60 protein-coding genes and 1 other RNA gene (1 of these 61 running past the window's edge) are annotated in these 57671 nt (G+C 39.5%); 28 read left to right on the forward strand and 33 right to left on the reverse strand.

The features are described 5' to 3' along the window. Positions 1-361: 361 nt before the first annotated feature. The 3 genes from ppk1 to IF202_RS00015 form a co-directional block, all read right to left on the reverse strand. Entirely contained in the window at positions 362-2581 is a 2220-nt protein-coding gene (gene ppk1 / locus IF202_RS00005; protein ID WP_191592826.1) for a polyphosphate kinase 1, read from the reverse strand. Positions 2582-2729: 148 nt separating this feature from the next. Next, on the reverse strand, positions 2730-3719 hold the full coding sequence (gene hemB / locus IF202_RS00010; protein ID WP_191592827.1) for a porphobilinogen synthase: 990 nt from the start codon (positions 3717-3719) through the stop codon (positions 2730-2732). 146 nt (positions 3720-3865) lie between these two features. Next, on the reverse strand, positions 3866-5791 hold the full coding sequence (locus IF202_RS00015; RefSeq protein ID WP_191592828.1) for an ABC-F family ATP-binding cassette domain-containing protein: 1926 nt from the start codon (positions 5789-5791) through the stop codon (positions 3866-3868). 228 nt (positions 5792-6019) lie between these two features. On the opposite strand from IF202_RS00015, the gene hslO reads away from it, so the two are divergent. After that, entirely contained in the window at positions 6020-6895 is an 876-nt protein-coding gene (gene hslO, locus IF202_RS00020; protein WP_191593790.1) for an Hsp33 family molecular chaperone HslO, read from the forward strand. Between the two features lie 50 nt (positions 6896-6945). Here hslO and IF202_RS00025 read toward each other — a convergent pair whose 3' ends face one another. Further along, on the reverse strand, positions 6946-7347 hold the full coding sequence (locus IF202_RS00025) for a CBS domain-containing protein (protein WP_191592829.1): 402 nt from the start codon (positions 7345-7347) through the stop codon (positions 6946-6948). 365 nt (positions 7348-7712) lie between these two features. Here IF202_RS00025 and mqo point away from each other — a divergent pair, with 365 nt between their 5' ends. Both mqo and IF202_RS00035 read left to right on the forward strand, forming a co-directional pair. Next, entirely contained in the window at positions 7713-9245 is a 1533-nt protein-coding gene (gene mqo, locus IF202_RS00030) for a malate dehydrogenase (quinone) (RefSeq protein ID WP_268926164.1), read from the forward strand. Between the two features lie 104 nt (positions 9246-9349). Further along, entirely contained in the window at positions 9350-9622 is a 273-nt protein-coding gene (locus IF202_RS00035) for a hypothetical protein (RefSeq protein ID WP_191592830.1), read from the forward strand. A gap of 77 nt (positions 9623-9699) precedes the next feature. Here the strand turns inward: IF202_RS00035 and IF202_RS00040 are convergent, their stop codons facing one another. Both IF202_RS00040 and rho read right to left on the reverse strand, forming a co-directional pair. Beyond that, complete coding sequence (locus IF202_RS00040; protein WP_191592831.1) at positions 9700-10422, reverse strand: NAD(P)H-flavin reductase; 723 nt, start codon at positions 10420-10422, stop codon at positions 9700-9702. Between the two features lie 125 nt (positions 10423-10547). Beyond that, on the reverse strand, positions 10548-11813 hold the full coding sequence (rho, locus tag IF202_RS00045; protein WP_191592832.1) for a transcription termination factor Rho: 1266 nt from the start codon (positions 11811-11813) through the stop codon (positions 10548-10550). Between the two features lie 517 nt (positions 11814-12330). On the opposite strand from rho, the gene IF202_RS00050 reads away from it, so the two are divergent. Next, a complete protein-coding gene (locus IF202_RS00050; protein WP_191592833.1) occupies positions 12331-13848 on the forward strand; it encodes a Ppx/GppA phosphatase family protein in 1518 nt (505 codons plus the stop codon). On the opposite strand, the gene IF202_RS00055 is transcribed toward IF202_RS00050, so the two are convergent. Continuing rightward, a complete protein-coding gene (locus IF202_RS00055; protein ID WP_191592834.1) occupies positions 13845-14144 on the reverse strand; it encodes a hypothetical protein in 300 nt (99 codons plus the stop codon). The two genes, IF202_RS00050 and IF202_RS00055, sit on opposite strands and share 4 nt — an antisense overlap. 385 nt (positions 14145-14529) lie before the next feature. Between IF202_RS00055 and IF202_RS00060 the strand changes: the two genes are divergently transcribed. Together IF202_RS00060 and amt are read left to right on the forward strand one after the other, a co-directional pair. Next, positions 14530-16557, forward strand: coding sequence for a hypothetical protein (locus tag IF202_RS00060; protein WP_191592835.1), 2028 nt, complete (start codon positions 14530-14532; stop codon positions 16555-16557). 251 nt (positions 16558-16808) lie between these two features. Continuing rightward, positions 16809-19865, forward strand: a complete 3057-nt coding sequence (gene amt, locus IF202_RS00065; protein WP_191592836.1) for an ammonium transporter — start codon at positions 16809-16811, stop codon at positions 19863-19865. Here the strand turns inward: amt and IF202_RS00070 are convergent. From IF202_RS00070 to IF202_RS00095, 6 genes are read right to left on the reverse strand one after another with little or no spacing between them, the layout of a single operon-like run. Further along, complete coding sequence (locus IF202_RS00070; protein WP_191592837.1) at positions 19843-20217, reverse strand: Na+/H+ antiporter subunit G; 375 nt, start codon at positions 20215-20217, stop codon at positions 19843-19845. The genes amt and IF202_RS00070 overlap by 23 nt on opposite strands. Before the next feature lie 8 nt (positions 20218-20225). Continuing rightward, a complete protein-coding gene (locus tag IF202_RS00075) occupies positions 20226-20495 on the reverse strand; it encodes a K+/H+ antiporter subunit F (protein ID WP_191592838.1) in 270 nt (89 codons plus the stop codon). Then, complete coding sequence (locus tag IF202_RS00080) at positions 20489-20974, reverse strand: Na+/H+ antiporter subunit E (RefSeq protein WP_191593792.1); 486 nt, start codon at positions 20972-20974, stop codon at positions 20489-20491. The genes IF202_RS00075 and IF202_RS00080 overlap by 7 nt, the downstream gene beginning before the upstream one ends. Then, the gene (locus tag IF202_RS00085) at positions 20971-22482 is read right to left on the reverse strand and encodes a monovalent cation/H+ antiporter subunit D (protein ID WP_191592839.1); all 1512 of its coding nucleotides are present in this window, start codon (positions 22480-22482) and stop codon (positions 20971-20973) included. The genes IF202_RS00080 and IF202_RS00085 overlap by 4 nt, the downstream gene beginning before the upstream one ends. Beyond that, positions 22483-22848 (reverse strand): Na+/H+ antiporter subunit C, encoded by a 366-nt coding sequence (locus IF202_RS00090; RefSeq protein ID WP_191592840.1) that lies wholly within the window; start codon positions 22846-22848, stop codon positions 22483-22485. Then, a complete protein-coding gene (locus IF202_RS00095) occupies positions 22848-25646 on the reverse strand; it encodes a monovalent cation/H+ antiporter subunit A (protein WP_191592841.1) in 2799 nt (932 codons plus the stop codon). The genes IF202_RS00090 and IF202_RS00095 overlap by 1 nt, the downstream gene beginning before the upstream one ends. A gap of 652 nt (positions 25647-26298) precedes the next feature. On the opposite strand from IF202_RS00095, the gene IF202_RS00100 reads away from it, so the two are divergent. From IF202_RS00100 to IF202_RS00130, 7 genes are all read left to right on the forward strand, one after another. Beyond that, a complete protein-coding gene (locus IF202_RS00100) occupies positions 26299-26880 on the forward strand; it encodes a DedA family protein (RefSeq protein WP_191592842.1) in 582 nt (193 codons plus the stop codon). Continuing rightward, on the forward strand, positions 26877-28010 hold the full coding sequence (locus IF202_RS00105; protein WP_191592843.1) for a D-alanine--D-alanine ligase: 1134 nt from the start codon (positions 26877-26879) through the stop codon (positions 28008-28010). Before IF202_RS00100 ends, IF202_RS00105 begins: the two co-directional genes overlap by 4 nt. A 90-nt stretch (positions 28011-28100) precedes the next feature. Beyond that, entirely contained in the window at positions 28101-28664 is a 564-nt protein-coding gene (locus IF202_RS00110) for a hypothetical protein (protein WP_191592844.1), read from the forward strand. A gap of 2 nt (positions 28665-28666) precedes the next feature. Beyond that, positions 28667-29422 (forward strand): NRDE family protein, encoded by a 756-nt coding sequence (locus tag IF202_RS00115; RefSeq protein WP_191592845.1) that lies wholly within the window; start codon positions 28667-28669, stop codon positions 29420-29422. Between the two features lie 35 nt (positions 29423-29457). Continuing rightward, positions 29458-29898 (forward strand): YHS domain-containing (seleno)protein, encoded by a 441-nt coding sequence (locus tag IF202_RS00120; RefSeq protein WP_191592846.1) that lies wholly within the window; start codon positions 29458-29460, stop codon positions 29896-29898. Positions 29899-29948: 50 nt separating this feature from the next. Further along, positions 29949-30419, forward strand: coding sequence for a hypothetical protein (locus IF202_RS00125; RefSeq protein ID WP_191592847.1), 471 nt, complete (start codon positions 29949-29951; stop codon positions 30417-30419). Further along, on the forward strand, positions 30416-32170 hold the full coding sequence (locus IF202_RS00130; RefSeq protein ID WP_191592848.1) for a lysophospholipid acyltransferase family protein: 1755 nt from the start codon (positions 30416-30418) through the stop codon (positions 32168-32170). Before IF202_RS00125 ends, IF202_RS00130 begins: the two co-directional genes overlap by 4 nt. A gap of 68 nt (positions 32171-32238) precedes the next feature. On the opposite strand, the gene IF202_RS00135 is transcribed toward IF202_RS00130, so the two are convergent. Genes IF202_RS00135 through IF202_RS00150 form a run of 4 tightly spaced genes read right to left on the reverse strand, consistent with a single transcriptional unit; the run spans position 32239 to position 34370 of the window. Next, entirely contained in the window at positions 32239-33297 is a 1059-nt protein-coding gene (locus tag IF202_RS00135; protein WP_191592849.1) for an AI-2E family transporter, read from the reverse strand. A gap of 9 nt (positions 33298-33306) precedes the next feature. Continuing rightward, a complete protein-coding gene (locus IF202_RS00140) occupies positions 33307-33636 on the reverse strand; it encodes a hypothetical protein (RefSeq protein WP_191592850.1) in 330 nt (109 codons plus the stop codon). Continuing rightward, a complete protein-coding gene (locus tag IF202_RS00145; RefSeq protein WP_191592851.1) occupies positions 33602-34102 on the reverse strand; it encodes a phage holin family protein in 501 nt (166 codons plus the stop codon). The genes IF202_RS00140 and IF202_RS00145 overlap by 35 nt, the downstream gene beginning before the upstream one ends. A 19-nt stretch (positions 34103-34121) precedes the next feature. Continuing rightward, positions 34122-34370 carry a PH domain-containing protein gene (locus tag IF202_RS00150; RefSeq protein WP_191592852.1) on the reverse strand — a complete coding sequence of 83 codons (249 nt, stop codon included), beginning with the start codon at positions 34368-34370 and terminating at the stop codon, positions 34122-34124. A 312-nt stretch (positions 34371-34682) separates the two neighbouring features. Between IF202_RS00150 and IF202_RS00155 the strand changes: the two genes are divergently transcribed. After that, positions 34683-35066, forward strand: a complete 384-nt coding sequence (locus tag IF202_RS00155) for a hypothetical protein (RefSeq protein WP_191592853.1) — start codon at positions 34683-34685, stop codon at positions 35064-35066. A gap of 85 nt (positions 35067-35151) precedes the next feature. Here IF202_RS00155 and IF202_RS00160 read toward each other — a convergent pair whose 3' ends face one another. The 3 genes from IF202_RS00160 to IF202_RS00170 are packed head-to-tail and all read right to left on the reverse strand — an operon-like array spanning position 35152 to position 36126. After that, positions 35152-35349 (reverse strand): hypothetical protein, encoded by a 198-nt coding sequence (locus IF202_RS00160; RefSeq protein ID WP_191592854.1) that lies wholly within the window; start codon positions 35347-35349, stop codon positions 35152-35154. Positions 35350-35368: 19 nt separating this feature from the next. Continuing rightward, positions 35369-35536 (reverse strand): DUF1328 domain-containing protein, encoded by a 168-nt coding sequence (locus IF202_RS00165; protein WP_191592855.1) that lies wholly within the window; start codon positions 35534-35536, stop codon positions 35369-35371. Positions 35537-35577: 41 nt separating this feature from the next. Next, on the reverse strand, positions 35578-36126 hold the full coding sequence (locus IF202_RS00170; protein WP_191592856.1) for a BON domain-containing protein: 549 nt from the start codon (positions 36124-36126) through the stop codon (positions 35578-35580). Between the two features lie 300 nt (positions 36127-36426). On the opposite strand from IF202_RS00170, the gene IF202_RS00175 reads away from it, so the two are divergent. The 6 genes from IF202_RS00175 to IF202_RS00200 all read left to right on the forward strand — a co-directional run bounded on the left by IF202_RS00175 (position 36427) and on the right by IF202_RS00200 (position 41473). Next, positions 36427-37770: a sigma-54 interaction domain-containing protein gene (locus tag IF202_RS00175; RefSeq protein WP_191592857.1), complete on the forward strand. Its 1344-nt coding sequence runs from the start codon at positions 36427-36429 to the stop codon at positions 37768-37770. Positions 37771-37867: 97 nt separating this feature from the next. Next, on the forward strand, positions 37868-38290 hold the full coding sequence (locus IF202_RS00180) for a BLUF domain-containing protein (protein ID WP_191592858.1): 423 nt from the start codon (positions 37868-37870) through the stop codon (positions 38288-38290). An 18-nt stretch (positions 38291-38308) separates the two neighbouring features. Beyond that, entirely contained in the window at positions 38309-38719 is a 411-nt protein-coding gene (locus tag IF202_RS00185) for a S24 family peptidase (protein ID WP_191592859.1), read from the forward strand. 19 nt (positions 38720-38738) lie between these two features. Then, on the forward strand, positions 38739-39596 hold the full coding sequence (locus IF202_RS00190; RefSeq protein WP_191592860.1) for a hypothetical protein: 858 nt from the start codon (positions 38739-38741) through the stop codon (positions 39594-39596). A 94-nt stretch (positions 39597-39690) separates the two neighbouring features. Then, the gene (locus IF202_RS00195; RefSeq protein ID WP_191592861.1) at positions 39691-40698 is read left to right on the forward strand and encodes a phage integrase; all 1008 of its coding nucleotides are present in this window, start codon (positions 39691-39693) and stop codon (positions 40696-40698) included. Positions 40699-40843: 145 nt separating this feature from the next. Further along, positions 40844-41473, forward strand: a complete 630-nt coding sequence (locus IF202_RS00200; RefSeq protein WP_191592862.1) for a hypothetical protein — start codon at positions 40844-40846, stop codon at positions 41471-41473. 78 nt (positions 41474-41551) lie between these two features. Here IF202_RS00200 and ssrA read toward each other — a convergent pair. Both ssrA and smpB read right to left on the reverse strand, forming a co-directional pair. Then, positions 41552-41913: a transfer-messenger RNA gene (gene ssrA, locus IF202_RS00205) on the reverse strand. 142 nt (positions 41914-42055) lie between these two features. Further along, positions 42056-42532, reverse strand: a complete 477-nt coding sequence (smpB, locus tag IF202_RS00210) for an SsrA-binding protein SmpB (RefSeq protein ID WP_191592863.1) — start codon at positions 42530-42532, stop codon at positions 42056-42058. A 181-nt stretch (positions 42533-42713) separates the two neighbouring features. Here smpB and IF202_RS00215 point away from each other — a divergent pair, with 181 nt between their 5' ends. The 3 genes from IF202_RS00215 to IF202_RS00225 are packed head-to-tail and all read left to right on the forward strand — an operon-like array spanning position 42714 to position 44813. Further along, the gene (locus tag IF202_RS00215; RefSeq protein WP_191592864.1) at positions 42714-44072 is read left to right on the forward strand and encodes a sodium-dependent transporter; all 1359 of its coding nucleotides are present in this window, start codon (positions 42714-42716) and stop codon (positions 44070-44072) included. 1 nt (position 44073) lies between these two features. Beyond that, entirely contained in the window at positions 44074-44505 is a 432-nt protein-coding gene (locus tag IF202_RS00220) for a type II toxin-antitoxin system RatA family toxin (protein WP_191592865.1), read from the forward strand. Between the two features lie 23 nt (positions 44506-44528). Then, positions 44529-44813, forward strand: coding sequence for an RnfH family protein (locus tag IF202_RS00225; protein ID WP_191592866.1), 285 nt, complete (start codon positions 44529-44531; stop codon positions 44811-44813). Here the strand turns inward: IF202_RS00225 and IF202_RS00230 are convergent. Next, positions 44810-45127 (reverse strand): outer membrane protein assembly factor BamE, encoded by a 318-nt coding sequence (locus IF202_RS00230; RefSeq protein ID WP_191592867.1) that lies wholly within the window; start codon positions 45125-45127, stop codon positions 44810-44812. The genes IF202_RS00225 and IF202_RS00230 overlap by 4 nt on opposite strands. Before the next feature lie 69 nt (positions 45128-45196). On the opposite strand from IF202_RS00230, the gene fur reads away from it, so the two are divergent. After that, positions 45197-45607, forward strand: a complete 411-nt coding sequence (gene fur / locus IF202_RS00235) for a ferric iron uptake transcriptional regulator (protein ID WP_191592868.1) — start codon at positions 45197-45199, stop codon at positions 45605-45607. A gap of 114 nt (positions 45608-45721) precedes the next feature. On the opposite strand, the gene recN is transcribed toward fur, so the two are convergent. Next, on the reverse strand, positions 45722-47392 hold the full coding sequence (gene recN, locus IF202_RS00240; RefSeq protein ID WP_191592869.1) for a DNA repair protein RecN: 1671 nt from the start codon (positions 47390-47392) through the stop codon (positions 45722-45724). 259 nt (positions 47393-47651) lie between these two features. Between recN and IF202_RS00245 the strand changes: the two genes are divergently transcribed. After that, positions 47652-48077 (forward strand): hypothetical protein, encoded by a 426-nt coding sequence (locus tag IF202_RS00245; RefSeq protein WP_191592870.1) that lies wholly within the window; start codon positions 47652-47654, stop codon positions 48075-48077. A 40-nt stretch (positions 48078-48117) separates the two neighbouring features. Here IF202_RS00245 and IF202_RS00250 read toward each other — a convergent pair whose 3' ends face one another. The 3 genes from IF202_RS00250 to IF202_RS00260 form a co-directional block, all read right to left on the reverse strand. After that, positions 48118-48654 (reverse strand): hypothetical protein, encoded by a 537-nt coding sequence (locus IF202_RS00250; RefSeq protein ID WP_191592871.1) that lies wholly within the window; start codon positions 48652-48654, stop codon positions 48118-48120. 135 nt (positions 48655-48789) lie between these two features. Continuing rightward, positions 48790-49023, reverse strand: coding sequence for a thioredoxin family protein (locus IF202_RS00255; RefSeq protein ID WP_191592872.1), 234 nt, complete (start codon positions 49021-49023; stop codon positions 48790-48792). 11 nt (positions 49024-49034) lie between these two features. Then, entirely contained in the window at positions 49035-50033 is a 999-nt protein-coding gene (locus tag IF202_RS00260) for a permease (protein ID WP_191592873.1), read from the reverse strand. A gap of 440 nt (positions 50034-50473) precedes the next feature. Between IF202_RS00260 and IF202_RS00265 the strand changes: the two genes are divergently transcribed. Further along, entirely contained in the window at positions 50474-51487 is a 1014-nt protein-coding gene (locus tag IF202_RS00265; protein WP_191592874.1) for a hypothetical protein, read from the forward strand. A 116-nt stretch (positions 51488-51603) separates the two neighbouring features. On the opposite strand, the gene purU is transcribed toward IF202_RS00265, so the two are convergent. From purU to IF202_RS00285, 4 genes are read right to left on the reverse strand one after another with little or no spacing between them, the layout of a single operon-like run. Continuing rightward, entirely contained in the window at positions 51604-52488 is an 885-nt protein-coding gene (purU, locus tag IF202_RS00270; protein ID WP_191592875.1) for a formyltetrahydrofolate deformylase, read from the reverse strand. Next, positions 52481-52660: a hypothetical protein gene (locus tag IF202_RS17755; RefSeq protein WP_407943805.1), complete on the reverse strand. Its 180-nt coding sequence runs from the start codon at positions 52658-52660 to the stop codon at positions 52481-52483. The genes purU and IF202_RS17755 overlap by 8 nt, the downstream gene beginning before the upstream one ends. 17 nt (positions 52661-52677) lie before the next feature. Next, complete coding sequence (locus IF202_RS00280) at positions 52678-54003, reverse strand: aspartate aminotransferase family protein (protein WP_191592877.1); 1326 nt, start codon at positions 54001-54003, stop codon at positions 52678-52680. Between the two features lie 19 nt (positions 54004-54022). Then, positions 54023-54784 carry a BKACE family enzyme gene (locus tag IF202_RS00285; RefSeq protein WP_191592878.1) on the reverse strand — a complete coding sequence of 254 codons (762 nt, stop codon included), beginning with the start codon at positions 54782-54784 and terminating at the stop codon, positions 54023-54025. A 239-nt stretch (positions 54785-55023) separates the two neighbouring features. Here IF202_RS00285 and IF202_RS00290 point away from each other — a divergent pair, with 239 nt between their 5' ends. Further along, positions 55024-55911, forward strand: coding sequence for a MurR/RpiR family transcriptional regulator (locus IF202_RS00290; protein WP_191592879.1), 888 nt, complete (start codon positions 55024-55026; stop codon positions 55909-55911). Between the two features lie 75 nt (positions 55912-55986). Beyond that, entirely contained in the window at positions 55987-56895 is a 909-nt protein-coding gene (locus IF202_RS00295; RefSeq protein WP_191592880.1) for a MurR/RpiR family transcriptional regulator, read from the forward strand. Between the two features lie 102 nt (positions 56896-56997). Here IF202_RS00295 and IF202_RS00300 read toward each other — a convergent pair whose 3' ends face one another. After that, positions 56998-57429, reverse strand: coding sequence for a universal stress protein (locus tag IF202_RS00300; protein WP_191592881.1), 432 nt, complete (start codon positions 57427-57429; stop codon positions 56998-57000). Next, positions 57426-57671: the final stretch of a TRAP transporter permease gene (locus tag IF202_RS00305; RefSeq protein ID WP_191592882.1), read on the reverse strand. 2355 nt of this gene lie beyond the right edge of the window; 246 of the gene's 2601 nt are visible here — the last part of the coding sequence; its start codon lies beyond the right edge, outside the window; its stop codon occupies positions 57426-57428. The genes IF202_RS00300 and IF202_RS00305 overlap by 4 nt, the downstream gene beginning before the upstream one ends.

The raw sequence follows: 57671 nt of genomic DNA on the forward strand, positions 1-57671 counted from the left end.
GAGAGTAGGTCGTCGTCAAGCTTGAATTAAGAGAAGCCCCGTTCTGCTATGCAGGACGGGGTTTTTTCGTTCTGGGTCATTAGGAAACGAGAGCATTTTATTGTTCATTTACTTGCGACTGTTTCGCAGGTTCAACGAGTCAGCGTAAATGGAAAACAACACCCTGTCGTTTCGTGAGTTCAAGAACAGAAAAAAGCCCTAATAGGAGAATCTATCAGGGCTTTTTTAGTTTTTATATAAGTATTTGTATAAGTGCAGAAATTATTTTGGGAGATGTCTAGTGGCTTTTGAGCGGTGATTAAGACTGGATATTGCAGGTACAAAAAAGCCCTCTTGTGAGGGCTTTAAAATATATACGTTATTAACGAGTGCTGTCTGCGAGCTCGTTAAGTAAAACTCGTTGGGCGCTACGGTAATCATCTTTTCTTGGTTTTGATAACTGATATGAGCCGTCACTTTGCAGTATCCAGCTTTGAGTATTATCCGCCAAATAGTATTCTAGCTCTTTTTTCACTCGACGTGTTTGTTTGTAATCCTGTAAAGGAAAAGCTACTTCGATACGATTGTTTAGATTCCGGTCCATTCCATCAGCGCTGGATAAGTATACTTGAGGGTTACGGTTGTTATAGAAATAATAAACACGAGTGTGTTCTAAGAATCGGCCAATGATACTCCGTACTCTGATATTCGAAGATATTCCCTTAATGCCAGGGCGTAATGTACAAATACCACGAATGATAAGGTCTATTTTAACTCCAGCCTGCGAGGCTTTGTATAAAGCTTGAACCAGTCTTTGCTCAGTTAGAGAATTGACTTTTATGATGATGCGCGCAGGGTCTCCATTAAGAGCATTTTGTGCCTCGCGATTAACCATCTCGAGTAAACGGTCTCTTAGAGTAAAGGGTGCATGTAATAGCTTTTTAACCTTTAGTTCTTTACTCATTCCTGTTAATTGTTGGAAGACGCGATGCACATCGTCCCCGATTTCTTTGTTACAAGTAAGGAAACTGTAATCCGTATATAGTCTTGCGTTGCCTGCATGGTAGTTACCAGTTCCTAAGTGCACATAACGAGTGAGATCTACTCCTTCTCTACGGACAATTAGAATCATTTTAGCGTGTGTTTTATGGCGTACTACGCCATAAACAACAATAGCTCCTGCGTCTTGTAAGCGGCTCGCTAATGCTAAGTTTTCAGCTTCATCAAAACGTGCACGCAATTCGATAACAACAGTTACTTCTTTTCCATTTCTGGCAGCTTCAACTAATGCATTCGCAATTGGTGAACGTGAGCCTGTTCTATAGAGTGTTTGACGTATTGCAACCACATTTGGGTCTTTTGCTGCTTCACTTAAAAGATCTATTACAGGAGCGAAACTTTCAAATGGGTGCATGAGTAAGTAATCGCGTTGGCGAATAGCTTCGAATATACCTCCTGAACTGGCTAGTTTTCTTGGTAGCCCAGGTGAAAAAGGAGGGTACATAAGATCAGGGCGATCAACCATTTCTAGTACAGCCATTAATCGACTGAGATTTACTGGGCCATCGATACGGTATAAATCTTGTTGTTCTAAATCAAATTGTTTTAGCAACGAATCTACAATATGTAGAGGGCAGTTCTCTGCAATTTCAAGTCGTACAGAGCTACCATAATGTCGGCTTTGCAATTCTGTTCGTAAAGCACCTGCTAAATCAACACCAATGTCATCAGAGTCGACTTCGAGATCTGCATTACGAGTTAATCTAAATTGAAAGCAACCTTTTACTGTCATGCCAGGGAAAAGTTGATCTGCATGTGCATGAATAATAGACGAGAGGAAAACAAGATTGTCTCCGCCTTCGCAAACATCGTCAGGTAGTTTTACTAAACGAGGCAATGAGCTTGGTGCTGGTACAATAGCAAGCCCGTTTTCTCGGCCGAAGGCGTCTCTGCCTTCTAGCTCGACAACGAAGTTAAAGGTCTTATTAGCCAGCCTTGGGAAAGGGTGAGCAGGGTCTAGTCCGATAGGGCTGATAATGGGTAAAACATTGTCTCTAAAGTAGCGCTTAACCCAAACGGCTTGCTTCTCATTCCAAACAGTACGACGTATAAAGCTAACGTTTACTTCTGCTAGTTTAGGGAAAATAATGTCGTTTAGGATTTTATATTGGCGGCGGACTAATTTATGCGCTTGTTCGCTGATTAGGCTTAGCACTTTTTTAGGGTGCATGCCGTCAGGGCCATTTTTTTCACGATTATATTCTAACTGGCTTTTTAAGCCCGCCACTCGAATTTCAAAAAACTCATCCATGTTAGAGCTAAAAATACACAAGAACATCAGTCTGTTTAAAATTGGATGGTTTTCATCCATGGCTTGTTCAAGTACACGAGCGTTGAATTGTAAGTGACTTAATTCACGGTTGAAATAGAGTTCAGGGTCGCCCAGATCAATCTCTTCAGGCGGGCGCTCTTCTATAGCCACCTTAGTGCGATCTTGTGGTTGCTCTGGAATTGGCTCTAGAACTAGTTCGGCATCCAACTCTATTGTTGGTGCAGGTATTAGTTCTTTTTTTTCTATCTCGTTCACAGACTGCTCAGACATGTGCTTTTATTATCTCCAAATACCTTTTAATTATGATGTTGGTATCTTTATTCCCTTTACCTATTTTTTAGATATAAAGAATAAACTACACCAATGCAGCCTGTGGGTCACCGATTCTTAGTTCTTATTTTAGCTAAAATATAAATGCTTAGCTTTTTAGCAGGCGTGCAGCGTCTTTTGCAAAATAAGTAAGGATGCCATCTGCCCCAGCACGTTTGAATGCTAACAGCGACTCCATCATTACCGTATCTTTATCTAACCAACCGTTTTGGAAAGCCGCCATATGCATAGCGTATTCTCCGCTTACTTGATAGGCGAAAGTTGGTACTTCTAATTCTGATTTCACTCTGCGGACAATATCTAAATAAGGCATGCCGGGTTTCACCATAACCATGTCAGCACCTTCATCCAAATCTAACATGACTTCTCTAATGGCTTCATTAGAATTTGCTGGATCAATTTGATAGGTAAATTTATTGCCTTTACCAAGGTTACCGCTAGAACCAATTGCATCTCTAAAAGGGCCATAATATGCAGACGCATATTTTGCTGCATAAGCCATAATCAGTGTATTGATAAAGCCTTCATTTTCTAATTCATCACGAATTTCACCAATGCGACCGTCCATCATGTCAGAAGGTGCAACAACGTCTGCGCCTGCTTTAGCATGCGATAGCGCTTGTTTAACAAGAATCTCAACTGTTATATCATTTAACACATAACCATCATCATCGATAATGCCATCTTGTCCATGAGTTGTGTATGGATCCAAGGCTACATCGGTTAATACACCTAATTCTGGAAACGCTTCTTTTAATGCGCGAACAGCTCGTTGTACTAAGCCATTTTGATTGTAAGCTTCTTCCGCAAGCAATGATTTTTTATCATCTTTAATAACTGGAAATAAAGCCACAGTAGGTATACCCAAATCGACTATCTCTTTTGCTTCTTCCAATAATAAGTCGATGGAAATGCGATCTATATTTGGCATTGATGGAACGGCCTGACGGACATTGTTTCCTTCAATAATAAACATTGGATATATTAAATCGTCGGCAGTTAGATGATGCTCGCGCATTAGGCGGCGAGAAAAATCATTCTTCCGCATGCGACGCATACGAGTATATGGAAATGTCATCCGATATGGCTCCTTATTACTGTGTATGAATGTACTTGAGTATTATTACAATATTAAGTCAATCTCATCCTAATCACCTTGTGCTAAAGCATATAAATGATGAAATGATAGCGTTATTTAATGCAAGAATATTGGGATGGTATTAACTAGTCCAATAATACTTCGGCTTCTTCTAACGCTTCTTGAGCCTCAAACCAAGCTTCTTCACTTTCAGCGAGTGCTTTCTTCCATTTAGCTTCATCACTTAATAAGCTTTGTAATGTTTCTCTCTGTTCTGCTTCGTACAAAGCGGTGTCAGACATAAGTTCTGATATTTGGTCTAGGTGTTCTTGTGCCTTTAGTACAGATTTTTCGAATTGCTCGATTCTCTTATGAAGAGGTCGCAACTTCTCTCTAGCTTCGGCTGCTTTTCGACGTTCTTCTTTACGGTCTATTTTTTCGACTTTGCCGACACTAAGTTCGTTCTTTTCAGCCTGATTAGTATTGGCTTGTCGTGCTTGTAACCATGAATGATAAGCAGGTAAGTCACCATCAAAAGATTGAATCGCATTGTCAGCAACAAGATAAAACTCATCGACAGTACTGTTTAATAAATGACGATCATGTGACACCAATAAGATAGCGCCGGGAAACTCTTGTAATGCTTCTGTGAGAGCTTGTCGCATTTCAAGGTCTAAATGGTTTGTCGGCTCATCAAGCACTAATAGGTTGGGCTTTGTCCAAGAAATAAGAGATAAAGCTAGACGTGCTTTTTCGCCACCAGAGAAGCCTTTTACAGCGCGTAGTGCATCATCTCCAATAAACCCAAAGCCACCTAGGTAGCGACGAATTTCATTTTCTAATACTTTAGGCGAAAGGCGTTGAATATGGAGCAGTGGCGACGCTTCCAAATCTAATGCGCTTAATTGATGCTGAGAAAAGTAACCTATCTTTAGGTTTTCGCCGAGTATTCGATCGCCCGATAAAACGTCAATTTCTCCAACAATTGATTTTATTAAAGTTGATTTACCAGCACCATTCGGTCCAAGCAAACCAATACGTTGGCCGTCACGAAGGGCGAAGTTACTGTCCCCAAGCTGGATGATTTTTTCACCCGATTCTAATGTATAACCTAAATCAGCTTGTGAGAGGTTTACCAATAGTTGAGATGTTTTTTCAGCCACTGGAATAGAGAACTCAAATTGAGAGTCGATATGAGCGGGGCCGATGAGTTCCATTTTTTCGAGCATTCGCAAACGGCTCTGGGCTTGTTTTGCTTTGTCTGCCTTGAAGCGAAAGCGATCAACGTATTGTTGCAAATGAGCACGTTTGGTTACTTGTTTCTCATGGCTAGCCTGTTGCTGAGCAAGGTGCTCGGCTCTTTGTCGCTCGTAATCTGAATAGTTACCTTTATAGACAGTCAGTCTTTTTTGGTAAAAGTGGACGATATGGCTACAAATAGCGTCTAAGAAATCTCGGTCATGGGAGATCAATAACAAGGTGCCTGGGTACTGGCGCAGCCAGTTCTCTAACCACATAACGGCGTCTAAATCTAAATGGTTGGTTGGCTCATCCAACAAAAGTACGTCAGAGGGGCACATTAATGCTTTTGCAAGATTAAGGCGAATGCGCCAACCACCTGAAAAGTCAGATACAGGTTTGCGCATGTCTGTCATTTTGAAGCCTAAACCTTGAAGTAAGGTTTCGGCTCTTGATTCGGCGGTATAGCCTTGCGCGCTTTCAAATTCGCCTAACCAGTTGGCATGATCGTGATCGTTTCCGCGCTCTTGTGCTTGTGCTATTTTGCTTTCAATCTTTCTGAGCCAATCATCGCCATCGAGACAATAATCTAATGCTGTGCGCTGAGTCTCTTCTACTTCCTGCGCCATAAAGGCAATACGGCGATTGCTTGGTAAAAAAATTTCACCGGTGTCCGCGTGTAATTCACCTTTTATCATAGCGAAGAGTGAGGACTTACCTGCACCATTTGCGCCTATAAGGCCAACCTTTTGACTTTCGAAAATGGTTAAGTCGGCGTCTTCAAGTAAAAACTGAGTGCCACGCTGTAAACTAACTTCAGAAAATTGGATCATAAAAACAAGAAATCTCTTACCTCTGTAGCGAGGAATAAAATGACGTACTTAAATTTTAAATAGAATGGCTTTCATTTTAGAGTGCTGATGACGTAAACGAAATAGCAATAGCGCATATTCCAAGTTTATACACGGTTTAAAGTAGATGAATGACTGGTTCAAGGGTAAAATGGCGACAATTTCAATTTGAAAATTTTATCCGGCTTCGTGCTAGACAAAGGTGTGCTTGTGAATAATTTACCTATTAACGAAATTCAGCGTTTTTCATTTGATAATACGAATGTTCGTGGCGAGCGTGTGCTGTTGAATGACGCTTACCAAGAAATAATTAAACGTAAAGAATATCCGTTGCCTTTGGAAAAACTACTGGGGGAGTTTGTGGCGGCGATTGCCTTACTAAGAGATATTATAAAAATAGATGGTGTTTTGTCTATTCAAGCGAAAGGTAATGGCTTTTTATCAACATTGATGACGGAATGTGATGAGTTTCAAAACTTACGTGGCATTGTTCAATGGGATGAAACTCAAGATGTACCTGAAGAGCTACCATTAAAAGAGGTGTTAGCTGGCGGTTACTTAGCTATCACTATTCAACCTCGTAACGGACAGCGTTACCAAGGCATCGTTGAGATTATTGGCGATACATTATCAGAATGTTTAGAACAGTATTTTTTACAATCTGAACAGCTACCAAGTCGTGTGTGGTTGGCGGCAAATGGTTCTCAGTGTGGCGGTTTATTTCTACAGCGTTTACCTGCAGAACAAGCTCAATCAACGGATGAAGATGCATGGGAACGCCTTACTCATTTGGCTTCTACTGTTAAAGAAGAAGAGTTGCTAGGGCTTGAAACAATAGATCTATTGCATCGTTTGTATCATGAGGAAGAAGTTAGAATGTACGAAATGAAAACCATGCAATTTGGTTGTTCATGCTCTAGAGAGCGTACATTTGGCGCTGTAATGTCACTTGGTGCTGAAGAAGTGCGTGAGATATTGATCGAGCAAGGTTGCGTTAAAGTGGACTGCCAATTTTGCGCTGAAAAATATGAGTTTGTTGAGGCCGATTTAATTGCAGCACTCGGTGATCAAGCTCAAACTCATTGAACTTGATCATTTGGGCTAATACATAGTTTGAATCTAAAGCATATTTCAGGCTAAAACGTGGCGTGATTAATAAGGTCACGCCACGATATCATACCAATGACTTGCTCTTCATTGTCGATAACAGGAAGGCAGGAGATATCTACACGTTTAAACCAAGCAAGAATCTCTTCTATTGGCGTTTCTGCCTTCACTGAGATTGGCTGGCGTGTCATAACCTGATGGGCGGCACGGTTTAGTGTATCTAAATCTCTTGGTTGCTCTGATACTCGATCAATAAAAGGGCTAATGATTCGAAGCAAATCTCGGTCTGAAATGATACCTACCAGTTTACCATTTTCAATAACGGGTAAGTGATGGAATGCGTGGGTCTCTAATATTTTTTTTATTTCTGGAAGGCGTTCATCTATGTCGACACTGATGACTGTTTTCGCCATGATATCTTGTGCTTTCATCGTTGCGTTCCTCATTGTCTTAATTAGAGAATTCAGTGTGTTTATAGTGAATATTGTTATATTAATATAAAAACAAAATCGGAACATGTTTTTTATTAATGTCGTTAAAATTTCTATTTATGCTATTAAAATCATCGAAATGGTTAATAAGTTAAAAACACATCTGTGAAAATAGCTACAGTCTTCGACTAAGGTCTCAAGACATTACTTTTAAAATCCGTATAATTGTCTCATACCTGCTCAGAATCCTTGATAGGTTGTTCGCTATTTGGATTTGCAATATTAATATGCAAGCAAAAGCGTTCTGAGGAGAGGAGTAAGAAAGTAAAGCGGTCTTCTTAAAAGATAGGCTGTTGGCCAAAAGCCTGTTTTCTAAAACACTCTCAAATTCACAATTAGCTATGACACGGCGAAATTATATGAGCTCAAATTCTGTAGACGTTTTACTAGTCGGTGGCGGTGCTATGAGCACAACGCTAGGAATGCTACTAAAGCAATTAGATCCTAGCATGACCATGATGATGGTTGAGCGTTTAAGTGGTATCGCAAAAGAAAGTACTGATGGTTGGAATAATGCTGGTACAGGCCATGCCGCGTATTGTGAACTGAACTATACATCTGAAAATAATGACGGCTCTGTCAATATAGATAAAGCAGTAAAAATTAATGCTGCTTTTGAGATTAGCCTTCAATTTTGGTCTTACCTTGTTGAACAAGGTCTAATGCCAGCTTCTAAAGAGTTTATACATCGCGTACCTCATCAGAGTTTTGTTTGGGGTGAACGAAATGTAGCAATGCTCAAAGCTCGACATGCGGCTATGAGCGCACATCCAGCTTTTAAAGAGATGCAATACACTGAAGATTTGCAAACACTGAAAGAGTGGATGCCACTTGTTATGAATAACCGTGATAATAGTGAGCCACTTGCTGCAACACGTGTTGAACATGGTTCAGATGTGAATTTCGGTGCGATTGCTCGTAACATGAGTAAGCATCTAGAGAGCTTGGAAAATTTTGAACTGAGCTTAGAAACAGAAGTAAAAGATTTGAAAAAAAGAGCTGATGGCCGATGGGACGTTACCATTGAGCAAAACGGTTCTCGCAAAGTAGTAAGCGCTAAATTCGTTTTCTTAGGTGCTGGCGGTGGAGCTTTACCTTTGCTACAAAAAGCAGAAGTTAAAGAAGGTAAAGGGTTCGGTGGCTTCCCTGTTAGTGGGCAATGGCTAGTGTGTGAGAAAACAGATCTAGTAGATCAGCACTTTGCCAAAGTATATGGTGCAGCTCCAATTGGTGCGCCACCTATGTCTGTTCCACATTTGGATACACGTATCATCGATGGCAAAAAGGCTATTTTATTTGGTCCATTCGCCGGTTTTACGACAAAATTTTTAAAAACAGGGTCTTTTTTCGACCTGCCAAAAAGTATTCAGTTCGACAATATTAAACCAATGCTAAATGTTGGTAAAAATAATATGGATCTGACTCGTTATTTGATTAGCGAGGTGATGCAATCTCATAAAGATCGCTGCAAATCATTACGTCAATTTTTTCCTGATGCTCAGGATAAAGATTGGGAGCTGGCTTATGCAGGTCAACGTGTGCAAATAATTAAGAAAGACGAAAATGGTGTTGGAAGTTTGCAATTTGGTACCGAATCAATTGCTACAGAGGATGGATCTTTAGCGGCTTTACTTGGCGCTTCACCTGGTGCATCAACAACAGTAGATACCATGATAGGTATTCTGAAACGTTGTTTTCATGATCGCTTGGAGACCCCTGAGTGGCAAACGAAAATGAAAGAAATGGTGCCTTCTTACGGGGAATCATTAGTCGATGACACTGATTTGCTTCTTTCTATTCGAGAGCACACATTAGAAACGCTGCATTTAAAGCCTTAGGGTTTAGACTAGTGACAGAGTGTTTAAAAAAAGGCTGGGTAATACCTAGCCTTTTTTATGTTATTTAAACTATTAAAATGAACATATCAAGATAGAGATTTAATATGACAATGATGTTTGCTGAGCGCGCTGATCAATTATGTGACAGATTACGAGATATAGAGCATCAGGCTGAAGAGGGTGATCAGCTTTTTTATTGCGCTTATTTATTAGGGTTACTGGGTTTGCATAGTAGTATTGAAGGTGAAGGAAAGGTTGAATTTGACTTGATGTTTGATGGAATTCTAAGGGAAACCATTGAATCAGAAAATGTTACTGAAGAAGATCAGAAATATATTTTGACGTTATGGGAAACGGTCTGTAAAAACGCAGCATAAGTTATTTTATCAGAATGCTTATAAAAAAAGAGAGGCAATGAATATTGTCTCTCTTTTTTTGTTTCTAAATAGCGTCTTTATGGCTTGCTAGGTCGTGGCGCATAAGCAAACACATCAGAGTAACTGTTATCTTGGCTTAATCCTTTTAGCTCAAGTTGGTCAAGGGTTCCATATACCATGGCAACGGATCCGCTTATAAATGCAACGCTTTTACTTAAGTCTGGATGATCTTCTAAAACTGTATTATACAGCCAGCCGGTTTTTCCCTTCCACTTTTCGCTGCCTTCATTTACGACAACTTCTAGTGAGAAAGGCGAGTGTTCGTGTGCGTGTTTTAGCCAAGACTGCGCGAATACATCTTCCTCACTTCTTACACCCCAATAAAAGGAAACTTTGCCAGTAAAATTGCTTTCCACTAGCTCACTGTAAAGGCTTTTGATTTGCGCAAAACCTGTACCACCTGCAATTAACAAAATATGTTCAGGTGATGTGTCCAAAATACCATTTTGTAGGTGACAATCACCACCTGGCGCTTTGATGGTAATATTTTCATTTGATTTAATATGCTCAACTACTTTGTGGGCGAGTGATTCAGCATCTGAAACCAAAATATACAGCGTTAGGTTTGGTAGTTCATGTGGCGCGCTACCAATTGAATAAGGGACTTGTTCGCCTGTCGGTAAAACCACCATTAAGTATTGGCCAGCTATAAAAGACAGGTCATTTACCTGTAAGGTAATTTGATATACATCTTTGTTAATTAATTCAACAGTGTTTACCTTCGCGGTAATGTCTTGCATAGAGCGACTCCGATATAAGCCTCACTCATTGGAGTGAAAAATTGGCTGACGATAATAGCGTATTAATATGAGTAAAAAAAAACCACTTTGGTAAAGTGGCTTTTTTACTTAACCAAAAGGCAAAGTTATTTGTTTTTACCTTTCATTGATTCAAAGAACTCATCATTTGTTTTAGTTACTTTTAGACGGTCAATTAAAAACTCTGTCGCTGCAACATCTTCCATAGGATTCAATAGTTTACGTAGAATCCACATGCGTTGCAGTTCATCTTCTGACGTAAGTAAATCTTCACGACGAGTACCTGAACGACGAATATTAATTGCTGGGAAAGTTCTTTTCTCAGCAATTTTACGATCGAGGTGAAGTTCAGAGTTACCAGTACCTTTGAATTCCTCAAAGATAACTTCGTCCATTTTTGAACCGGTATCAACAAGTGCAGTGGCTATAATCGTTAAACTGCCGCCTTCCTCAATATTACGTGCAGCACCAAAGAAACGTTTTGGACGCTCTAATGCGTTGGCATCGACACCACCTGTTAACACTTTTCCTGAAGATGGGATTACTGTGTTGTAGGCACGGGCCAAACGGGTAATAGAGTCGAGTAATATAACTACGTCACGTTTGTGCTCAACAAGGCGTTTTGCTTTTTCGATAACCATTTCGGCAACTTGAACATGTCGTGTTGGTGGCTCATCGAATGTCGATGCCACAACTTCACCACGAACAGTTCGAGACATCTCTGTTACTTCTTCAGGGCGTTCATCGATTAGCAAAACAATTAAGTGGCAGTCTGGGCTGTTTCGAGTGATTGCGTTGGCGATGTTTTGCAGCATAAAGGTTTTACCCGCTTTTGGCGGAGAAACAACCAAGGCACGTTGACCTTTACCCATAGGAGCAACAAGGTCGATGATACGAGAAGTAATATCTTCTGTAGAGCCGTTGCCTGCTTCCATTAACAAACGTTCATCAGGAAACAAAGGTGTTAAGTTTTCAAAAAGAATTTTATTACGAACACTTTCTGGCTTATCAAAGTTAATTTCATTCACTTTTAATAAGGCAAAGTATCGTTCACCGTCTTTTGGTGGACGGATTTTTCCGGCGATCGTATCACCAGTACGCAGATTAAAACGACGAATTTGGCTTGGCGACACATAAATGTCGTCTGGTCCTGCTAAGTAAGAACAGTCAGGAGAACGTAGGAAGCCAAAGCCATCTTGAAGAATCTCTAAGATACCGTCACCGTAAATGTCTTCTCCGCCTTTAGCATGACGCTTTAGGATTGAGAAAATAACATCTTGTTTACGGGAGCGAGCCATATTTTCTAGGCCCATTTCCGATGCGATTTCTAAAAGTTCGTGTACTGATTTCTGTTTTAAGTCGGTAAGATTCATAAATGGGTTTTGTATTAGCTCATTGGAAGAAATTGACGGAATTAGAGTTATTCAAATAAGTAACCATAATTTGTGTCTGGAAGTATTTAACAATGTATCAGCTACTCGGCACCAAAAACATAAAACAATATATTTGTTTTGTTTTAACGGCCCGGATAGGGCAAAGCCAATACAGCGCGAAACAATTTGATTGGGGTCAAAATTAAAACAATTTATTGCTTTGTTCTTATCTCAACGATTCATACTATAGTTCGACTTAAAGGCGAGGTCTATAGTGAAAACTCGTAAAAAAACACTTTTTGGTAATTTTTTGAGCAAAAACCATTTTAATTGACTTAAAATTCTGTTTTCTTCACTTTAATAAGTAAGTTGCGCTTGCTTTTCGTGAGAAGGGCTTAATGGTTACAAAAAATTCATATAATACGGGCTTGTTTCTGGTACTTTCTTAGCAATGAAATACCTTGGTAACTGATATACTCACCTTCTATTAAGATTTCTGAGACATAAGGCTTTCTGAATGCAATCACTCTTTTTGCAACAATCTCACGACTTTCCTTTCGAAAAAATAGCAGCAATTGATCTAGGGTCAAACAGTTTCCATATGGTTGTTGCTCAAGTAACACATGGACAATTACGTATCATAGGGGAGTTTGGCGAAAAAGTTCAGTTGGCTGCAGGGTTAGTAAATAGCCGCTTAGACGATGCTGCACAACAACGAGGCTTGGATTGTTTAGCGCAATTTTCTCAAGTTATTGAAGATATGCCATCAGGTTCTGTTCGTGTAGTCGGAACCAATGCTTTGCGAGTGGCCAAAAATCGATATGATTTTATTGGCAAGGCAATGGACATAATGAGTCACCCTATTGAGATTATTGCCGGTAGAGAAGAGGCTCGACTAATTTATGTTGGTGTTTCCAGAACGATGGATCATGGTGAGTCTAAAAGGTTGGTTGTTGATATTGGTGGTGGTAGTACAGAGCTTATTATTGGACAGCAGCTTGAACCCATATTGACAGAAAGTCTTCATATGGGGTGTGTAAGCTTCAATCAGCGATTCTTTGCAGATGGTGCTATCAATAAATCAAATTTTCAAAAAGCCGTTACTGCCGCACGATTGGAACTGCTAAGTATACAAGACGATTACCTTGACGAAACTTGGGATGTTGCACTGGGGTCATCAGGAACCGCTAAGGCCGCCTTCAATATTATTAAGGAAAATAATTGGAGTAAAAAAGGCATTACGATCAAAGCGCTTAAACAAATCCAGAAAGCGTTATTGTTAGCGGGGCATTCAGATAAAATTGATTTACTTGGCCTTAAACCTGAACGAAAAAGTACCTTTGCTGCAGGCATTGCAATATTAACGGCTGTATTTGAATGCTTTGATATTAAGCAGATGGATTTCTCTAATGGTGCATTAAGAGAAGGTGTGCTTTATGACATCATGGGACGATATGCGGAAACGGATATTCGAGAACGTACCGTCAACTATATGCTTAATCAATATCATATTGATACAGAGCAAGCGAAATTAGTTACTCACACTGCATTATCTGCTTTAGCTCAAGTCAAAGATGATTGGAAACTTAATAGTATATCCAGTGAAGATCTACTTAGATGGGCTGGTCTGCTTCATGAGGTTGGTGCAGGGATTTCTCATAGTCGATATCACAAACATGGCGCTTATATTATTAGAGAGTCAGATATGCCTGGTTTCTCTCAACAAGAGCAGCAAGCATTAGCTAATTTGATTTTACGACATCGCCGAAAATTTACTCAGGCGTTAGATTATCGATTTACTAAAAGTGATCAGCAAGATTTAGACGGCTTATCAATTTTGTTGCGCTTGTCCATATTATTGCATGACGGTAGAAAAGAAGGAGATATGCCAATTTTCACTTTAAAAGCGGACAGTAAAAACCTGCATATTGAGTTTTTACCTGAATGGTTAGATGGCAGACCATTAACGTTAGCGAATTTACAAAGAGAAGCTGAGATATTAATAGCAAGTGGATATAACCTGACTTTTAGCTAAGTTAGGTTCTCTATAGAGCGATATAAAGCAGCAACGTCTTCTCGTTGTAAGCCAGTAACGCGAGAAACACGACCTACACTCGATGATATTTGTACTGACTCTTTTCCTGTGTCATCTTCTTTTGCTTCTTTATTGGGCTGACTTTGTACTTTTTGTTCGACTAATAAATTTTTTGCATAGTCAGATAGCTGCACTGAATCTGCGTGTTTCTCAAAATTTGGACGTGAGTCTATATCTGTCTTTATTGAGACAGTAGGCTGATATGGAGTATTGTTAGATATGGACGTAATCGACAAAACAGCCACCTTAGAGAGTTGCTCAAGATAGCTTTTATAATAGTATAAAAAATAGTCAGTGTGTCTTTTATTATTCCTATTTTATGACATCTTTATATAGGTGAGCGGTAGAGGGTTGATATCATTGTTTGACGTATTATTATTTTTGAAGACATTAGCTTGGGTAATTTAATGCTTGATAGGACAAAAACTGTACTTATTTTATATTCTCATTAAGCATATTAGTGTCATTGCTATATTAAGGATGATATTGTTTACAAATTGTTTACATGGAATAAGACTGAAAAATCGTGTCTTTAATAGATTGAAAGTCTATTCAATATTGCCAATTTGATAACATGAATGATTATTTGTTGTAAGTAATTCGCTTCAAAAAGGATACCGCATGAGCCAAGAAAATCTCCCAATAGAACATCTCTATTTCACTGAGACGAACCTTGAAAAAATCTTAGAGAATTTAGATGTCGTTCGTAACCAAATTCATCCCGATTCTTTAGATGAAAATGGTGATAATGATCAAGTTTTTCCATCGGTTTGCCTGATTGGCTTAGGACGCTGTGGCTCTAATATTGCTCTGGACGTCGCGTCGTTAGTATACGAAGCAAGAGCGAATTACATGCGCGAAGTGGAAAGCCAAGAAATATTGGATGGCGAGAATGAATTTCGTCCAATGCGTTGGATTCGAAAACATTTACCTATGGAAGGAAAAGATGGCTTCAAGCCAGTTTTCTTAATTGAGCCAATTGTTTTATTAGGTGACTTGGACAAAGATATTGAAGGACGAATTCGCTTCTCTAATCAAGAAGGAAGAATGCAGTTTTTAGACGAATACAAAAAACTGCAAATAATGGATTTGTCTGAAGTGCATGCTGGTGGTGCTGGTAATGCTCCTATTCTAGGACAATATTTAGCTAAAATTATTTTGAACAAAGATGCGACGACCTTCCAAAATGAAAACTGGAAGCAACAGCATTCTTACCTTGTCGATTCTTGCGGCATCAAAGCTAACCAATCGCGTTTATATTTTTATATTTTTAGTGCTGGTGGTGGTACAGGTTCTGGTATGGCATCTGAATTTGGCCTTGCACAGCAGTTTTCATATTTGAGCAAAACGTTTGACTATCGTTCAGACCAAGCCCAGCTTGCAGATAAGCGTCACAGCTTTGTTTTTGAGCCTATCTTTACATCTGGTATTTGTATTTTACCAAACATCTCTGGCAAAGGTGTCGAAATTTCAGAAGCGTTGCATATAAATGCAGGCCGACTGCTAACGAAATACATTTCCGAAGAATGGAATTTTTCGTATAACGAAGAGCGAGACGATGAGCAAGCTCCTGAAGATATGATGGAACGAATTCGCCCTTGGAATTCTATGATGTTGATCTCTAATGACATCATGCGTTATGCAGAAGAAGCAAATGGCGGAGATGCGGAGAATATAGATGTAAATACAATGGAGAAATATGCGAACCAATATATTTCTCAACAAATATTTAACATCCTAACCGCGCAAGCAGTTACAACCGATTATGATAAAGATTACTTCCGCCGCGCAGGCATTGATATATCAGAAACTATTCGCCTAGATGCGAATGACTTGTTTATGAGTTTAGCAGGCCCAGTCGCTGTTGCGTATGCGGAGAGCGTCGTGAGTGAAGGTACTCATCAGGACAATGTAGATATTGATGATTTGTTTTGTCGATCTATTGAATTGCCACATTTTAATAACGATACATCTGCAATTGAAGGTGTGAGCGTATTACCTATTGAGTCTGGTCGATACCGAGAATACATTAAGAACTACCGTAAGAGTGGTTATGATGCGAGTACCTTGAATCATCTGCACTTTTTCAAAAACTGTTCCTCTATTGTATCAATTATTTCCTTGCCGAGAGATTACAAACTGTCTTTCACCGCATTGAATCGTCTTAAAATGCATTTGAACCGTTTATGCCCTAATACAACATTGAAGCGTTATGCTTTGGTGATTGGTGCGTCGGCTAACTTGTCGTTAACAACGCTTATCGCGAAAAGTCCTTGTTTAAGTGATGACTTTTTAACCTTGATGGTTGCTTATATGAAGCGCTGTTTTGCTCGTGATGAGTATCGATATACGGATGAAATTGATAGCGCTATCATTCAAATGATTCAAGATGATGAGTTTGATGAGTCACTGATTGATAAGTACTTTACGGCTTATGAAAATCCAGCAAAAATCCTAGATACGAACTGGTATGCAATTAAGCCGATGTATGAGAAAAAATATCGTGAATTGATTGATAACAGCAAACGTTTTGTTTCGATTAATGATATTCGCTTAGATATTAATAATGTTAAAAACGCAGTTAAATATCTACGAGAAATTTATCGTCATCGCATTAGTAAAACAAGTGTACTTACATTAAATGATTGATCTAAAAGTTAAAATTTAATCTGAACTAAGCATTTGTATTAAAAGGCCACCCAATAGGGTGGCTTTTTTTTGCTTATTTTAAAATGCTAATTTAGTAAAAGTTGGCGTAACTATTGAATGAATATAAGACACAATTCTTTTATCGACTTTTTGTAGTATTTCTACCTCAATTTTGTTGTAACCTGATCTTCATTTGTGCAAATTTAATCTGACAAGAATTTTTTGGTGCGATTTTACTAACTAGGGTATATATGTCTGAATTTTATTGGTTATTGGTCGCTTCCGTTCTTGTCTTTATGATGCAGGCTGGTTTTTTATGTTTAGAAAGTGGCCGTATACGCAGTAAAAATAGTATTAATGTCGCAGCGAAAAACATATCTGATTTTATTATATCGACAATTTTATTTTGGACCTTTGGATTTGGAATCATGTTTGGTGATTCTGTTTTTGGTCTATTTGGTTCCAGTGATTTCCTTTTTGATGAATTACATACACCTTGGCAAATTAGCTTCTTTATTTTCCAGATGATGTTCTGTGGTACCGCCGCAACATTAACATCAGGTGCTGTTGCTGAACGAATGACATTTATAGGTTACTTAGCCATCACGGTTGTACTAAGTGCTTTTATCTATCCAGTTGTAGGGCATTGGGTGTGGTCTGGTGCTTATCTTGCTGGTGAGTCTAAAGGTTGGCTGGAAAACCTTGGTTTTGTTGATTTTGCAGGTTCTACTGTGGTTCATTCTGTTGGCGGTTGGATGGCTTTGTCTGCCATTATGATAATTGGTCCACGCATAGGGCGTTTTGAGCAAGGAATTCGATTATCACCTGGAAATAATCTTCCACTGTCCGCATTAGGTGTTTTATTGATTTGGTTTGGTTGGATTGGTTTCAACGGCGGCAGTACTTTAGCATTAACCAACGATGTTCCCATGATCATTCTAAATACATTTATTTCTGCTGCATGGGGTGGGCTAATTGCGGCCGGTATTAATTATTATCGTGATGGTTTCATAGATGTTAGTTTCGTACTTAATGGTGCAATTGCTGGCCTAGTTGGTATAACAGCCTCTTGTCATGTGGTTTCTCCTGGTGCTTCTATCATAATTGGTTCTGTGTCTGGTGTAATAGTATATTACGGTAGTTTATTGATGGAGCGGTGGCAGTTAGACGATGCTCTTGATGTTGTTCCTGCGCATTTATTTGCGGGTGTATGGGGAACGTTGAGTGTGGCCCTATTTGGTAATGCAGAGAGAATTGGTAATGGCTTAGGTTTCTGGAACCAGCTTTGGATTCAGGGTTTTGGGATCGTTGTTATTGGCCTATATTGTTTCTTGGTTGGCTATTCTTGTATGTGGTTACTAAATCGTTTCATGCCCTTACGAGCAAGCAAAGAACAAGAAGAGCTAGGGTTAAATGTTGCTGAACATAAAGCGACAACAGAACTGCTCGATTTACTTACATCAATGCAGTATCAGCAAAGTAATGCTGATTTTTCTCGGCCTGTACCAGAGGAACCTTTTACTGAAGTTGGACAAATCGCTCGAAAATATAATCAGGTTATAGATCGTGTGGTTAGTGAAATTGAAAAGCGTGATAATGCGTTAACTTGCTTTCAAGAAAGTGAAATGCGCAAATCCGCCATTTTAAACTCCTCAATGGACTGCATTGTAACGATTAGCCGATATGGTTCTATTATTGAGTTTAATCCAGCTGCAGAGCGAACTTTTGGGTGTTTGAAAACACAGGTTGAAGGTAAAAACTTCATCGATTTGTTTATTCTAGAAGAAGATCAGCAAAGAGTATTTGAAAGCTTAAATTCTGGGTTTGCGTCTTCAGAGGGACTAATACTTAATCGACGTAACCCCTTTCGTTTACAACGAGATTCAAATAACTGCTTCCCAGCAGAAATAGCGATTACAAAAGTAAATGTTAAGTCATCGCAAAGCAGTGAATTTACGCTTCATATTAAAGATATGGCTCGCCATGTAAAGTTACAGGAGAGGTTGAGATTACTAGCTTATAGCGACCCCCTAACCAATTTATACAATCGTACATACCTCATGGATGCTCTGGTTAATGCACTGTTGTTTGCTAGCAAGCAAAAAACAGTAGTAGGCTTGTTATTTTTAGATTTAGATAACTTCAAAATTATTAATGATACGTTAGGGCATAAAGCAGGAGATGAGCTTTTGTGTGAAGTGGCACAACGTTTGAAAGCCGTATCTGACGAGTTTGACATTATTTCTCGTTGGGGAGGGGATGAATTTGTCTTTTTAATAACAAAGGATGTTACTGCTGAAAGCTTAGAGAAACGCGCCCAGCAAATATTAGAATCAATGCGAGCCCCAGTTCATCTTAGCGGACAATATCTAACTATCCCGACAAGTATCGGTGTTTCATTTACTGATCAAAAAGATATAGACGCCGAAAAACTTATTCAACAAGCAGATATTGCAATGTATTGGGCTAAAGACAAAGGGCGTGATAATGCTCAATTTTTCACGCCAAAAATGGCGAGTATTGTGTCGAAAAAGTTCGGCTTTGAAAAAGAGATTAATGAAGCGCTATTACTCGAACAGTTTCACTTGGTTTTTCAGCCTCAAGCCTTTATGGGAAAAGAAAATATCGTGGCGTTAGAGGCCCTAATTCGATGGGACCATCCAACTAAAGGAATCATTTCACCTGCTGAATTTATTCCTATTGCGGAAGAATCTAGCTTGATAATGAAAATTGATGAATGGGTTATTGATCAAGCTTTGAAACAACAGAAATCATGGCAAGATCAGGGCTTAGCGTTAGTTCCTGTTGCAATTAACCTTTCTGGGCGCCACTTAGTTTCTGACTCTCTAGTACCTTATATATCTAAGAAATTAAAGGACTATGGTATTAAAGGAGGTCTATTAGAAATCGAAATTACAGAGGGCGTTTTACTACAAGATATTGAGCGCTGTATTGATGTCATGGCCGAGTTGAAAATATTAAATATAAAAATATCTGTGGATGATTTTGGAACGGGATATTCTTCTCTAAGTTATTTAAAGCGCTTATCGCTTGATACACTAAAAATCGATAAATCGTTTGTTGAAGAATGTGACCTTCATACGGAAGACACTAGCATCTGTGAGGCGATTATTCATCTGGCTCGAAACTTAAATCTCACCGTTGTAGCAGAAGGTGTGGAAACAGTCTCTCAAGTTAGGGTATTGAAGTCTTTAGGCTGTGAGATTTTTCAGGGATATTATTATTACAAGCCCATGAAAAATGATCAGATTGTTTGCTTGCTTGCTAAGACTCACTCGGAGGCTTAGGTGATTCTCTATCGCGTATCGTTTCCATCAGTTCTTGTCCGTGCGTCCTGTCTAACGCTTTCGTGCGGTAGTGCAGAGCTGTTTTAGCTATCATGTTTGCAGCAACAGGAGCTGTAATTAATAGGAAGAGCGTGATCAATAACTCCTGAACAGAAAATGCGCCTTTTAAATGGCTTTGATAAACCATCGAGGCTACTAAAACTCCAGTAATACCAAGAGTTGATGCCTTTGTTGGAGCGTGTAAACGCATATAAATATCAGGTAGGCGAGCTAGACCATAAGAACCTATTAGCAAAAAAATACCGCCAATAAGTAAACAAATACAAATAATAATTTCGAGATAAAATGGCATAACTTATCCTATTCTATGATGTCGCCACGTAGTAAGTACTTACAAAGTGCTGCAGTGCTCACAAACCCTAACATGGCTATTAATAGTGCTGCTTCAAAATATAAAACGCTTTCCGCATATATTCCGTAAAGTAAAATAAGTGCTATAGCATTAATGTACATAGTGTCCAAAGCAAGAATTCTATCTGCGACTGTAGGGCCTATTAGTAGTCGCCATAAATTAAGAATTAAGGCAACACAAAGGCAAGCAGCTACAATGATGATGGTTAAACTTAGCATCCAAAAATCTCCTTAATCGGCTTTTCGTAGCGTTGTTTAATAGAGTCGATAAGCTCAGCTTCGTTTGTTAAATGTAAGGCATGTATATAAAGCCAAGCTTTGTCTTTTGAGACCTCTGTACTTACTGTGCCAGGAGTTAGTGAGACTGTACTAGCTAAAATAGTAATGCCTAAATCAGTGCTTAAATGAATTGGTACAGCGACAAACGCAGGGTTCAATTTTCTAGTAGGTCCAATTATCAATAAAGCTACTTCAACATTAGCGACTAAAATATCTTTCAGTACCATGCATATATAGCGAATAGCGAGCCAAGGTTTGCGTATTTTTGGATGCTCGTCGCGCATTCCTGTAACTAACCAAGGAATGGTAATTGCAAAAAAAACAGCCAATACAATGTGACCGGCACTAATGGAGTTATTTAACAGTAGCCAAACTACAAAAAGCAGAAAGCTATGAAAAGGCATAGGGAATAACATTATTGGGTTACTCCTGGTAATAAATCATACGCGGAAGATTGAATGTCATGCAGATAATAGGCTGCTTGTTGAGTGAATTCACTAACATCGCTACCAAATAATACCAATAAAGGAGACGCGGATAAAAGCAATGCAATACCTGCTATTTCTAGTTTTTTAGCAGGCTCAGCCTCGGCTGCTACAGAGCCATTGTGGCGCCAAAATAAAGTAGTACCTGCTCTGGATAGTGCAATTAATGCCGCAAGGCTCCCAATAAGAATTAATGGCCAAATCCATATGGTTTGAGCTGTAGATTGTGTGGCTTGTAGAATCATTACTTTTCCTACAAAACCAGAGAATGGCGGCATACCAATTAATGACATTGCTGAAATCGCAAAGGCAAAACCAAGTAATCTTGGCTGTACAAAAGGTCGTGAGTGTACAAAGCGGTCTTCTGCTTTACCTCGCTGACGAGCAATAACATCTGCCAGTAAAAACAATCCAGCTGAAGCTAAGGTGCTGTGAACCATGTAATACAAAGCCGCAGAAGTTGCTTCTTCAGAATTAATTGCAGCGCATGCTAATAAGCTACCACTAGATACAATCACCAAGTTAGCACTTAGTATTCTTATATTTGGACTAGCGAATACGCCAATGCTACCTATTGTGATGGTTAATAGCGCTAGAGGCCATAACCAAGGTGTTGCAATGTTGGCCAATTCTCCTGCATCGTCACCAAAAATCACAGTGTAAACACGGAAAATGCTATAAATTCCTACCTTGGTCATAATGGCAAACATAGCTGCTACAGGTGCACTGGCGCTAGCGTAGGTTTTAGGTAGCCAGAAATGCATTGGAAGCATGGCGGCTTTTAAACCAAAGACGACCAACAATAAAAGTGCGCCAGTTTTTGCTAGCGTTGCTGTTTCTCCTTCAAGTTGGGCGACTTTAATCGCCATATCAGCCATATTCAACGTACCAAGTGTGCCGTATAAAATCCCAAGACCAAATAAGAATAAACTAGAGCCAACAAGATTTAGAATGACATAGTGCATGGCAGCTTGGGTTTTCTGTTTACCACCTGCATGCAGTAATAAAGCGTAAGAAGCGATTAATAAGACTTCAAAGAAGACGAATAAGTTAAATATGTCGCCTGTTAAAAAAGCACCATTAATCCCCATAACCTGAAACATGAATAAGGGGTGGAAATGAGCGCCACCTTTGTCTCTGCCTGCTACGGCATAAAGCATAATAGAGAAAGCTAAAAATGAGGTTAGTAATACCAATAAACTGGAGACTTTATCTGCAATCAAAGCAATACCGAATGGTGCTTGCCAGCCGCCTAATGCATATATTTGAAGGCCATCACTTTCTACTTGAAACAATAAAGTGGCAGATGAAATAAGTAAGAAGAACATACCAATGATTGAACTAATTCGCTGTGAATTTAAATCACGGGAAATAGGCGGCAGCAACATAATTGCGCCAAATAACAAAGGGATCAGGATTGGGAAAATGCTCAAGTGCTGCATTTAGTTATTTCCTCCTGATTTGTGTGACGATTCGCCTTCTTGGTCTGGTAAAACCCCATCAACATGATCATTACCTAAGTCTGCTCGTGCACGCATTGCAAGAATGACGACAAAAGCGGTCATCGCAAAGCCAATCACAATAGCTGTTAATACCAAAGCTTGAGGGAGCGGGTCACTATACTGTTCTGATTGGCCCAGTACAGCGGCTGCATTTAATTTAAGTCGACCGCTGGCAAACAAGAATAAATTCACCGCGTAAGACAATAATGTAAGCCCAATAACAACCGAAAAACTGCGGCCTCTTAATGTCAAAAAAATACCACAGGCGGTTAATAAACCGACGCAAAATGCGTACATACCTTCCATTAATCATGCTCCTTTTGTACAGGGCGCTCACTGGTTGTTAGCTGACCGAGATTGGCGAGAATTAACATGGTTGCGCCAACAACCGTAAGGAAAACACCAAGGTCAAACATCATCGCGCTAGCAAGCTCAAATTTCCCTATGACAGGCAAGTAAAAATAATCGAACCAAGATGACAAAAAGGTGTAACCAAATGCCCAGCTACCTAAACCACTGAGTGTCGCAATACCAATACCAGAACCTATCATAATCTGATAATCCAGCTTGACGCGTGTCTTAATCCACTGAACACCGTGAGCTACATATTGTTGAATGATAGCAACAGAGGTGATCAAGCCAGCGATAAAACCACCACCAGGCATATTGTGCCCGCGTAAGAAAATATAGGCAGAGACAAGTAAGGCCAGAGGCAACAAACTTTGAGAAATAACCGATAGCATAATAGGGTATCTATCTTCCGACCAAGGTCTACCGTCACCGTCACTAGATGGCATATACAATCGCATTCTCGAGATGAGTTTATAAATACCCAGCGCGGCTATACCTAGCACCGTAATTTCACCCAAAGTATCGAAACCACGAAAATCCACCAAGATGACATTAACAATATTGGTACCACCGCCGCCCGTTTTGCTGTTCTCTGTAAAAAATGTCGAGATAGTATCGAGAGGGCGAGTCATCAAGGCATAACAGATAGTGCCAATAACGCCACCAATAAAGGCCGCCAAACTCAAGTCACGAACAACGCGACGAGGAGATGATTCTTTTGGTGTCTTCTGAGGTAAGAAGAACAATGCCAAAATTAATAATATAACAGTGACAACTTCGACAGATAATTGTGTAAGTGCCAAATCAGGAGCTGAGAACTTAGCGAAAGCCAAAGACACAATTAGGCCCACAACAGACAAGGTTATTAGTGCGATAATACGTCGTCTGTGCCACAAAACAGTAGCAAGAGCAGAGATACACAACAAAACGGCTGCTGTAATAGACATTGCATCCACTGGGATTTCAGGACGTTGTCCCGCAGTGGCGTTTAACTTCATTAGAGACGATGCTGTCATAACGACCGCTAAGCCTAAAGCAAAGAAAATGTAGCGTTGTAAAGAGCCGTTTTCAGTAATGCTAATGAAGCGTTGAGCTTTAACGGTTAGAGACTGTATAACACCTTCAAATGCTAACTTAGGGTCATTTTTTGGAAACTGAGCCTGAAATTTAAATAAATGTGAGCGGTTGTGATACATAAGCAAGCCGCCAATCAAAGCAATGACACTCATTAACAAAGGGAAGTTAAATCCATGCCATATTGCCAAACTGTAACTGGGTGCTTGAGCATTTAATGTAGCACTCGCTGCAGCGAACAGTAGGTCGCCAACCATGAAGCCAGGAAAGATACCAACAAGTAAGCAGAGTGCGACTAATATTTCTACAGGAACACGCATGTAGCGAGGTGGCTCATGAGGTGTTTTAGGTAGATTAATCGGTTCACCGTTGAAAAAGACATCGTGTATAAAACGCATAGAATAAGCGACAGCGAAGACGCCGCCTAAAGTAGCTAGCACTGGAATAAACCAAGACAGTGAACCAAGAGAAGCCTGATGTAGTGTTTCTGTAAAAAACATCTCTTTTGATAAAAATCCGTTCATCAATGGCACACCCGCCATAGAAGCTGAAGCCACCATAGCGAGAGTGGCTGTATAAGGCATGTACTTCCACAATCCATTCAACTGACGCATATCACGCGAACCAGATTCATGATCTATAATACCCGCCGCCATAAATAAAGAGGCTTTGAAAATTGCGTGGTTAATAATATGAAAAATTGCTGCAACCGCAGCTAAGTCTGTTCCCATACCTAATAATAAAGTAATAAGACCCAGATGACTGATTGTAGAGTTTGCTAAAAGCCCTTTTAAGTCATGTTGGAATAACGCGATATAGGCGCCCATTAAGAAGGTTGCAAGGCCAGTCAAACTGACAATTAAAAACCATAAATCCGTATCTGCTAACGCAGGATAAAAACGCGCCATTAAGAAAATACCAGCTTTTACCATAGTCGCAGAATGTAAATAGGCACTAACTGGCGTTGGGGCTGCCATGGCATTTGGTAGCCAAAAATGAAAAGGAAATTGAGCAGATTTGGTAAAAGCACCAAGTAGAATTAACACGACAATAACAGGGTAGTTTGAACTGGCTTTTATGAAGGCACCACTGTCTAAAATATCTTGAAGACTAAAACTACCAACAGTATTCCCTAAGATTAGTAAGCCTGCTAATAAGGCTAAACCGCCAGCACCAGTGACTGTTAGCGCCATACGTGCGCCTTTTCTTGCTTCGGTTTTATGCCCCCAAAAACTGATGAGTAAAAAAGAGCTAATGCTCGTAAGTTCCCAGAAAAACCAAAGTTGGATCAAGTTATCAGATAGCACAACGCCCAACATGGCAAACATAAACAATATTAGGTATGCGTAAAATTTTCCGATCGAGTCTTTAGCTGACAAGTAATAGCGGGCATATAAAATAACCAGTAAACCAATGCCTAGAATTAAAATAGAAAACAACAAGGCTAAGCCGTCTAGACGGAAAGCAAGTTCTAGCCCAATCGCAGGAATCCATGGAATTGCCGATTGAAAAAGTTCTCCTTGGAAAATATCTCCAGCGTGGGAAAGTATCAAAAACAAGGTTAAAGCGGGTAATGCAGCGGTTAAAAAGGCACAAGCAGTACGGCTATAGCGAGCGGAGATAAGAGGGATTAACGTACCTAATAAGGGAAGGAACGGCAGCCAAGTAAGCGAGTTCAAAAAGTCGGCTCCTTTACGATTGATGAAAGTACATCATGAACAGTATGTACGCTCATGATCATTGTGCTAACAAGCGATATCATATGTGCTTCTTTCTATATAGTTAAGTTGAAATACGTGTCGAATTAGATGTTACCAAGCATAGCCTTTTAGTAATCGAATCAATAGTCTAAAACCAAAGACAGAGAAAAAATATTATAAATAGTTTGAAAAATATTACTCCTAAGAATGAAAATAACCCAAAAAGTTCCTCTTCATAGTACAGAGTGCGAATTTGTTTGTTTTTTTTGCTTCATGAGGGCGTTATCGAATCAGGCTTCAAGTCTATTTGCTCCGTTAATAGGCAATGTAGGAACTATTTCGATAATTACTGTCTGAGCTATTAACTCAAGTCATTGCCTTGATCTTGTTATGAGTCGTTTACATTTTTATACGGTTAGCCTATCTGTCATACGCTATTATTTGCCAGATAATCAATCTACTTACAATGGATGTTTAAAGCTTACCATTTTAGAAAACCGTGTGCTTGTTTCTAAAATATTTTGGTTTAATTGTAATATTTCTGTTCTTTGTTACGACTAATGTTTTAGAACTCAATGACAGAAGTATAAGACAATAAACGATAAACACTGCTTTATTAAAGGAATTCAACTTGATTGCTGAGCTACAAGCCTTTCTCGCTAACGGAGAATCGTCAATACTATTATTGTCTTTGGGTATCATCTTCCTGTCTTATTTACTGGAAGATTTAGCAATAGTAACCGCTGCTACTTTGGCTACTCAAGGTGTTCTCTCTCCTACTGTGGGGCTGATTGCTATTTTTATAGGTATTGCGACTGGAGATCTTGGGCTGTATGCCTTAGGTCGATATGGGCGAAAGGTACGTTTTTTACGCTATAAAGCATTAACCAATAAACACTTTAAAGCAGTACGTGATCGTCTTCATCAAGGGGCATTTCTAAACCTTTTCATTATTCGCTTTGTACCAGGATTAAGGAGTGTTGGGTTCACCATGAGTGGCTTCTTTTCGATTCCATTGCCTTTGTTTCTCTGTGCAGTGCTATCTGCAACGGCATTATGGACTGCATTAATCTTTTTGGTTATCTACTACTTAGGCAGTCAAGTATGGCTGCAAGCCGCTCAATATCAATGGCTTATTATTCCTATCGCAATTGGCGTACTTTTTATTATTAATCGTGTACTTAACAAATCATTATCCAAAGGTCTCTCATGAGTTTGATGTCAGGCGTTCAATTAATACCTCCTCATAAAATAAATGCTGGCATGCCAACATTAGAAGTAGACAGTAAACGCAGTATTTCGCGTTATGAATTTTTCCCAGCATGGTTTTTTTATACGCCAGTTGTCATACAAAGCTTATGTCAGGGTATGTATTATGGCGATTTCCGTTTACCGCTGGTGGTTAATCCCAGTATCAAACTAAGCGGTATGGTTGGTGAGTCTAAGCATGAAATTATGAGCTTAGCTGGCGATATTGCAAAGCCTTGGGTTTCGCCTTTTATCACACGCACCAAAAATAATGATTCGGTCGAAAGCCAAGCCCAAGCAGCGTTGGCGGTAATGAATGAAAATGGTTTGTTTTTTCCTTTAGTTGCTAAGCCTGATCTAGGGTGTCGAGGTGTTGGAGTTAAGTTGCTGCAAGATGAAGGTCAATTAGAGCAATATATTCGTGATTTTCCTGATGAGGCACGTTTTTTATTACAAGAAAAAGCGCCTTATCAAGCGGAAGCGGGTGTTTTTTATGTTCGTCAGCCCGGTGAAGCGCAAGGGGAAATTATTTCTATCACCTTAAAATATGCACCGTCTGTACTAGGTGATGGTCTCCATACCCTTAAGCAACTCATTGAACTTAGTCCACGAGCAGGCCAACTTAGCCACCTTTACCTCCCAAGACATACTGAAAAATTGAACTGGATACCCGAAAAAGACGAAGAGTTTCAACTTGCCTTTGCGGGCAGCCACAGCCGTGGTTCGATTTTTCGTGATGGTAACCAATACATTACTGCTGAACTGACTAAAAAACTCGATGCCATTCTTCATGATGTTGATGGTTATCATTATGGGCGTTTAGACATTAAGTTCGACAATCTAGATGATTTCATGAAAGGTGAAAAATTCACCATTTTAGAACTCAATGGTGCGAGCAGTGAAGCCGCTCATATTTGGGACAGAAATACACCGCTTAAGGCTATTTTTAGTATGTTGCTCAAGCAATACCGGTTGCTGTACGCAATTGGAGCTAAACAAAAAAAGCGAGGCCATAAACCGCCACCTTTAAGCAGTCTGTTAGCTGCTTGGCGTGAAGAGAAAGCTCTAACCGAGCGTTACCCAAGTACGGATTAGTCCTATGTTTTAATTGGTTCATAAATCCAGATCGGCTAAAGCGAATAAAAACGAATCGACATTACCACCGAATAAATCAAAGAGAATTGTATGTTTGCTACATCAAAGAATACAAAAAAGGTGTCACAAGGTCAGGCGCTTGCTGTCATACAAGGTTGTATAGAAGCTTTAGATCAGGGTCGTGAATGTTTAGACGTTTTAACGGATGAACAATATTTAGAGACGGCAAAACCTCATGTTAACAGTGCAATAGGAGAGCATTTCAGACACCTCCTTGATTTGTTTCATGCTGTTTATAATGCACATAACCATAATACAAGCAGCGTTATTGATTATAACTTGCGTAGACGTGGCCATGCGGTTGAAACATCTCGACTTCGTGCTATGGATGAAATTGCTCACTTTATTCATTGGCTGGAAGGCTTGAATCAAGATGAACTAAAAGCGTCTGTGAGTATTTTAACCGAAGTGTCTTTAACACAAAAAAAAGCTCAGCTAATGACTTCGACACTAGAGCGAGAATTAACGTTTGTTTCTTTGCATGCGAATCATCATTTTGCCATGGCAAGAGTCACCATTAGCTTATTAAATATTCATATTAACGAGACGTTTGGGTTAGCGCCAGCGACGTTGTCCTATTTGAGAGGGCAATAAAAATGTGCTCAGTTTCCTGGTTAATTGACGACAATCACTACCAAATTTTTTTTAATCGCGATGAACAAAAAACAAGAGCTAAAGCCTTACCGCCAAGAGTTCAGCACATGGATGGTATGAAAATTTTAATGCCCATTGATCCCGTTGGGCAGGGTAGTTGGATCAGCACTAACGAATTGGGTGTTACTTTGTGCTTATTGAATAACTACCAAGGTAGCATGCCAAGTAATGTCTTATTTAGTCGAGGCCTGCTGTTAAAAAGTTTGTCTAAAGAAGAAAGTATAAAAGGGGTTTGTGAGGCGTTTGAAAGACTCACTTTGTCGCAATTTGCACCTTTTGTATTACTAGCATTCGATTTAAGTGTTTGTCGCAAAGGAGATCCTGTCGTAGCACTTACTTGGGATGGCATTAAATCTTTTATTAAAGCAGCGGAAGCTCCGTTATTTTCTTCTGGTGTCGATTTACTGCAAGTCTCTGATTACCGAAAAGCAGCATTTGAACAGATCGTCGGTGAAAATCGGACCCCAGATAGTTTGTTGGCGTTTCACCAACATCACCATCCTACACATCCACATATGTCAGTTTGTATGCATCGTGACGATGCTGAAACGGTTAGCTTTACTCAGGTTATCGTGACAGAAGAACAACAAGAAATGCGTTATATCGATGGCTTATCTTGCGTGCAACTCACACAAGATGCGCTACAAAAAAATACTACTTTATTGCCAAGCCGAAGTGCTTTGGCTCTAAGTGTTTAATATTCTTATTTAAAACAATTGTTAAGGAAAAGATTATGAAAAAAATAATGGCACTAACATTACTTTTAATGAGTCATTTAAGTTTTGCAGCTGATGCAGTTTATACAGGATATTTCAGTAACAAAGCCCTAGGCGGATACGATACAGTGTCCTATTTCACGGATAACGAACCTGCTAAGGGTAGCTCTAAATACACTACTAAATATAAGGGGGCTGATTGGTACTTCGTATCTCAGACGCACCTAGATTTATTTAAAGCGGAACCAGAAAAGTACGCACCTCAATACGGTGGATATTGTGCTTGGGCGCTTTCTGCTAACAATAGTTTTGCATCAGGTGATCCAACACAATGGGCTATTGTCGATAATAAACTATACTTAAATTATGATAAAAGCGTCAAAGCTAAGTGGGATGCAAAACGTGCATTTCATATAGTTCAAGCAGATAAAAACTGGCCAGCTCTTATTGCTGAATAATCTATTAATTAGATTCTATTAATTGAATAAAAGAACTAGAGGTTCACCGTATGAAATTTCAACCACTTAAGCACTTACCTTCTATCTTTATCGGATTTGTGTTTGTTCAATCTTTGTTTTTTAAGTTTAGCGGATCTTATGAAACAGATTATATTTTCAGCACATTAGGTGATTGGTCAGGCCTAGCTTGGTTTGGCACATACGGTGCTTATATGGTGGGTACAGGCGAATTAATTGCAACGATACTGTTGTTTTCTCGTTGGCATGGTCTTGGTGCGTTGTTCAGTGTTGGCGTGATGTCAGGCGCAATTGTTTTTCATCTATTCACTCCGTTAGGCATCATTATGCCTGAATTTAATGCAGCTGGTGAAATCGTTGCTTATGATGGTGGCTTGTTGTTCGGTATGGCATGTTTAGTTTGGTTATCTGCTGCCTTCCTTACGATTCGTGATTTAAAAAGTGAAACAGGCGTTTTGAATAAATTGTTTAATGCCGTATTTAATAAAGGCAACGCACTATGATCACTAGTCCTTTTCGATTGCCTAGAGTTACGCCGTTTGGCTTAGGTGAATCTATGCTGGAATGGGCTACAGGACTGTCTAAGCTGGATCGTTTGTATCAACAACGACCAGCCACAAATTCCAGTTTTGAATTTATGCGTTACACGTTAAACGCACTAAAGGTCGACTATGAAGTAGTGCTTGGTTCACAAGATACTATTCCAAAAAATGGACCAGTTGTCATAGTCGCAAACCATCCATTAGGAGCAATCGAAGGTGTCATATTGGCAGACTTGGTTGGTGCCGTTCGTTCGGATGTGAAGGTGCTTGCCAATGAAATGCTCAAGCGTTTACCAGAAATTGCAGACCTATTTATTGGTGTTGATGTTTTCGGTGGTGCCTCAGCTAAACGTACAAATGGATTGGCGATACGTGAAGCTAATCAACATCTTACCGATGGTGGGGTTTTGATTATTTTCCCAGCAGGCGAAGTGTCTACTTACGCTAAAGGCGAGAAGTCTTTATCAGACATTGAGTGGCGTAATTCTGTTGCGAAGTTTATAAAACACAGTGAAGCAACAACGGTTCCAATTTTTATTAACGGCAAAAACAGTACGTTGTTTTATCAGGCTGGACGAGTGCACCCCTTACTTCGTACTGCCATGTTAGGGCGAGAGTTGCTCAATAAACAATCATCTAATATTGAAATATCTATCGGTACACCGATTGAATTTTCAGAGCTAAACAGTTTTGAACACGATAAAGACTTAGTTAATTATTTGCGTCTTAATACCTACCTGATGAGCCCGCAGAGAGACCTGGTAAAGAAAGAACTAACATCCAACTTTAGCGTTCCTATTATTTCGCCTATCAGCACAGACCTATTAGAACAAGAAGTCACCTCTTTACCTGAAGACGCCTTATTGTTCGAGCAAAGTGAGTTTGCTGTGTACTGCATACCTTCTCAAACTATTCCTAACTTGATGCAAGAAATAGGAAGAATTAGAGAAGAAAGCTTTCGTGCTGTTGGTGAAGGCAGTGGGTTAGCATGCGATTTAGACGAATACGACAAGTACTATCATCAACTCTTTGTTTGGCATAAAGCAAACAAAGAGATTGTTGGCGCATATCGCCTTGGATTAGTAGATAAACTGATTGAAGAACATGGCATAGACGGCTTGTATTCTAGAAGTCTGTTTAATTATGATCAGGCGTTTATTAACAGTTTGGGTAATAGTTTAGAGATGGGGCGCTCTGTTGTTGCAATCCCTTACCAAAGAAATCTAAACGCCTTGCTGATGCTTTGGAAGGGTATTGCAAATTTTGCCTCTCGTAACCCTGAGTACACACATTTATATGGGCCTGTGAGTATAAGTAACGATTACAGCGATAACGCTAGACAACTGATGGCTGAAACTTTATCAATCCATTATTACGATAATGCGAAAGCCAACCTGGTTTCTCCATCCACCCCGTTACGTAATAATGGGTCACAGTTTTGGCAGTCTAACTTGTTGTCTTCTCTAGCAAGTGTTGCGCTTTTGTCTAAAGTGCTAGCTCGCATGGAAAAGGGAAAAGGTCTTCCTGTTATGTTACGTCAATACTTAAAAATGAATGGTAAGCTTGTCTGTTTCAATGTCGACCCTGCGTTCAACGATACACTAGATGGTCTGATCGTCGTTGATCTGCCAAGTGTACCGCTAAAAACATTAGGTAAATATATGGGAAGACCAGAAGCTGAAATCTATTTGGCAAGTCACCAAAAAGATTAATGTCTAAAAAATATACCTTTAGAAAGCTTGAAAGGTAGTTCGCCTTAAAAAGGAGTGAATGATTAAATTCACTCCTTTTTTGTTTCTGGTGTTCGTAATACTTGGTAGAAATTACCAAACATCGAGAGGCGTTCTAAAATAATGTTTAGGCAGACCAGAAGTGGAACACCGATGAACATGCCCATCGCTCCCCACAACCAACCCCATATGACCAACCAAATGAAGATAATAAGAGGGTTTAAGTTAAAACGTTTACCTAGTGACGTTGGTGTCACAAATTGACTTTCAATCATGTTGATTACAATGAATGTTCCCATGATGATAAAAGCATAGCTGGATGAGTCGAATTGAATGAATCCTACTAGGCCAAGACATACCATAGAAATCATAGGGCCGAGATATGGGGCAAAATTTAACAATCCTGCGAATATGCCCCACAAGAAAGGGTCCTCGACTCCTAGAGCCAGTAGTGCAAAACCGACAGCAATACCTAAGCCGATATTAACAATAGTGATGGTTGCCAAATAACGAGACAAGTCTTGTTGAATAGCTTGTACTAGTTCAACCGCTTTTCTTTTAATGGAAAAATTACTTAACAGCTTTAAGCTTTGGCGAAAAAGAGTGCGTCCATAATTGAGCATAAAATACGCCATTAACAGCGCGATAAACAATTGAGAAAATATTGTTGGGGTTTCGGTAATAACAGATTTGGTTAATGATAAAGCCGTATTGGTCTGCATTTCACCCAGGCTTATGTCTTCCGCCATCTCTAAAATTGACCCTTGTTCTTTGGACGCGTCTGAGGTTACTTTACTGATTTCTTGGGAAATATTTTTCACCAAGTCGGGAAGTTTTGACCACCACTGTTGTGCAGGTTCAGTCAGCATACTGAGGGCAAGAAAAATAACGCCCATCATCAAACTTAATACCACTATGACATTAATGACTCGCGGAATACCGAGCTTTACCAAAGCGTTAATTGCTGGTCCACAAAGTAGTGAAATAAAGGCCGCAAAGATGATGGGTAGCACTAGCGATTTTGCGACATAAAGAGCGCAAATAAGAATAGCCAGGGTAAGGAAACCTGCGAACAGCGCGGTAGGCGTGGAGAATTTTTTGTATGGCATGAGGTGTCCTTATTTTATGGTGTCAGAGTTTGGCGAAAAAGGACTGTCTGTTTTGTCATTATTGGCAGGTTTTTCAGATTGAGCTTGTATTGCTTCCATCACAGGCCTCGCTAAAAAACTCAGATTACGCGCCAAGGGAATAAGAGACTTTTTATTTAAGCGTTGCGTTGTAAATATTCCTAATGCCAACACACAACCAATTTGGAGCGGATGGGATTTTGCATAAGTCGTTGTTTGACTTATGAAGAGGTCCAACGATTTTCTGTATTCTCGTGCTATACGTTGGCCTTCTGAACGTTTTCTCTTAATGATCTTTTGGTTTTTGTTGAAGAATAACATCCAATCCCTCCTTAACTTGTTCTATGGTATGGCGAAATCCAATCAACTTTCGTAAATAGCGTTGCCAACAAAGTAAGAGCACCAGTACCAAACCAAGAGAAGCGACGAAGCCCATGTAGCTAAGTAAAATGACATGAGTGTAGTGATAGGTTAAAAAACCTAACCCGGCGCAAAGGCTTAATAGAAAAAACACAGACAGAACAACGAACAGGATATTTAATAACAGGCTTTGTTTAAGCGCCGATAGGCTGGTTCGTAGTTCAATAAAAAATAGGTCGATGGAAGCCTGTGACCATTGTTTCACTGGGTCTTTTAAAAGAAGGAGTTGATTCCATAGGCTCTTTAATTCCTTAATGGACTGCTCAGCATTTGATTCGGAATGATGCGCCCCAGCTTCTTCATTGTGTTCTTTGGTAGACTGGCCTCCATCCTTAGAGGCCGTGATGCTGTCTTCATTAATAGGCATGGTAGCCACTCCAGAGAGGTTATTTAATGAGCTTAGACACCGCCCAACCTGCCAAGAAAGCACAACCTATACTTAATAAAGGTCGTTCCTTGATTACATTTTCTGCTTTAGCCGTTGCTGTCTTAATATTTTCTGAGCTGACTTCAATGCCATCTTTCACTTGAGTTTTAATTTTCTCAACCGCTTCCATTGTTGCTTCTTCTGCTTTGGCGCGAGTTTCTTCTACTTTAGCTTGTGTCGTATTTTGCGGTTTCTTTTCAGTAGCCATGTTGTCCTCCAAGATTATATTTAAATATCTAACTCAATATTTATTGAGTACATAAAGACTATAGCGATTATTATGCCAACTTTTTAAAACCCCATTATTAAAGGGGTTGAGCTAAATGATGGTTTTTGTTGTTGTAATAATTTCATGGTTCAGTCGTTATTATTGTAAAAAATTCTCAGTGATAAGTTATTTGGAGGGAATAATTTTTTTCATTGTTGATTTTTAAAGGAGGAAAAAAAATTATAGAGTGGCATAAAACCTGCTGTCTTATATTAGATTTTATAAATTTTATAATTCGTATTGGTGTATAAAATGATATTGACTCAAAATAAGAATGAATTAATAGAAATTATGGTGAGAGTAAGGGCACACTATGATTCTTGCTTGGCGGTGATCAATAAACGTTTTAATGAGAATATTGCTCGCTCAGCACTAAAGTTTGCAAAGGTGGAGAAATCCATGTTGAGCAAGCTAGAAGTGTTTTTTGATAATGACGAATCAATTAAAGAAGCCAGTGATAAACAAAAAGTAAATTTCAAAACATACCCAGAAATGTATGAAAATAATATTCGTCTTATTGAATTTTTAAAACTAAAGATAAAAGAAATAAAGCATGAAGAGGTTTGTACGCTACTTTCTTATTGGGTCGCGGCTTTACAAATGGAAAATGATGATATGAAAAAGTATTTGCCTTAGCTTCTTATAAAAATTTTCCATTAAACATAAAAATGGGACGATGTTTCCACCGTCCCATTTAAACTATTCATTCGAGTTAAACCTATTAACAGTCTGTGTCCTCGGTATTAAGATCTTCTTTTACTGCTTCGCACTTGTCTTCAATCGCATTCTTTGTGTCTGTGGCTGCGTTATCTATCGATTCGCCTGCCTTTTCCATTGGGCCTTCTTCACTACAGGCCGCCAAAAGAAAAACCACACTGAATACTGTAAATAATTTAATCATTTTTGAACGTGTAAACATAACTTACTCCTATTTTAGGTTATTTGGATTTGCCGATAACAATCATGATCAAAGAAATTACCAACGACAGAACGAAAATGTAAAACAAAAATTGTGCAATGGTAGTTGCCGCGCCAGCGATACCAGTAAAGCCAAATAGCGCTGATACAATGGCAACGACGAGAAATATAAGTGCCCACTTAATCATAATTTTTTCTCTCTCTAACTAATTTCATGTATAAAAAAGGATTATTCGACAATGCTAAGCTTATCCACGACTTTGCTTACGTCGTTGGCGTTGCTAGCAATGGCAATAGCAAGGTCACGTTCAATATCGGACTCAACATGCCCTGTTAGTGTGACCACACCTTTTTTTGCATCGACATCAATGTCACTACCACTTACATCACTGTTCATCAGTAGTTTTGTTTTAACAACGGTAGATACTTTAGTGTCTGTTAAAGCGTCTAGAGTAGAGTGCTTGTTACTGCTTTCCTGATCTAAAACGGTTAGCTCATTATTGACAGACTCAATGCCTTTTAAGCCAATGATCAACTCTTCTGCTAAATCTTTCTCTACCGTGTTATTCACAGAGCCAGTTAAGGTAACCACCTTATTTTCTACGTCTGTATTAATATCAAAGGAATTGAGGTTGGCATTTAATAACAAGGTTGTTTCTGCTTTACCATCTAGCCACGCGTCCATTGTTTCTTGTTTCCACTTATCTGCAGCCAGCACGGTCGCTGATGAAGTAAAGAGAACAGAGGTCAATACGATTTTTGCAGTGATGTTTTTCATTTCAGTCTCCTTTTTACTGTTTAGTATTTTGAGCGTACCAAGATAATTGCAACGGCTGTGCCAAAAATATAAGACTATGATTTTTAAGCTTAATTTTTTATTTCAGGCGCTTTTTGTAGTTTTTAATCAATAGGAGTGTGAACAATTTACATGGCAAAATTGAAAAAACTATCGGATTATGGGGCGTAATAGCAAAAGCGACTCAAGCTTTTCATAGTACTGACAATAAACGCCATGGATTTTGAAGGCTCTATGGTATGCTTCATATATTCCTTTTATTGATTTTAAGAGACACGCTTTATGCTGTTGCCAAGCCTACTTGTACAGATACAAGACACAGCCCTAAGCAGTAAAATTTTAGGTTTAGATGCTGTTAAAAGCTTCTCTTTGCAATCGAATGACACCTTATTGGATTGGATTGATGCCATTGAAGAAGGTCGTCCGGATGTGGCTATTATAGAAGTGACCGACTTTTCAGAAAGTGATTACCAACGACTCACACATTCTGAAGCTCTACAGAACATGGACCTTATCGTAATTAGTTCTGGCTTTCCTAATCAAAATCTTGATCAGCTGATGGGCGTTGGCGCCATATTTCATTATCGAACACCTGTAGATATGAATGTAGTGTCAGACACCTTGATCGATTTTGGTTTGTACTATCAAGAACACAAAGTTAAAGGTCAAAGAATCTCCACAAGTAATTTAGATCAGTTCGTGATGTTAGTTGGGTCTTCTGCTCCCATGCACAAGCTTTATAGAGTAATTCGACGCGTTGCCAAAACAGAAGCCAATGTACTTATTGTTGGTGAAAGTGGTGCAGGTAAAGAGCTTGTGGCGCAAAGTATTCATCTCGCCAGCGACCGTAACCAAGAGCCTTTTATAGCCATTAACTGTGGCGCGATTGCTCCAGAGCTGGTGGACAGTGAATTGTTTGGGCATGAAAAAGGTGCTTTTACTGGCGCGAATCAAGCACATCAAGGGGTATTCGACCAAGCCAAAGGCGGAACCTTATTTTTAGATGAAATTACCGAAATGCCAATGGAGCACCAAGTAAAACTGCTTAGAGTACTGGAAACGGGAGAATACCGACCAGTGGGGAGTAATCAGGTGAAAATAGCTGACACGCGTATTGTGGCAGCGACTAACCGAGACCCACAAGTCGCCATTGAAGAGCAGTTTTTACGAGAAGATCTGTATTTTAGATTGGCTCATTTCCCTGTGAATATCCCACCATTAAGAGAAAGAGGCAGTGACATAGTTGGCCTAGCGAAGCACTTTATTGCCCATCGTAATGCGGCTGAAGCTCAAAGCAAATCTATCTTGGATTCTGCCCTAGATAAGATCGCAAGTCACAATTGGCCTGGTAACGTACGAGAATTAAAACACTCAATTGAACGCGCTTTTATCCTCGCGGATGATGTTATTAAAGATGAGCACCTTATTTTTGATACCCCGCCATTAGAAACGGGTACCAGCCTTGAGGACATGGTACCAGCAGGCGTTACTCTAGAAGACATTGAAAAAGCTGCTATCATCAATACGTTAGAAGAAAACGATGGTAACAAAACAGAAACAGCTCAAGACTTGGGTATCAGCGTAAAAACCCTCTACAATAAACTAGATAAATACCAAGGCGAATAACCGACCGGCCGTGTCATGTAAAAACACCAGACAATGAACCATGAAGGTGTTTGATACGTAATTAAGAGTCGAATCACTGACTAAATAAGAGGCTTTTATGGTTAGGCTTATTTATACCAGCACCATTACCGATAAATTTGAAGTGAGCGACATCGCTCGCATTCTAAAAATTGCACGAGAGAAAAATAAAGCGATAGACGTAACTGGCCTACTTTCATTTAATCGTCGTTTCTTCCTTCAGTGTTTAGAAGGCGAACGTGATCAGGTAAATCAGATTTACCATAAAATCGCCACAGACCCACGACACAAAATCCCCGTTATTATCGACTATCAAGAAATCACCCACAGAGAGTTTGACGTCTGGAGTATGGGCTACTTGCAAGATGTAGAAAGCTTAAGAGAGCTTTTTTACAAACACACCAAAAGCATCAACTTTGATCCCTACAAAATGAATGGTGACACCGCAAAAGCGTTGTTGATCGATATCCGTGATGAAATAAAGAAAGCGGAACAGGCTTGATTTGAGTGTTTTAAATCTATGATTTTCCAATGCAGTATTGAAGCCAGCGCAGGACAGGGCGCTCTAGTCGAAGCGGAAACCATAGACCAGCATTTAGCATTTAAAGAATCATGGCTTAGAAAATTAGGTATCACTCCTGTTAATTTGATTGCCATTTATGCCCATGGTGATTCTATGGAACCGACTATTTTTAGTGGTGATTCATTAGTGATTGATAAAAGCATGAACTCCGTGACCAGTGACGGCGGCGTGTATGTCATCAACTACGATGGTGAATTGTTCGTTAAACGAGTGCAAAAACAGTTAGACGGTTTGGTTGCTATCACGTCAGACAATAAGAACTATCAGCCAATGACGATACCGCTAGAAGGTTTATCTAAACTAAAAATAATTGGCCGTGTTGTGTGGTCAGGTCATCCGATGATATAGGGAAGGGAGTAAGCGAAATATGAAGATTTTAGACAATTTAATTGTACAAAGTTTAGATGATTTACTTCCTAAAAAAATCATTTCCACTATATATAAAATCTGTGACTTAAGAAACAAAGAGCTTTCTGAAGTAGGAGTAAAACTAACAGTAATATACTTTGTTTCTGTAATTATAATAATTTTATTCCTTGATGCGAAAAGACCCGCAGAGTTAAGTGGATATGGTGATTTTTTAGCTGGATTCTTTAGTCCTGTAGCTTTTGGGTGGCTAGTTATTGGCTACCTAATGCAAAACAGAGAATTAGTGAATCAACTCCACGAGTATCAAAACAACCTTTTGATAACTAAAAGTCAATTAGAACATCAAAAAAATATTGAAATAAATAGAATAAAAGAAAGAAAATTGTTTGCCAGGCCTTATTTTAGATTTGAAAATGTAAGAATAATAAAAACTCATAAAATAACAGGGATTGAAACTGAAATAAAAAATAAAGAAATTGGAATTTACGAGGATCACACGCTAAAAATAGTTACAGAGCTATCAGCGGTGAAAAATGAGATTTACAACTTGGAATTAATAAAAGAGACATCTAACAGAGGGCTAAGTAAAATAGGAAAATATTCAATGAGTACAGTGGGGTTTCCGTCCATAATTACTATGGACTATATATTGAGAAGAACGCATTTAACTTTAAATCAAAAAAATCCATTGTCTATTGATTTAAAATATGAAGACATAGATATGTTAAACCATAAAAGAAAAATCATGCTTTTTATGGAATATGCTGATATTAATGGAGATCATCACTCTTCTGTTTTAGAAATCAGATTGTACGAATCTTATATAGGGTTTTCGGTAATTCACGATGACGATTAAAAAAGGTTTCCACAGCCTACGAAGTCCGATTTCTCGTCAGCGGCTGTAGTAGTCGTAAATTCAATTTCCTCTTAGGGTAAGGGAAGGTTAATGGATGGCAATCGCTCAAACTAAGACAGGCTGGCAAGTAGAGTTTCGTGTAAATGGCCGAGGCTCACGAAAGTATAAACGTGTGTTCCCGACTAAAGCAGAGTGTGATCGTTTCCAACGTTTTACTATTGCTCAACATGAAACCCAATCGGACGCTAAGCCATGGCTGGAAAGACCTAAAGACACACGTAAGTTAAGCGAGTTAATAGAGTTGTGGGACGATTCACACGGCCACTTCTTGCGAGACGGTAAACGGCGTAAAAGTAAATTACTTATGATTGCCGAGCAATTAGGTGACCCTGTAGGTTCCAATCTTACGCGCTTGGAGTACACCCGATGGCGTGCCCAACGATCCAAGGAAGGTAAAAGCCCCAAGACGTTAAATAACGATCTAGGTTATGTGTCGTCTATGTTTAATACCTTAATCAAAGCCGAAGAAATTCATTATCCCAACACATTAACCACCGTCGATAATGTGAAAGTGCCAGAAAATGAACTTTCGTATCTAATGCACGACCAGATAACAGAACTATTAGAAGAAACTAAGGAAGGCGATAATCCGCACGTTTACCTGATAACGAAGATTTCACTATCAACAGGTGCAAGATGGAGCGAGGCCGAAGGATTAACCGTACAGCGTGTACGAAACAATCAAGTAAGCTTTACCGATACGAAAAGTGGCAAAAATAGAAGCGTACCAATTACGCCAGAACTGTTTGAAGAAATTCACGAACACGCAAAGTTAACCAGGGGGAATAGTATCTTTACTGCCTCTATTTCCAGCTTTAGACGTGCCCTAAAAAGAACAACAATCGAACTACCAAAAGGACAAGCCGCCCATGTATTAAGGCACTCATTTGCTAGCCACTTCATAATGAACGGCGGAAACATATTGTCATTGCAAAAAATACTCGGTCATAGCGATATCAAAATGACCATGCGTTATGCACACCTATCGCCAGACTTCCTAGAAGAAGCGGTTAGGTTGAATCCTTTATCAAGTGGAATATGATATAATGCATTCCGATCTATAGGTCTAATTGTTTTTATTTATCGATTTGTTGGTTTCTATATTGATATTCTATCGATCATAAAATATACTCCTTCTAAGGTGTTTAATTTCAAGCGCCTTTCAAACGACTTTTGGAAGATTTTTTATGGCTAGATCAAAGAATATGCATGACGTTAAGAAGGCAGATGGTGGTGGAAATAAGGGTTTGGTTATAGGTGGTAGGGGTTATGTGCCGCTTTTTATGTCTTCTATGGTGTTTATTGTGGCTCTTGTCTGGGCTGTTGCAGAAGGAGGAAAAGAGAACTTAGAGCCTTATGTTGCTCTTTTTGGAGGGGCTGCAGCACTTCTCAGTTTTATTTTTATTAATACTAAAAAGACTAGACCTGAACTAGCTATCAATCTTACACATGTTTTGGCATTCCCCCAGGACAATGAGCCGGAAGAGCTGTTTAGTATAAATATTGCAAATCACTCTAAAGAGCGTGTTTATATAAAAAGTCTCAACTTTAATCTTAATGATGCTGCCAAGTCTGATTTAGTGCATGCCACTGATAGGTTGGGAAAAAGTATTGGAGGGGCTTTAATTGATGCAGGGCAATCTATTAGTTTTAAATTTTTAAAAGCCAGACTTACAAAACAACTCATTGAAACATCACATGAGCTGGAGTCGATATGTGTTTATGATCAATTAGGATATAAGTTTGACTTAAAAGACAAATACGTAAAGACCATTAGAGAAGAAATAGAAAAAAGAAAAGGCCACTCAATTGAGTGACCTTTTATTTTTGGTGCCTCGTATGTGCACCCAGCCCATTTTAAAAAGTGCAAACCCCTTTAAAATCAACCGTTTAAGTGGTGGAGACGGGGGGGATCGAACCCCCGTCCGTCAGCCCTCTGCCATCGGCTCTACATGCATAGTCACTTCTACTATTTGACCACGAACCGCCCGAAGGACAGGGTGTTAATGGCGAGCCTACTTAGTCTTAGAACCTTATCCCTAGGCGGGGCATCGGTTAGCATCTCGTAATTTATGATACTGCAGATTCTCTGGCTACGGGCAACCTAAGTGCAGCACACTAGCAGCGGTTTAGGCTGCTAAAGCGTAGTTTTCGTCGTTTGCGACTATAAAATTGATGCGGGGGATTAACGAGATCACGCATCACTCTCGACATGCACCTTTGGGTTTGTTACCGACGTCGAAACCATGTCGTCCCCAAAAAGTAACGCAATTCTAGCTCAAACAATGCGCTTAGGCTAGAGATAACGTGGAATTGCTTTGTTTCTTCACTATTTGATCGTAGTGCTTGTAATAGTGTTTGTATCTTAACGCTTTTACTTTAATTCATTGATCTAGGTGTTAAGCGTGTTTCATTAATCGTTCTTTGTCTCGCGACCAATCACGATCTCGTTCGGTATCACGTTTATCGTGTTCTTTCTTACCGGTTACGAGTGCCACTTCACATTTGATCTTGTTGCCTTTCCAGTACAGCGCCATGGCTGCACAGGTCTTGCCTTTCTGTTCAGTGATTTGGATTATTTTTTCCAGCTCTTTTCGGTTCAGCAAAAGTTTTCGCTGACGCATAGGCTCACAAACAACATGTGTTGATGCTGCTAATAGTGGCGTAATGCGCGCGCCGACAAGCCATGCTTCATTCTGGTGAATGATAACAAAGGCGTCTACTAATTGGGCTTTACCTTCACGCAAACTTTTCACTTCCCAACCAGATAAAACAAGTCCTGCTTCGAACTTCTGGTCAACAAAGTAGTCATATTTTGCACGTTTATTGAGCGCGATTGTGCCCGTACTGTTGGATTTTTTCTTTACTTTACTCATAGTTGGAAATTATACGGTCGATAGAGGGAAAAACCTATGCTTTTCTTGAGGTATGCCTCTGAATGTAAGAAAATTCATACTTGTTAAATAATTTTTCTGGTTAGGTGTTGTGAAGGTATTGGTTACGTTCACATTTTTTACCTATCCTTAAACATGTGTTGTGTATTTAGAGCCTAAATTTATGCCCGAAAGTCGATGTTTACAAGGTATTTGGTCAAGTCCCTGGATTTTTATTTTTGCGGCCAGCGGTTCGGCTGTGGGGCTGGGAAACATTTGGCGGTTTCCTTACGTATTAGGACAAAACGGCGGCGGTGCATTTTTGTTAGTGTATTGCTTATGTTTGCTGTTAGTTGGCTTGCCAGTCCTAATGGCGGAAGTGGCATTGGGGCGTACCGTTCGTTCTAATCCTATTGATACAGTTAATGATTTGAGTGAGCGCCGTATTGTGCATCCTGCTTGGGTGTTCGTACCTTGGTTAGCGGGTGTGACTGGATTTCTGATTTTGGCGTTTTACAGTGTTATTGCTGGTTGGTCGTTAGCGTATTTACAACGTGCAATTTCTGGTGATTTCATGGGGATTAGCCAATCTGGCGCGTCCGATATGTTTAATGCTTTGTTGGCAACGCCATCTGAAATGTTACTGTGGCATTCTATGTTTATGCTGCTGGTAGTGATTACTGTTGGTCAATCTGTCACCCGTGGGCTTTCGGCTGTAGTACGTTTTTTATTACCTGTTTTGGTTGTCTCTCTCGGCTTACTGGCTATTTATTCCGTGTCTGTTGGTGATATGCCTGCGACTCTACAGTTTATGTTTCAGTGGGCATGGAAAGACATCACGTTTGATGTGGTATTGGCCGCCGTTGGAATGGCTTTATTTAGTTTGAGTGTGGGCATGGGGGCAATGTTTGCCTACGGTGCTTATATTAATAAACGTATGTCTATCGCTCGTGCTTGTTCAATTGTTGTTGGCGTAGACTTGCTGGTGGCATTATTGGCAGGTTTAGTGATATTTCCTTTGGTATTTGCTTCTCAAATTGATGTGCAAGCTGGGCCGAGTTTGACCTTTGTATCCTTGCCTCTTATTTTTGGCAATTTGTTCGGTGGCCAGTTTTTTGCGAGTGTGTTCTTTTTGTTGTTAGTGGTTGCTGCGTTAACGTCAGCCATTTCGATGTTGGAGTTGTTTGTTGCTTGGTTACATGAACGCTTCTATATTGCGCGATTAAAAGCAGCATTCTTAATGGGTATTGTTGTTTGGTTTATTGGTATCGCTGTGTTGTTGTCTTTTAACCAGTGGGATATCTCGATTGCATTTGGACTGAATTTCTTTGAGTTGCTAGATAAGGTAACGTCGCTGATTCTCTTACCTGTTGGGGCAATTTTATTATCTATATTGGTCGCGTGGTTTATTCCTCATTCTATGTTGCAGAATGAGATGATTACAAAAAATGTAAACCATTTTCAATGGTGGTATAAGGTATTGAAATACATAAGTATTCCAGCAATGGTTGTGATTACACTTGCTGGTTGGATAGGAGTTTAGTTTGAGTCATATAGAGCGTTTTGCTCATGTTAATTACAGTTGCGAGCAGATGTTTGCCTTGGTAAATGATATTGATGGTTATCCCGAGTTTTTACCTGGGTGCTTAGATGCGACATTAGTATCACAAACTGACACTGAAATTATTGCTTCTTTAGACGTAGGTAAGGGGCCAATGAAACAATCTTTTACAACTAAAAATACGTTAGAAAGTTATAATCGTATTGAAATGGATTTAGTAAAAGGGCCTTTTAAGCGTTTGCATGGTGTATGGACTTTTACTGAATTGTCGCCGACGAGTTGTAAAATCATGCTTAGTGTTGATTTTGAGTTAAGCGGTATGCTGAAGTTGGCTTTTGGTGGTGTGTTTAGTCAAATTGCCAATGCCATGGTAGATTCCTTCAGTAAACGTGCAAAAGTAGTATACGGTGAATAATATTAAAGTGTACGGAGAATAGTATGAGAGTAGAAGTAGCTTATGCTGAACCTCTAAAGCAAAAAATTATTGCTTTAGAGGTGGAAGAAGGTTGTTCTGTTCGAGACGCTGTACGTCGTTCAAATATTACGACGTTTTTCCCTAATGTTGATGTGGAAACTGTGAAAGTGGGGATTTTTGGCAAAGCTGTTCGTAATCCCGATGATCAAGAATTGAAAGAAGGCGAGCGAGTTGAACTATATCGTGAGCTGATTGTTGACCCTAAACAAGCTAGGGCCAACCGCGCAGCGAAAACAGCGAAAGACTAGTTGTTTTCAATCTGTATTAGAACGCCGTTGCTAAACGTTAGCATTAGATCGTTTACATCGCTTTTTTGAGTGTCTGGGGCAGCGTGTAGAATTGTATAAACATAATGCCACTCGTTTGGTTTAAAAGTGTCTCTTAGCATTGGGGTTCCCAATAGGTAAGTAACTTGAGATTCAGACATACCGACTTCTAACTGTGATAGTTGTTCCTGTGTTATAAGGTTTCCTTGCGATACTGGAACCTTGTAAGCGTCTGGCAATATACCGCATGCACTAAGTGAAAGTGCGGTGCATAGAATTAAAACTGATTTTTTCATTTGTATTATCCTTACTCTGGTATGCTAATGATAAAGTAATTATCGACAATATCGAATAGAGAATGACTCATGACTAGCGAAAATCAAGAGCTAAAGAAAGCAGGACTCAAGGTAACTTTACCACGAGTGAAAATTTTACAGATCCTTGAGGGGGCGGGCGACCGTCATATGAGTGCTGACGATGTGTATCGTACACTGCTTGATCAAGGTGAAGATGTTGGTTTGGCAACCGTTTATCGTGTATTAACTCAGTTTGAAACAGCTGGATTAGTGCAGCGTCACCACTTTGAAGCTGGCACCGCCGTTTTTGAGCTTGCAAAAGGCGACCACCACGATCATATGATTTGTTTGGAAAGCGGTAATGTGATTGAATTTGTTGATCCTATTATTGAAAAACGCCAACACGAAATCGCAGAGGAGCATGGTTTTGAAATTGAAGACCACAGTTTGATTTTGTACGTGCGTCCAAAGAAAAAATAAAAATTCATTGTATTTACAATGAATGAAAAGGGATTAAGTTGCAGAGCTTAATCCCTTTTTTATTTTTTAGCTTTCAATGTTTGTGTTTTATATAAAAAATAAACGTATCGATGTTTATTGAAGCTGAACATTTCCGAGCATTTCTCTGGCGTGCGCTAGGGTTTGCTCAGTTAACTCTAAACCGCCAAGTAGGCGGGCGATTTCTTGTGTACGGTCTTGGTCTTTTAGTAAGTCTACTTTTGATGACGTAGCTTGGTCTGCGACTTTCTTGCTGACACGAAGATGTTGGTCGCCTTGGGCTGCAACTTGCGCCAAATGAGTAACGCAAAATACTTGGCCCCGTTGACCAACGGAACGCAGCATGCGGCCAACCACTTCAGCAATACCACCACTAATACCCACGTCTACTTCATCAAATACCAAGGTTGGAATAATTGATGTGTGAGCGGTAACCACTTGAATGCCTAAGCTGATCCGAGACAGCTCACCACCAGACGCCACTTTACGTAATGGTTGAGCAGGTTGGCCTGGGTTAGAGGCAATCATGTATTCAATGTCTTCAAAGCCATTTGCAGTAACTTGGTTAAGCGGTTGGCATTGAATGAAGAAACGCGCATGTGGCATGCCTAGCCCATGAATTTGTTCCTCGACTTTTTGCGCCAAATCATCTTTTGTCGTGATACGTTTTTCCGTTAGGGTAGTCGCAATGGCGGTTAGTTTTTCGTACGCTTGCTCTTCTTTTTCTTTTAGAGATTCTAAACTTTCTTCACTGCCTTGCAGTCCGGCTAATTCTTCTTCAACGCTTTCTCTGAGTATCAAGAGTGCGGCCGGTAAGAGTTTGTGTTTACGTGCAGTATCGTATATCTCTGTTAGTCGCTGCTCTACATCGGTCAAGCGCTCAGGGTTTTGTTCAAGTGTGTCTTGGTAGTGGTGTAAACTGTCTGCCGCTTCTTGTGCTTGGATTAAAGCCGCATTCATCATCTCTAATGCACTTTCTAGTTCTTTAGTGGCAGGGCGAATTTGGCTAGCACTATTAAGCGCTTGATTCAGTAATGAACAAACATTGCCTTCGTCGCTGTCTATCAAAATGTTACTGGCGTCGTAAGCTTTTAGTTGAGAGTCCGCAATATTGGATAAGAATGCTTGTTCGTTCTCTAGTGACTCAATTTCACCTTCTTTTAAATCTAATTGCTGTAGCTCTTGAGCTTGATAGGATAAAAGCTGAATTTTTGCATTTTGTTCAGAAGAGCGATTTTGTTGTGCTGAAAGCTCTTCTTTTAGGTGCCGCCAAACGCTGAATTGCTGACTGACACTCTTACTTAATTCAGTTAATTGACCGTATTCATCTAGTAATTGTCTTTGTGCGTTCTTTTTAAGTAAGGATTGATGTTCGTGTTGACCATGAATATCAACAAGGTAACTTCCAACTTCTTTTAAATCACTAAGAGTGCAAGGACGACCATTTATGTAGGCTTTTGATCTGCCTTCTTTGCTAATGACTCGACGTAGGATGCAGTTGTTTTCTTGTTCTAAGTCTCTTTCTTCCAGCCACTCATATACGTGAGGGTATTGGTGTATATCAAAACTAGCACTGATATCTGCTTTCTTTTCACCATGTCTGACAACGGCAGCATCCGTTCGGTTACCTAAACAAATTGACAAGGCATCTACCATGATAGATTTGCCTGCACCGGTTTCACCGGAAATCACGGTCATGCCTTTTTTGAACTCTAGTTCTAAAGAGTCAACAATGGCGAAATTGGATATAGCAATGCTAGTCAGCATAAATGGCTCCGAAAGAGAGAATATATTTATATGGTTATTTATACAGTAGTTTGAGGTTTTTTGACAAGTCTAGAGTGTATATTTAATTTTTTGCTTGATAGTAGAATTAGTTGAAAAGAGACTATATTCAATATAATGAGGGAAATACTGAATACCAATTCTATAAGGATAAAAGAAGTAAGCGCGTCATCTTGTAATCAATATTTTCAAATATGTTACCTATTTTATAATGTTAGACGTTTCTGCTCAGAGGAAAAATATGAAGTTTTGGTCTAGATTTAAACGTCAATATGCACTGAATTACTTGATTTTTCGTAATGGTCTTTGTGTAATTTTTGGACTTAAAAGGACACATCTAAAGAACCCATTCTTATTGAAAATTTCCATCCAAGAAGAAGTAAATGCTTTATTGGATGGTCAATTTAAAGATGCAAAACTTAAGAAGATGTCCCCTCAGTGGAAGGATGTTGGTTGGCAGGTTGAAAACGCCGCGAAGCAGAGCGCTTTAATAATGCAATGGTGTGATGAAGAGGATTTAGAAGAATATTTCAATCGCGTATTACTTGAAATTGCAAATTTAGCTGAGTTTTATCGAAAAAATGAAAGTGAGGAAAGTGGATACGCATTAGGGACAGTGAGAGAGATTGAAAATTTTTTCATTGCTATGGCTAAGAAGAATCGATAAAAATTTGATGTACATCTCTTGATGTAAACAGAAGCATTTTTTAACTACAACCTTCGAGTAAAAAAATGGCGTCACTGCCTGCATGTATAGCGGTAATGCGATTATCCATATCTGTTTCAAAACGAATGCCACGATTTTTGTCTTCATTCCACCATGTTAAATATCGTGCATTTGGACCTAGATATTCATGGGGGTCGTCATTAAGGCCAATAGGGTAAAGCTTGTGTACGAGCGCTGCACTATCACCAACTCGTAACCCTGTATCCGTAATGATTTCTATAATTTTATGGTTATCAACATCCTCGTAAATAGAGAGGCGCTCAATAATGCCATCTAACAGCATAACGGTTAATTCTTTGGGGTGATTGTTTAAGGTGAAGGTTTGGCACTCATTACCGGTATTGTAAGACGTTTCTTTATTAGTGTGATTAAAAGAGATAGATGATTTCACTTCATTTAATGTCATACCAACTTGAATAACACCATAACCATATGGGCTTAACACGTTATTATCGGCCTTACACGCCCAACTTAGAGTGAGTGTTATGGCTATTATGAAGAAGGTTTTCATGCTCAATTTGTCCCTCTTGATGCTACTGATTAGTGTTGACGATATGTTTTGACAGTTGGATTTTAGTATAGCAATTTTTAGGTATTAGAAAGATATACGAAGAATAACCTTAATCAAAAGGACATATTTCTTTTCATATAATTATTCTAGCCATTCTTTTACTTGTGATGTTTGAGGTATTGAACCTGTATGAACGAGTGTTTCATCAATCACGACGGCAGGTGTGCTCATTACGCCATAAGACATAATGGCCTCTGGACTGGCTTCTTTGTAGACAGAAACAGAGACGCCTTGCTCATTTGCTATCTTTTCAATTAATTCAGCTGTTTTAATACATTTCGCACAACCGCTACCAAGTACCTTGATGATTTTCATGTATTTATCCTTTATAGAAATGGAGTGAAGAAGTTAAATAACCAACCGATTAATGTAAAAGCAATCAAAAGTAATGCAAATAATATAGCGAGTAATTTCCACTGCATTACTTGCTTAAGTAAAATGAATTCAGGGAAACTGGCTGCAACCGTACTCATGCAGAACGCTAATGTTGTACCAACAGGTAAGCCATTAACAATGAGGCTTTCCATAACCGGAATAACACCGGTTGCATTAGAGTAAAGTGGTATCCCAAGTAATACTGCAGCAGGTACAGACCACCATTGACCATCACCTAAATGTTCCTGAATCCATCCATCCGGAACAAAACCATGTAGAGCAGCGCCTAAACCAACACCTATAATTACCCACTTCCAAACGCGACCAAAAATTTCAAACGATTCCGTTTTTGCAAACTGATGGCGTTCTTTCAATGACAACTTTTTGGCTTCAGAGGTTGTATCGGTTAATTCTTGTGAGTTTTTTTGCCCTTTGGCTAATGCTTTCGCTGCAAAAGATTGTAGCCATCTTTCTGCTTTAATCGTGTCTAGGAATAAGCCACCTAAAATACCAACAGCCATACCTATAAGAATATAGAGTGCTGTGAATTTCCATCCTAATAACCCTATCAATAATAGTATCGCTACTTCGTTAATTAGTGGCGAAGTGATGAGAAATGACATGGTAATCCCGAGTGGGATGCCGGCAGAAGTGAATCCTAAAAAAATAGGAATGCTTGAACAGGAGCAAAATGGTGTGATAGCTCCAAAACTTGATCCCATGAAGTAGCCTATTCCACGATGCTTTCTCGCTAAGTAATCACGCACGGTTTCTACATTGAGTGAGGCTCTCATCAGGGCTATCACGTAAATCATAAAAATGAGTAAAGCGAAAATTTTGCTCACATCTTCAACAAAGAAGTGTATGGCATCACCTAGCTTTGTATCGGGCGATAACCCTAGAATGTTATAGGTTAACCAACTGGCAAAATCAGTAAAAATGCCTAGCATGATTTTGGTTCCCTTAATGAGAAGTAGCGTTTTAATATGTCATTAAACAGATTTATTTTCATTGATCTATGTGACCTTTTTTTAAATAAAATTATTTAATTTAAGCCTAGTCTATAGCGGCTTCTCTGGTGGGGAAAGGCGTGGTCATAAGATGCTAGAAAATATTGATCTATTCATTTTTTAGTGTTTTTTTCGAATATGAGTCAATGGGTAGGATTCTGGCGAAAGAGGTGTTTCATCTTATATTGGTTATTCTTGATTAACTAAAACGAAATTTAAGATCAAGTAAATGTGGTATAATTTAAAACTTAGTTATTGATATTGTTAGATTTTTTTGAAAAGGAAGTGGTTTTTTTAAACCAGATGTATGGTTTTCTTGTTGAAATTAGGGAGTTGTTTTCAATGAGTATATATTTTTTATTAATTAAGAGTAGGTAAATATGGCTTCATTTTTAGATAGTGTTCAAATCGGATTTGATATGGCGACTAGCCTGACGATTGTCGGTGCTGCAGTAACTTGGTTTATCAGGCAAAAAAAGCAAGCAGCAATAGATAAAGAACGGGGTATAAGTCAGCAGGTTAAATCAACAGGTTTGCAAAAAGTGCAGACTGTTTTGCTTGAGACTGAAAATAGCTTTTCTTCGTTAGTGACTAATACTCAAAAATTCGAAAAAATGATTGATAATAGATTTCAGAAGCATGCTGAAAAGCCATATAGAAAATTGAATTTAGCACTCACTAATGACGAAGGATTTTTCGATAAATCTGTTGATTTATTAGAGGGCATTAGAAAAGAGCTCGGTGGTTTCTATGAAATGATTCAGGTAAGACGATATAGCTTGATACCGTTATTAGACTCTATTAATGATGGTGAAAACTATGTTTCTATATTTCAGAAAAATATAGACGATGTAGGCGAGGCTCATAATAACGTTGGATCTAGTAACCTCTCTTTGCTAAAAGAGTTGAAAGGGCTTATTGATATGATTAATGAAAAATATGACTTTAAGCCAGATTCCATTGACGATGAGCAACTAAAGTCTCTATATAGTTCAGCTATCGATGACTCTGATATTTTGGATAAGATTAAGTCGATTTTATTTGATGAAGATTATTTTGAATGGTTATCAAGCTTTGTTAGTGAAGGAAGTGAGACTGCGTATCTTGAGAAAGTTATTCGATCAAATGAAATAGAAGATCGTGAACTGTTCCACAATGTATTAACAAACTTTATCGTTGCTCTTTTTAAAAGAAATATTGAGTTGATTTCGACTGTTTTAGTTTCTGCTAGCTACAATGTTATGAATGCAAGAATTGAGTGTAAGGATATATTGATATCTTTAAGTGCAATGTCTCATAAGTTAGTAGTGAACAATGATGTTGAACCTTTGATTGCCGTCATTGAAAAATATAATTCAAATGAGTATTTTTCTAGAGATAGATCTATTCGATAAAAATGACTAAAAACTAATTTTTAGTCATTTTTTAGAATGATAAAAAAAGCAGACTTAACAGTCTGCTTTTTTGTTTATTGCTGAACTTTTCTTGTCCTAGCGTGCGGACTATAAGGTTAACCCATACGTTGGGCGGAATAGCTACCAGGTGACGCTGGGAATACGACGGTTTTTGCACCATTCTGAAAAACACGACGACGCACGTGTGCATGAACTGCTCGAGCCAGAACGGAGGATTCAACTTCACGCCCCATACTTACGTAATCTTCAATAGATTGAGCATGCGTCACACGTATTGTTTCTTGTTCAATAATTGGGCCTTCATCAAGATCCGCTGTTACATAATGGGATGTTGCGCCAATTAACTTCACGCCTTTCTCAAACGCTTGTTTGTAAGGGTTTGCGCCTTTGAAAGAGGGTAGGAAAGAGTGGTGAATATTAATGATACGACCAGACATTTTTTGACACAAAGTGTCAGACAAAATTTGCATGTAACGAGCGAGTACAACAAGCTCTGCGCCGCTTTCCTCTACCAAATTAAGTAATTGGGCTTCTGCTTGTATTTTATTGTCTTTAGTCACATTAATGTGATGAAACGGTATGTCATTGTTCACAACAAGCTTTTGATAATCCAAGTGATTAGACACCACGGCGACGATCTCGATTGGTAATGTACCGATGCGACTACGATATAGTAAATCGTTTAGACAGTGCCCGTAGCGTGACACCATGATCAGAACTTTCATTTTTTCTTCTTCGCCGCGGAAATCCCATTCCATACCGAAGTCATCAGCAATTTTACGAAAATCACTTTCAATTTCTTCTCGTCCAACACCTGTTTCGCTAATTAGGCTAATACGAGTGAAGAAGCGATCGGTGTTTGTATCATCGAACTGAGCACTGTCTGTAATAGTGCAGCCTTTCTCAGCTAAAAAACCAGAAACGGCGGCAACAATTCCGCGTCGAGAAGGGCAGGTAATGGTCAAACAAAATTTAGACATTTAAATGTTTCCAAAAAATCAGATTGGATAGTAGTGTTGAAGCGAATACCACGGTATCTTTTGTATAAGTATGAGCAATAGATACGGTGTAATTGCATTCCAACATCAATTGTATCATTGGTTGTCTGATAATGTTTGAGCTACCAACGACAGACACTCCCTTGTCTTTCAAGTCCTCGATCAGAATTTTTATTTAGGTAATGTAGCTTCAAGAGCACGGCTTAACATTTCGACCATTTCAGTTAGTTGCTCTTCTGTTGCAATAAACGGAGGCGCTAAGAGTATGTGATCACCATGCTTTCCATCACGAGTTCCACTACCCGGGTAACAAATTAAGCCTTCAGCCAATACTGCTTTTTTGAATTTAGCAGAAATGGCCAGACCTGGTGAGAATGGCGTTTTGGTTTTCTTATCCGCAACTATTTCGATACCACGGAATAAGCCACGGCCGCGAAGATCACCAATGTTTGGGTGATCACCAAATTTAGCTTCTAAGGCATTTGCTAGAAATTTACCACGAAGCTTTACTTGGTTAATAAGGTTGTTATCAAGCATTTCTCTAACAACGGCGACACCTGCTGCTGCAGCAATTGGGTGGCCTAAGTAGGTGTGACCATGTTGAAAGAATCCGGAACCATTTTTTATTGTGTCGTAAATGTGGCTGGTACATAGCATGGCGCCAATTGGTTGGTAACCTGCGCCTAGGCCTTTTGCGATACACACTATGTCGGCTTTTATGTCTTCTGCTTCATGGGCAAATAAATGCCCAGTGCGACCCATACCACACATTACCTCATCAAGAATAAGTAAAATTCCGTGTTGATCGCAAATTTCACGAACACGTTTGAAGTAACCCGGTACTGCAGGGACCGCGCCTAGAGTAGCGCCTACAACAGGCTCTGCCATAAAAGCAATTACCGATTCCGGCCCAAGGCGTTGGATTTCAGTTTCTAGATCATTTGCGACTCGTTGTCCGTATGCTTCAAGGCTTTCATCGTTTGGGCGTTCTGCGTATTCGTAGCAAGGTGCGATGTGGCTCATCTCAACAAGCATCGGTGCGAACTTTTCACGACGCAATGCATTGCCGCCAGCAGACAATGCACCTAATGTGTTGCCATGATAACTTTGGCGACGAGCAATGATATGACGGCGTTCTGGTTGGCCTAATTCGACAAAATATTGACGAGCCAGTTTTATTGCAGATTCAACCGCTTCAGACCCACCTGATACAAGGTAAACACGATCAAGATCACCCGGTGCATTCTCAATTAATAGATCCGCAAGTGCTTCTGCGGGCTCGGTTGTGAAAAAACCTGTATGAGCAAAAGCAAGTTTACCTGCTTGATCTTGGATGGCTTTAATTACGCGAGCATTTGAATGGCCAAGGCAAGAAACAGCAGCACCACCGGAACCATCAAAATAGCGTTTGCCATCTTTATCTATTAAATAACAACCATCGCCAGCAACCGTAGTTGGAAGTGTTACGTGACAGTGTCGTGGAAAAACGTGACTCATACAAAAGACCTCTAAGCGGTTAGGCTTGTTTAAGTTGTTCTATCGTTCTAATTAAAGCAGTGATTGATGCTGCGTTATCTGCGTGTTGTATTCCGTCGGATGTAACCAGGCTGTTTTCAAAACCTACTCGAACGGAACCACCTTGAACTGCTGCGTTTGCTAAGCAGGCATGTTCTTGTGGACCGAAGGAACAAACCATCCAGTCGGTAATATCAGGCAATGCTTTTCGAAACGGAATAAGGTCATCAGGGGTGGATACTTGGCCTTCAGTGTAACGCCCAAGAACAAATAAAACGCTGTTTTGTGTGGCTTTTACAATACCTTGCTTTTGCCATTCAAGAAGTAGCTCAATATCGTCTGTGTTGTAAAGAATGTGCTGAACTTTTGTATTGTTCTCCGCGCAAATGTCGTAAACCTTTGGTGCAAGGATTAAGTCTCGTGCCATTTCACGTACAGAAATAGAAGCCCATTTAGGTTGCAGTTCTTGTAAGCATTTGAATTGATGTGGAACATCAAAAATACCTGCGGCTTCTGTCGTTATTTGTACTTGCAGATTAGGCAGTTGTATTGCTAATTCGCTGGTGGCCTCTCGGTAAAGTCCCACATCTAATGAGTGATCACCTTTGGCGTCTCGTACATGAAGATGTAAACCGTCGGCACCTGCCGCATAGCAGCTAGCGGCTGTGATGATGAGTTCTGGAACGGTTACTGGTAAAGCTGAATGATCTCCTTTACCACGTCTTGCGCCGTTAGGTGCCACCATAATAAATGGACGAGTCATAATGTTAGACCTTCATATGTGAGCTGGTTGAATCGCATAAAGCCCCAATCGTTATAGTAACGCTATAAAACGTTTGAGCAATGTCATTATGACCCAGAGTAATGTATCTCAATCGGTCAAAATCATGTTGGCGATGTTGGTATTAATTAAGAGTATTAATTTTGCATTAATTACATTCTTAGTCAATAATCCATATAAATAACATTTGTTATTTATATGGATTATTAGGGAACCGTATTATGGATCCAACGCTAAAAAATAAAATTCTTACGAATCTTAATAAAATGATACCTGAGTTACCAAAAGGTCTTCGAACCATAGCCAAATACATTATAGATCACCCATCGGATTTTGGATTAGATCCAATCAGAGAAACCGCTCAAAAGGCTGGTGTTAGCACTTATACGTTAATTCGCTTGGCTGAAAGGGTCGGTGTGGCCAGCTATGATGAATTGAGAGAGCCTTTTCGTTTGTCATTGGTTTCTGCTGCGGCCAGTGTCGATCAACCGCTTTGGATTGAAGGATTAAGGGAACGAGGTGAGCTTGGTAAAATTCAGGCGGATGCTACGGTTAATAGTATGGCAATCGTTCAGCGCTCGTTAGAGCATTTAGATTTAGACCGAATGCAACGAGTGATAGATTTACTTTTGGGGGCTAAGGGCGTTTATTTAACCGCTGTGCGGGCAAGTTATGCAATGGCGTTTTATTTGCATTATGTTGGGCGAATGGTGTTGCCTTCATTACAGCTGATTCCTAGGCACATGGGCAGTGCTATTGATGATCTGCATATGGCGGGAAAAGGGGATGTAATGATTGCTATCACGCTGACGCCTTGCTCACGGGAAACGATTGAGGCTTGTCAGTTCGCCCAAAGTAAAGGTATCAAACTCATACTTATTTCAGATACCGAAATCGTATCACCAGAATTTAGAGCGGATGAAACCCTAATAGCATCTATTTTATCGACGCATCATTTTGGCTGCTATACCGGCATGATGGCGGTTATAGAGACGCTGTTGGCAATGTTGATGGCTCAGGGTGGGGATGACGCACAAGAGCGGATCGACTCTTATGAAAAACTTCGAAATGAAACGAATGCCTATTGGGTAGCCCCAAAAAAACATTAGTTTTTATTTTTATAGTGATTCGATAGAATCATGATGATTAATAATAAGTTAGCCTGTTTGGAGGGCGTTTTTAATATGTCTTCATTGCCAATAAAGCACCAGCCTGCACAAAATTTGGATACGGTACTCAAAGCGATTTCTGACATATATACGACCCTAACGCCGCAACTAAAAAAAGCCGCAGATTACGTATTGGAAAACCCTATCGACATCGCACTTTTACCAATACGAAAAAGCAGTGAGGCAGCGGGAGTAACCCCTTCGGCTATGACTCGCTTAGCTAAAGTGCTGGGTTTTGAACGTTACAACAATTTTAAAAATATCTTTAAACAGGCTGTTCATACAAAAGCGCCTGTTAATTACGGTAGTCGAGCGCAGTTATTACAAGAAGTATCTGAGGCTAACCCTAGTAATAAAGTATTTCAAGAATTCGCAGAATGTGCTTTTAAAGACCTTGAGCACCTTTTTAATGACGAAACATTAACAAAGCTACAATTGGCAGCGGCAATGATTCTGAAAGCTAAGAATGTTTTCGCTTTAGGCTTTAGAGACGCATTTGCTTGTGCTCACCACTTTGCCTATGTAGGGAGTATGGCGTTTCCTAACTTCCGTCTTATTCGGGGTTATGACGGTAATTTACTCAGTGATTTAGTGAAAATAACACCGGATGATATTGTTGTTGTTTTTGGGTCTGATTCGTATGCAATTGAAACCGTAAATTCTATTGAAATGATTAAGGGGCAAGGAGCTCATATCATTGCTATTACTGATGACCTACGTTCCCCTCTAGCAGCAGGCGCGGACGAAGTCTTTATCGTAGAGACAGATACACCTCACTTTTTTCCGACTATTTTATCTGTGATTGCTTTAGCAGAAGCCTTATTGTCTGAATGTGTGACACTGGGTGGTCCTCCAATAGTTAAAAACATTAGCAAATTTGAAAATGACCTTCGTCGAGTTGGTGCCTACTATTCTTTGAAGTAGTCATTGGTTGATGGCAAGGTAATCATGCCATAAAAATATACGAAAAGGCCGACTTATGTTAAGTCGGCCTTTTTTATTCAGAAACAGAAAAACTAATAACGATTATTTCAATCTTACTATCATGGTTGAGGCTGGCGATGTACGTGCAATTCGTGAGGCATTTGGCCCCATCAAATTATCCAATACATTGGGTTTATGCGCGCCCAGTACCACTAGGTCAACATTAAGTTTTTCAATATTTTTTAATACTTGTTCGTAAACGACACCGACCTTTATCACCGTATCTACGTCTTCTCTGTCAGGCAGAGTGTCTTTTATAAGCGTATTGAGTGTTGTGTTTGCTAGCTCTACCGCTTTACGTAAGGTTCCTTCTTTGAAAAAAGAACCAACCCAAGACGAACCGTAATCAGGTATGACTGTAATAACAGTAAGCTTAGCGTTATTAAGGCTGGCCTGTTGATCGGCCTCAAGCAATACTCCCGCTGAGTCTATAGGATGAGTCAAATCTATGGAGCAAAGAACGTGTTTCTTCATGCTGAAACCTCTGTTGTTACTAGCTCTAGTTTACGTCGACGGCGCACTTGAAGGGCAATTACGCCCATAACAAGTAACAGAGCGGGAATGTAAAAAAGCTCTTTTGGTGGGCGATCAGTTGCCACTTCAAGCTCAACTACTTCCCAATCAAAGTCGATGCCTAGAGATTCTGATGGGCCGCCAAAACTGATGTCATCGACATAGAATGTGCCTTGTTCATTCCGAAGCGATATACCTGCTTC

Source organism: Marinomonas colpomeniae (genome assembly GCF_014803385.1).
Taxonomy (GTDB): domain Bacteria; phylum Pseudomonadota; class Gammaproteobacteria; order Pseudomonadales; family Marinomonadaceae; genus Marinomonas; species Marinomonas colpomeniae.

Coding starts and splice junctions, on each gene's coding strand:
- IF202_RS00150 (WP_191592852.1), bottom strand. CDS start 34,370: ATGGCTACTGAAAAGAAACCGCAAAATACGACACAAGCTAAAGTAGAA.
- IF202_RS00255 (WP_191592872.1), bottom strand. CDS start 49,023: ATGAAAATCATCAAGGTACTTGGTAGCGGTTGTGCGAAATGTATTAAA.
- recN (WP_191592869.1), bottom strand. CDS start 47,392: ATGCTGACTAGCATTGCTATATCCAATTTCGCCATTGTTGACTCTTTA.
- IF202_RS00190 (WP_191592860.1), top strand. CDS start 38,739: ATGAAGATTTTAGACAATTTAATTGTACAAAGTTTAGATGATTTACTT.
- IF202_RS00185 (WP_191592859.1), top strand. CDS start 38,309: ATGATTTTCCAATGCAGTATTGAAGCCAGCGCAGGACAGGGCGCTCTA.
- IF202_RS00155 (WP_191592853.1), top strand. CDS start 34,683: ATGATATTGACTCAAAATAAGAATGAATTAATAGAAATTATGGTGAGA.
- IF202_RS00300 (WP_191592881.1), bottom strand. CDS start 57,429: ATGAAGAAACACGTTCTTTGCTCCATAGATTTGACTCATCCTATAGAC.
- IF202_RS00215 (WP_191592864.1), top strand. CDS start 42,714: ATGCCCGAAAGTCGATGTTTACAAGGTATTTGGTCAAGTCCCTGGATT.
- IF202_RS00025 (WP_191592829.1), bottom strand. CDS start 7,347: ATGAAAGCACAAGATATCATGGCGAAAACAGTCATCAGTGTCGACATA.
- IF202_RS00175 (WP_191592857.1), top strand. CDS start 36,427: ATGCTGTTGCCAAGCCTACTTGTACAGATACAAGACACAGCCCTAAGC.
- IF202_RS00115 (WP_191592845.1), top strand. CDS start 28,667: ATGTGCTCAGTTTCCTGGTTAATTGACGACAATCACTACCAAATTTTT.
- rho (WP_191592832.1), bottom strand. CDS start 11,813: ATGAATCTTACCGACTTAAAACAGAAATCAGTACACGAACTTTTAGAA.
- IF202_RS00200 (WP_191592862.1), top strand. CDS start 40,844: ATGGCTAGATCAAAGAATATGCATGACGTTAAGAAGGCAGATGGTGGT.
- IF202_RS00265 (WP_191592874.1), top strand. CDS start 50,474: ATGGCTTCATTTTTAGATAGTGTTCAAATCGGATTTGATATGGCGACT.
- IF202_RS00280 (WP_191592877.1), bottom strand. CDS start 54,003: ATGAGTCACGTTTTTCCACGACACTGTCACGTAACACTTCCAACTACG.
- IF202_RS00290 (WP_191592879.1), top strand. CDS start 55,024: ATGGATCCAACGCTAAAAAATAAAATTCTTACGAATCTTAATAAAATG.
- IF202_RS00105 (WP_191592843.1), top strand. CDS start 26,877: ATGAGTTTGATGTCAGGCGTTCAATTAATACCTCCTCATAAAATAAAT.
- IF202_RS00160 (WP_191592854.1), bottom strand. CDS start 35,349: ATGTTTACACGTTCAAAAATGATTAAATTATTTACAGTATTCAGTGTG.
- amt (WP_191592836.1), top strand. CDS start 16,809: ATGTCTGAATTTTATTGGTTATTGGTCGCTTCCGTTCTTGTCTTTATG.
- ppk1 (WP_191592826.1), bottom strand. CDS start 2,581: ATGTCTGAGCAGTCTGTGAACGAGATAGAAAAAAAAGAACTAATACCT.
- IF202_RS00180 (WP_191592858.1), top strand. CDS start 37,868: ATGGTTAGGCTTATTTATACCAGCACCATTACCGATAAATTTGAAGTG.
- purU (WP_191592875.1), bottom strand. CDS start 52,488: ATGTCTAAATTTTGTTTGACCATTACCTGCCCTTCTCGACGCGGAATT.
- IF202_RS00085 (WP_191592839.1), bottom strand. CDS start 22,482: ATGCAGCACTTGAGCATTTTCCCAATCCTGATCCCTTTGTTATTTGGC.
- IF202_RS00110 (WP_191592844.1), top strand. CDS start 28,101: ATGTTTGCTACATCAAAGAATACAAAAAAGGTGTCACAAGGTCAGGCG.
- IF202_RS00165 (WP_191592855.1), bottom strand. CDS start 35,536: ATGATTAAGTGGGCACTTATATTTCTCGTCGTTGCCATTGTATCAGCG.
- IF202_RS00090 (WP_191592840.1), bottom strand. CDS start 22,848: ATGGAAGGTATGTACGCATTTTGCGTCGGTTTATTAACCGCCTGTGGT.
- IF202_RS00225 (WP_191592866.1), top strand. CDS start 44,529: ATGAGAGTAGAAGTAGCTTATGCTGAACCTCTAAAGCAAAAAATTATT.
- IF202_RS00145 (WP_191592851.1), bottom strand. CDS start 34,102: ATGCCTATTAATGAAGACAGCATCACGGCCTCTAAGGATGGAGGCCAG.
- IF202_RS00140 (WP_191592850.1), bottom strand. CDS start 33,636: ATGTTATTCTTCAACAAAAACCAAAAGATCATTAAGAGAAAACGTTCA.
- IF202_RS00130 (WP_191592848.1), top strand. CDS start 30,416: ATGATCACTAGTCCTTTTCGATTGCCTAGAGTTACGCCGTTTGGCTTA.
- fur (WP_191592868.1), top strand. CDS start 45,197: ATGACTAGCGAAAATCAAGAGCTAAAGAAAGCAGGACTCAAGGTAACT.
- smpB (WP_191592863.1), bottom strand. CDS start 42,532: ATGAGTAAAGTAAAGAAAAAATCCAACAGTACGGGCACAATCGCGCTC.
- IF202_RS00170 (WP_191592856.1), bottom strand. CDS start 36,126: ATGAAAAACATCACTGCAAAAATCGTATTGACCTCTGTTCTCTTTACT.
- IF202_RS00195 (WP_191592861.1), top strand. CDS start 39,691: ATGGCAATCGCTCAAACTAAGACAGGCTGGCAAGTAGAGTTTCGTGTA.
- IF202_RS00125 (WP_191592847.1), top strand. CDS start 29,949: ATGAAATTTCAACCACTTAAGCACTTACCTTCTATCTTTATCGGATTT.
- IF202_RS00060 (WP_191592835.1), top strand. CDS start 14,530: ATGAGCCAAGAAAATCTCCCAATAGAACATCTCTATTTCACTGAGACG.
- IF202_RS00135 (WP_191592849.1), bottom strand. CDS start 33,297: ATGCCATACAAAAAATTCTCCACGCCTACCGCGCTGTTCGCAGGTTTC.
- IF202_RS00120 (WP_191592846.1), top strand. CDS start 29,458: ATGAAAAAAATAATGGCACTAACATTACTTTTAATGAGTCATTTAAGT.
- IF202_RS00040 (WP_191592831.1), bottom strand. CDS start 10,422: ATGCAAGACATTACCGCGAAGGTAAACACTGTTGAATTAATTAACAAA.
- IF202_RS00260 (WP_191592873.1), bottom strand. CDS start 50,033: ATGCTAGGCATTTTTACTGATTTTGCCAGTTGGTTAACCTATAACATT.
- IF202_RS00015 (WP_191592828.1), bottom strand. CDS start 5,791: ATGATCCAATTTTCTGAAGTTAGTTTACAGCGTGGCACTCAGTTTTTA.
- IF202_RS00035 (WP_191592830.1), top strand. CDS start 9,350: ATGACAATGATGTTTGCTGAGCGCGCTGATCAATTATGTGACAGATTA.
- IF202_RS00285 (WP_191592878.1), bottom strand. CDS start 54,784: ATGACTCGTCCATTTATTATGGTGGCACCTAACGGCGCAAGACGTGGT.
- IF202_RS00295 (WP_191592880.1), top strand. CDS start 55,987: ATGTCTTCATTGCCAATAAAGCACCAGCCTGCACAAAATTTGGATACG.
- IF202_RS00245 (WP_191592870.1), top strand. CDS start 47,652: ATGAAGTTTTGGTCTAGATTTAAACGTCAATATGCACTGAATTACTTG.
- hemB (WP_191592827.1), bottom strand. CDS start 3,719: ATGACATTTCCATATACTCGTATGCGTCGCATGCGGAAGAATGATTTT.
- IF202_RS00070 (WP_191592837.1), bottom strand. CDS start 20,217: ATGCCATTTTATCTCGAAATTATTATTTGTATTTGTTTACTTATTGGC.
- IF202_RS00230 (WP_191592867.1), bottom strand. CDS start 45,127: ATGAAAAAATCAGTTTTAATTCTATGCACCGCACTTTCACTTAGTGCA.
- IF202_RS00050 (WP_191592833.1), top strand. CDS start 12,331: ATGCAATCACTCTTTTTGCAACAATCTCACGACTTTCCTTTCGAAAAA.
- IF202_RS00075 (WP_191592838.1), bottom strand. CDS start 20,495: ATGCTAAGTTTAACCATCATCATTGTAGCTGCTTGCCTTTGTGTTGCC.